Below are 57,671 nucleotides of genomic sequence, written 5' to 3'. Positions count from 1 at the left end.
CGTCTCCGCAGACTACACCAATGACACACGCTCAGGTATCATCGATGCTCCATCCACCATGGTAGTCGACGGCACCATGCTTAAACTTTACGTCTGGTACGACAATGAAGTCGGTTACGCCAACCGCCTCATGGATCTCGTCACTAAGGTGGCCCAATCCATTTCCTAACAAAACCATTCAGACACCGTGACTAAAGGAACCTACGCACTCGTCACTCTAGCGTACTGGGCATTCATGCTCACTGACGGAGCTTTGCGCATGATTGTGCTCTTGCACTTCCATGAGCTCGGCTATTCACCCGTCCAACTCGCCTTTCTTTTCTTACTCTACGAATGTGCAGGCATTGCTACCAACTTAGTTGGCGGCTGGGTAGGTTCCCGTTACGGACTCAGAAAAACTCTCTTCGTCGGTCTCACACTTCAGATCATCGCGCTCTCAGCGCTGACCTTAGTCGATAGCTCTTGGCAACACCTCGTTGCGGTTGGTTTCGTCATGCTCGTTCAAGCTCTCGCTGGTGTATCTAAAGATCTCACAAAAATGAGTTCCAAGAGCGCCGTCAAACTCGTCATCAACGACAGCTCGAATAATGAAGGCAAACTCTTCAAATGGGTGGCAGCACTCACTGGCTCAAAGAACGCGCTAAAAGGCGTCGGCTTCTTCCTCGGCAGTCTTCTCCTTTCCACATTAGGATTCGATAACGCCCTCTACAGCCTTGCTGCTATGCTTGTCGTTGTACTCATTATCAGCCTCATTTGGGTCAAAGGCAGCTTCGGTAAATCCAAACAAAAAACAAAGTTCTCCCAGCTTTTTTCTAAAAGTCCGGCGATCAACCGACTTTCCTTCGCTCGCGCATTCCTCTTCGCCTCACGCGATGTCTGGTTCGTCGTCGGCCTGCCTATTTTCCTCCACGATGTCCTCCACTGGGACTTCTGGAAAGTTGGTGGGTTTATGGCCTGCTGGGTCATCGGCTATGGTTTTGTCCAAGCATTTGCACCGAAGCTCACTGGCATCAAGCCGTCGCAAAAAAGTGCCGACTCACTCGCTCACTGTGTTAAATCTGCCAAGATTTGGGTATTCATACTCAGTGGCATCTGCGCCATCATGGCGATCGCAGTCACTGCGGACTTCCACCTCACCACCACACTAATCGGAGGGCTATGCGTCTTTGGCTTCATCTTCGCCATAAATTCCTCCCTCCACTCCTACCTTATCCTCGCCTATACAGATGAAGACAGCGTTTCGCTTAATGTCGGTTTCTATTACATGGCGAACGCCTGCGGTCGATTATTAGGAACCCTTCTTTCTGGTACTGTCTACCTTATCGCGGGCCTACCAGCCTGCCTATGGACAGCTTCAATACTCACTCTCATCGCAGCAATAAGCTCACTCAAACTCCCAAATTCAGCAAAAGCCCTTACTGCTTGATTGATTATCGAAACGTTCATCCTCAAAAATATTCTAAAAGCCACAGCTCCTCTGAGTTGTGGCTTTTTTATGGAATTTCATTTCGCTAATCAGCCAAACTTTCTCATCGTCATTTTTTCTGAGTCACCCATCATCCGCCCCACAAGAATATGTTTCCAGACACTACAGCCACTCTACATACGCTCGATAACGGACTCAAAGTCATCCTCGATTCCGACTCCTCCGCTCCAGTCATTTCGACCCAAGTTTGGGTAGAAACCGGTAGCATCCATGAAGGAGATTGGATGGGCGCCGGACTTTCGCACTTACTCGAACACATGGTCTTCAAAGGCACTGAATCTTTCACAGGAGAAGAACTCTCTCAGACAGTTCAAGCTGCAGGTGGCCAATGGAATGCCTACACCACTTTTGACAGAACCGTCTACTATATTGATGGCCCGAAAGAATCTGCTGAAACCTTCCTCAAAGCTGTCACTGAAATGGTCTTTAAACCCAGCTTCCCCGAAGATGAATTTGAAAAGGAAAAGGACGTTATTCGCCGTGAAATCGATATGGGACTCGATGACCCAGACAGCCGCGCATCACGCCAACTATTTGCCACAGCCTTAGCAAACGACGGTAGATCACAACCAGTCATCGGCCACTTAGAACTTTTTAACAAAGTCACTCACGCCGACATGATCGCTTACCACCAAGCGCGCTATACCACTGAAAATTCCTTCCTCGCTATCTCTGGTGATTTTGACAAAGTTGAGATACTAGAAACTCTAAAAAAACTCGTTGGGAGCATTCCTCGCAGTTTTACTCTGCAGCCACAAGTCAGCGAAGAACCACCACAATTAGGAAAACGCCTCCAGCGCTCCACTTTCGCCATCCCAGCCACGCAGCTCACCTTGGCTTGGCAAGTTCCTGGACTCACCCATCCCGACGCAGCCGCCCTCGAACTACTTTCAACGATTCTTGGAGGAGGTCGTTCATCACGTCTCTACCAGAGCATTCGCGAGCAACAAGGCCTCTGCCTCCATATCGCCTCTTGGGCATGGATCACCAAACAACACACTGGCCTATTCAGCGTATCAGCCGAAGTCCCATACGAGCAACGCGAAGAGCTTGAGCAAGCTATCTACCTAGAAATAGAAAAACTCTGCGGAGCGCCACTCGACGCCGAACTTGCTAAAGCCAAGCGCATGACCTTGGTATCCCAATTTAAAACGCTCACCACAGCTTCGGGCCGTGCCTCCGACCTTGCTAGTAATTGGCATGAAGCACGTAACCTTAACTTCACTAAGGACTTCGTCACTGACATCGAAAAGATCAACGAAGCCGACATCCGACGTGTCTGCCAGCAATACTTGTTAGATCATAGCAAACTCACCGTCACCTCACTCGATCCTGAAGGCTCCGACGAGAATGCCGCCCAACAAGAATCTAGCAATACAGAGAAAGAAATCACCAGCCACACACTGAGCAATGGTCTCGAACTGCACCTTTGTGCTGATTCTCGCCTCCCAATGGTTTCAATCCAAGCAGCTATTCGCGGCGGGCTCACTGCCGAAACTCCTGAAAATGCCGGCATTTCCACCTTGCTCTCCGCACTTCTCACCAAAGGAACACGCTCTCGCAGCGGAGCCGAAATCGCTACACAGTTAGAAACTCTTGGAGCAAGCTTGAATGCCAGCTCTGGTAATAACACCTCTGCGGTCGCAGCCAGCTGCCTCAGTCAAGATCTCGATACCGTGTTGGAAATATTTGGAGATGCCTTCGCGAATCCAGCCTTCCACCAGGAAAACATAGACTTCGAGCGCAAAGCACAACTCACAGCCTTGTTAGAGCAAAACGAAGATCCAGTCTCTCTCGCCTTCCGCACCATGCGCTCCAAGCTATTTGCAGGACAAGGCTATGGCATCAACCGCTTAGGAACTGAAAACTCACTCGAATCCATCAGCCAACTAGCTATCAACGCACATCACTCTCTCTACTACACTGCCACCAACACTAAGATATCGATCTTTGGCAATATTGAGAAAGATGAAGTCATAGAACTTGCTGAAAAACATTTGAGCCAAATCCAACCAGGCCAAGTTCATTACAGTTCTTCTCAGGCACACGGAGAACCAAGTGAAATCAAACTCACACTCGACAAGCAACAAGCAGTCCTAGCACTCGGCTACCGAGGAGCCTCGATTCACTCTGAAGACATCCACGCACTCGATCTCCTACACGCTTGGTGCGCTGACATGGCGGGCCCCCTCTTCACCCGAATCCGAGAAGAACTAGGCCTCGCCTATTACTGTAGTGCTACTCAATTTCGCGGACACGACACAGGGCTGTTCGGCTTCTACCTAGGAACTTCTCCTGATCAAATAGATCTCGCAAAAGCAGAACTTTTCAAAACAATTCAAACCATCGCTACAGAAGGAATGAGCGAATCTACCCTCGATTCCGTCAAAAACTCATGGCTCGCCAAGCAAGCTCTCAGTAACCAATCTAACAGTGCGATGGCTCGTCTCTGCGCAATCGATACAGCCCTAGGATTCAGCCCTACCCATCACCGAGAAATCACTGAAAAAATCAAAGCCGTCACCACCGGTGAAATCCTCGCTGCCGCCCAAAAGTATTTTAAAGACCAACAAGTCACTATCGTTACCGTCATTCCATAATTTCATGGTGACATCTGAACAATAAAAAGCCCTCGCACCACATGCGAGGGCTCTAATAATTAAGAATTACTCACTGATCTCCCTGCAATTACTTGCGGCGACGCATGATTAGCGCAAGTCCACCAAGACCAAGCAACGCTGTTGAGGATGGCTCAGGAACTGCAGTTGTTACAGTAGTTGTTGTTGTCGGTGTACCATCCGCAAAAGTAAGGCTTCCTCCATAAACATATGCTGTCCGGTTCGAATTGATTGCCGCATACGTAAATGTAACTTGAGAAAGGTCTGTAATATTATATTGAACTGCGCCCTGGGCCTGCGTAGTAGTCAATTCAGTATCTCCTGGCTGTGGGTTAGCTATGGTAGATTGCCCCTGAGCACTGAATGTAGTTCCGTTTGCATCGGTCGTCACAGACAAAAAGTTATTATCTGCTAAGGTATATGTTCCAGGCGTAGCAATCGTCAATTTCTCATGAGCTCCGTTACTTCCGCCACCTTCAATATCAGCAAACATCAGAGACCAATCATACGATGCTACTGGATTATATAAATTAGTGTAGCTGGCATCTTGGTATAGCGATAGTGTGAATGTAATACTATCATTTTTTGCCAAAGTAATACCAGTATTGCTACTGGTGCCGCTATAGTTCGTAGCCGGTTCTGATGATACAAGACGAGCATAAATATCGCTAGTACCATCATTTGCCACTATACCATAACTCACTGTATCGAAGCCACCTGATGTGACCACAGATGTGTTAGGATCAAAGTTACTAAAATCAAGGATAATCGTACCATATGAAGGTAGCGCAGCTCCGAGAGCTACTAAGGGGATTAATACTTTTTTCATTTTTTTATCTATTGAATTATCTCTATGCACCAACATGTGTCATTCACATCATGCTGGAACACCCACCTACTAACACACAAACGAGCGCAGCACAAGTGTATTGATATAAATAATCGACCAATAAAATTCTTCAAATGTATAAATATAATTCACAAATACAAACATATGTATAAATACATCATAAACCTCAATACTTGATGCACCCATGTGTGTGATTTATAACAACCGCCTCATAAAAATAAAAAAGCTCCCACTATAAAAGTGAAAGCTTTGAAAAGGATTAACAATGATACAATTTAGACATTACTTGCGGCGACGCAAAATGAGCGCAAGACTACCTAAACCGAGTAGCATAGTAGATGAAGGCTCAGGCACTGCTGTAACAGTTGTGGTGTCTGTATCAAATGTGCCAAAAGTCAAGTTGCCACCATCAATCAAGAGATTGCGTTGACCTGAATTGTAGTTATTTACAATAGTGTAATCAAAGTTCACGGATGCTGTATCAGTAAAAGTAAATGATGCCGCTACATCAGCTTGAGCTTGATTGAAAGACGTGAGCCCGTCCTGCCCAGGAACTCCGTTTGTATTGATTCCTGATGCCGTAACAGATCCATCAGCATTGTTCGTAATAGTAAGCTCCGTAGTTGTCGTATAAGTGACCACTGATGGTGTATAAACCGTCACAATATCATAATACTTATCTCCTTCAGTGTTATGCCCGTCAATATCATAGAAAAATAGATCGTAAGAAAAACTTACACCTGGATCATAAACTTCAGTTAGCTCTTCATTTTGATACAAGGTCAGAGTAAAGTTTGTCGTGGTATTAGGAGCTTGGTTAATCTTCACATCATCTGCAGCAGAACCACTGCCACCACTGCCACCTTGAGTGTAAGAAGTCTCCGCGACGATGAGCGCGTAGATGTCGGTAGTCCCATCATTGGCAATAGGAGCTGTAAAACTCATTGTACCATCGTTGTTTAACTCAGTTTGTTTATCAACTGATCCAAAATTTAAATCAATCGAAGCAGCATGGGCTGATCCGAGAAGGCTTACTAAACATAAGCTGTAAAGTGATGAACTGCTAAAATTTTTCATTTGTTTGGAGGAGTTCGTGATTCTTAAAGCGCATTCATGCTTTTTTCGTGAGCGCACTGCGCGCTTAACACACAGCATATACAATGCCAACCTTTATATCAAAAAAATCGCCGAGGTAATGAGCTGGATTTTTTCCTTTATCTAAATAAGAAAAAAGTAAGCTGTAGCTAAATAGCAGCATTTACTCTTCGCTCATCTGTACGACTTTTTCCCTTAATTCATAAGAGGCAATCAAACATGACACTCCAATAAGAGCTACTAAAGTGATAATAATCCAGTCAGTTGGTATTTTTTTAGTCACACCTAACATACTGCACAGATCGAGAAATCTTTCAACTAATCTGTGACTCTAACTGGTTACATTTTTGTAACCTCAATCCTCAACATCCCGAACTCTTGCTAGCAGCCAAAGCACATCGGAAAGTCGGTTCAAAAACTGGCGGGCGACACTGAGATAGTCATCTTCGATCTCCCAGCTCACTAGCTCAGATCGACGGCACACTGTTCTAGCCACGTCCAAATATGCGCCTGCAATGGCACCAGCTTTCCCGGGACGTGACCAACCACGAAAACGATGTCCTTTTTCATCTTCAAGCTCCCTAACAATTGAGTCTAACCACTCAACGTCAGCCTGACTTATCCCTTGATAAGCTCTTTCTTTATACTTCTGGTGATCTTCAGAATCAGTCGCAACTTCTCCCATCAGACCAACGAGACGATTTTGTATACCATCGATACAATCACTCAGTTCATCAGAAACCTCAGCCGATCTCACAACGCCAAGTTGGGCATTCAATTCATCCACAGCTCCGCAACACGCGACCCGTGGATGATTCTTTGGCACTCGCTTCCCGAAGAGCAAGTCAGTCTCACCGCTATCCCCTCTTCGGGTACTAATACTCATACCAAAAGTAGTTCATTACTCGACATCAGAGACACGTACTTTCTCCCAGATCTCTTTGAATGAATCAACAAATACATCGTGTTCAGGGTCTACTTGATAAGCGTCGTGCTTCTCAATAGAGTCAAAAGTAATATAGAGACCGTAATCAAAAGTATTATCACTTACTGGACGCACGAGAGTCTTAGCTGGCTTTCCCCAACCACCAGTAGCCGTGTGTTCAATCTTAGTCATCGCTTCAAGTCCCTTTTCAAAGGCCGCGAGAGTTTCAGCATTCTTGTGTTCTTCCTTAATCCAAAAATAAACGTGATGTTGCATGTGCAAGTTCTGCCTAGCTAACCACTGCATTCCAAGAAGAATTTTAAGGAAACAGCACTAACGAATCATACGTAGAATATACTGCCCACAAAAGAGTCCTGCTATGCCGCCACCAAAATGGCATGCGTGGGACACATAAAACATTTCCTCACCAAAGACATTACCTAACATTTCTCCTATTGAAGAGAAAACTGGCACCCCAAGAGCAGGTGTCAACAAAGCCAAACACAACGAGCTTATAAGAAATCCCATGCCAAGATGCTTCGAGCGTATCCGCGTCACCCAAATTCGATGATCTGGATCAAGCGTTGTGAGACAAAGTAACAATCCCATCATTCCTCCTGACACTCCCACTAGCACCCCCTGTTGGTTTTCCGGAAGAAAAACGTTCATCAACAAGTACCCTCCACCCCCTAATAATACCGCCAGCATGGTCACCGCCAGCGCCTTCTTCCAATCTAAGATCTGCTGCAGTTTGAGACCTAACAACGCAATGCACATCGTATTCACCGCCAAGTGCCACCAATTTCCATGCAAAAATCCGTAGCTTAAGAACTGCCACACTTTCCCATTTACTATGCCATCTAAGCTCAAGCCAAAGACTTCATAAATAGCATTCACATCCTGCACACATGTACTCAGGACCACATGAATTAAGATGAGTAATAGACAGAAAGTTTTCATGAAAAACTCCGAGCAAAGCCTAATGCTTCCACTCGGAGTATAGTAAATTAATTAGAGCTTAGCTCTCACCTTTAGCTCTAGGCTCGCCAGACACGGTGTCTCTGGCTGAAGAACTAGTCACGAAAGGACCGCCCTCCATCGGAGCCACGCCAGTAAATGCCACATCAGGCATTTCTGTTGGCTTACCTGCGAGAGGAAACTCCTTACGCAGCGGATAGTATGGATAGCCCTCCCACATCAAAATACGTTTGAGGTTTGGGTGATCCGTAAACTTGATACCCATCATGTCGTAAACTTCCCGCTCGTGCCAATCAGCCGTTTTCCAGAGACTCACCACACTCCGAACATCTTCTTCTTCCGCCACAGGAGCTTTCACCCGTAAATGCTGCGAATCATCCACCGATGCCAATTCATACACAATCTCAAAGCGCGGATGAACCGATTCATGATCAACACTACAAATATCAATCAAGAAGTCGAAGCCAAGATTTTCCTTGCAATACACCATCACACCATAAAGTGAAGCTAGCTCCACCATGACAGTTTCTTCACCTCGAAATTCTTTAGAACTTAACACCTTCTCACCGAAGGCTTCTTCAATTTTAGCAATAAACTCCCCCATCTCCTTAGACTCTTTCTGGTTCTTTCTTCAGCCCCTTCGCAGACTCTTCCTTCTCAATTTTCGCCTGAAGCTTCATCAATCCTTCGATCAATGCTTCAGGACGAGGAGGACAACCAGAAATGTAAACATCCACTGGAATTAAACGGTCGATCCCCTGAAGCGTCGCATAAGAACGATACATTCCACCAGATGACGCGCAGGCTCCCATAGCGATACACCACTTCGGTTCAGGCATCTGATCCCAAATCCGCTTCACCGCCAAAGCCATTTTATAAGTGACGGTTCCCGCTACGATCATTACATCGGCCTGACGCGGTGAAAAGCGCATCACTTCGGCACCAAATCTTGAAATATCAAATCGTGCAGACGCAGTCGCCATTAGCTCAATTGCACAACATGCCAAGCCCATCGGCATCGGCCATAGCGAGTTTTTGCGCATCCAGTTAATGGCTGCGTCGAGCTGTGTGAAAACCACATTACCTTCGATTTTAGAATCGTAGGCTAAATCGGTATTGTTAGGTTCTACCATAGGATTTTTAGGATTATCTAGCACTCTAGTAAGCAACTATTCCGCTACAAGCTTCAAATATTGAATCTTTTAATCTTCCTCAGATTCCATAAAGGCTATCAGCGAAGGAATTGCATGTTCAAAGAGCTCTCCCACCTGTTTGTACGCACGTGGTCCCATCCCGATTGGGTCAGGTACATCTAGTCCGGACTTTCCATTAATCTCGATGAAATCACAAACAAGATAGCACTTCGCCGCATGATCCGGGAATGCATCTGTCAGCATCGCTAAATGTGAATTCGTCATCGCGAACACATGGGTAGCATCCTCTAACATCTGCTCAGTCACCGAGCGGCTTCTGAAATTTTCCAACGCCGCACCTCGCTGTGCCAACTCATTCTGAGTATCAGGACTAATCGTATCGCCATCATATGCAGCCACGCCCGCTGACCCCAGCGCCACGAGCTTTTCATTCCCTTCCGCTGCCTTGCGGAAGAAACCTTCAGCCATCGGGCTGCGGCAGGTATTCCCAGTACATACGAATAAGACGCGCTTTTCAGAATTCATGATTAGAAACTCACAGTTCACGCCCTACTTTTCAAGCGGTATCTTACTCATCAATTTCAACAATGACTTTTCCAAAGCGCCGACTTACCTCTCCCACTTCGACCTCATCCTCTACAATCACCCGTTCCCAATCTGCGTCAATAGCAGTCACTGAGCTTTCCACCCCATTGCTCACCTCTTCTCCATCCACAAGATCATTAGAAAAAACCACTCGGTAGCTTAAATCCGAAGCTGAACGGTTGCGAAGAAACTCCACAGTAAGGCTATCCCCAACATCTGTAGGCAATGTAAAGTATGGCAAACCAGTAGTCCCGGTCCCAGGAGTAATCACTCGCGGCCCTGACACCGGCACAGTCATATTAAATGCATACTTTAGAAGATTCTCGATTCCGTCCCCCTCAGGCGTGGCCAGAATTCCAGCATTCGCTCGACTTAGAGATTGCTCCGAAGTCCAAGTCGCAAATTTAATGACTTCCGCTCCAAATAATTTTATCGAATCAATCGCCATATCACTACGATAACTAAAACCTGTGAGGCCTCTAAAACGAATCTTCACATCGTCCATTTCATCATAATCACTCAAATCGACCACCGCAGTTCTCCAGCTTTCAGCAGAAGATAACTGTTGTTGTCCTGAGAGCTCCCACACAGCATTGTCCCATTCACCATCGCTGTACACATCAACCGAGAGTGTTCCCATATCTGCTCCATACATGTGATAATCAAACTTTATGTGAAGGTTCATTTTAGTGGAAAAATCGAATGCAGCCTCTATCTCTGCAGTCGAATCATTGGCTCCTGATGAAGCCTCTGTGTAGAGATACCAAGCACTTTCACTTCCTGAGCTTGGCCCAGTGTTAGAGCTGGTAGTTCCACCGCTATCTCTGTCCCAGCTAATTTCACTGCCGGCATCAGCCCATATTCCCATACCGTTTTCAAAACTTTCTGCATAGAACTCCGAACGTAACGCTCCAGTAATAGGAATACAAAATTCTACCCCACTCAATCCACTATCAGAAACAACAAGAAGCGCCTTCTTTTGCCCCGTTCCATTCACATGGTAAGAAACCTCAAAAGTCGCAGTCTCCCCAAGTTCTAAATTCGTAGCACTTGGTGAAGTTAATGAAAAACTACTGCTATCCTCTCCTTGTAACTCGATAGTCAATGACTCTAACTCGTCACCGCCAACATTTCTCACCGTCAAAACATTTGAAACGGTTTGACCAATTATTTCTGAACCAATATCTACCATTTCAGAACCTTCAATCCGCGGATTCCCGGTGGCTTCCTCCAACTGAATTTTCGGCGCAACTCGCTCCTCTCTATTAGCTAGATAACTCGCATTCGCTAAAATATAATTCGCATTTCTAGCACCTAAATTAGGGTTCGAACCATCAAACCCAGCCCCAGCAACCACTGTATATCCCCCGTACACATATCTAGGGTCAGCAGAACTTGAGGCTGACGCATCATACCCATCTACAGCTCCTGTAGGAGCGCCTTGGTAGTTAATCTCTGGATCTGAAAAATAGGGAATTCTAGTCCAGCCCCAGTCATAACTCATCACAGTCCTTACCTTAGAAGAGCTCGTGGTAGTAAATCTCCACCCGTAATTGTGCTGACTCGTCCCTTCATCACTAGAACTATCTCCCCATGAATGATTACAGCCAATGTTATGACCCAACTCATGGACAAACGTAATTCGAGTAGAAGTCATATAAGTCCGAGCCACAATCATTGACTCACCAGGCCGATAAGCCACACCAGCTGAACCATCAGCACTACTAACTACAAATGCAGATCCATCTGCACCAAGAGCAAGCTTAAAATCGGTCACCACATCAAGCACTCCATCTACTTCATTCTGCAAATTCCCTAACTCGTCACCACTCCCCATATTGCCGTCTATGGCCCCAGGGAAACTATAAACAGGATCTTCAATCGTCCCTAAAAGCACCAGTTCAACTTCATCCCCTAACCCACTATTCGCAAACGCTAAGTTCGTGCGATCCACTGACGCTATAATCCTCGCCTCGATCGCCGCGGTTCCACCTTCAGCTTGACGCGCTGCAATACCGTAGCCAACCACATAATCAATGGTGATATTCGCACCGTCATAGCTTTCGATACCCTCAGACGCTCCACTCACCGCACTATTTGAATTATCATTTACCTCGCTCAAAGCTGAATCGCCAGGCTGTCCGCACGCTGCAGTAAAAGCCAGAGGATTCAATAAGCGGATCGCCACATTGCCATCGCCAGACGATGCATATTCAAAATGTGTATTTGTATCATAATAAGCTACCGTCCCAAAGACAGCCCCGTCATGAAACACCAATAGAACATCACCCTCAGGATCACTCGCATCCTTACCTAACAAAGTAACCGTCTCACTACCGCGTAAGAGCATTTTTTCGATTCTTACATCAGCCGAGCGACCTCGTCCAAGCGGTACAGTAATCAGCTCTGCATCAGAATCTATCAGCCGCTGCACAGCACCTCGCTCCCACTGCGCATCGACTACTGACAATGTTTCCTTACTTTTTGAAAGTGGCCCAAGACTCTTTCTATCTAGAACATGAAATAACTGCCCTGAAAACCGCTTTCCCGCGATTGTCTCTCTCTCGATTTCTTCTACTTCCCCATATCGCAGACGCTTATTCTCCCCCCTTTTCAACTGACCGTTAAGCTCCTGAATCGGCTTATATTGCCGAACAACATTATTTCCAAACTCCGCAGCCGAAAAGCGAGGCCGTTCTTTCTGCTCAGAGTGATTATTCTGAAGCTTTACTGATGGCTTCCATTCCACCCACAGGATTACACTCACCAGAAGGAAGCACAACACAAGGGGGAAAATGCGAAGTATATGTTTCATTATCACAAAACTCTGAAGCTTTTATCATACTATAAAAAGTAAAATCCTTAAGTATTAAAAACTTGGCTCTTCATCAAAAGTTGGGGACATGAGGAAAATCAGCCAACATGCCCCCTATGCTTAATAAGCTAAATATAGGTCTGAAGGGTTACCACACCCTTCAAGTCCAACATAATCATACATACACCATTCATGTAAAGCTGCAGTCTCAGCTCGAGCCGCTGCGACGCTCCATTTACAAGTTTCATGATCAAGGCTTGTGTTCTAAAACATTAGCCAAAACTGAAGAAATGGGACAGGCTACCGTAAGTAGGATTTACGCTCAGAGTGCTGTCCTCAGGTTCTTCGCATCGATGAACACACCTTGCACAAAGCTCAGCGCTCAGCGCTTTAGCACCACGCTTTGCGACCTGAAGAACCACAAAATCTTTGATGTGGTGGAGGGGCGCAGCAACTCTGAACTCGAAACAAACTTCACCCAGTTAAAAGGCAGAGACAAGATGCGTGTCGTCTGTATCGACCTATCCAGCCCTTACCGTAGACTCATTCGGACCTATTTCCCAAATGCTCGGATCGTCGTGGACCGCTTCCATGTGGTTCGCATTATTTACCAACACTTTATGCAGGTTACCCGAGCTATTGCCCCACAGTTAAAAAGCTATCGAGGTTGTCTAACTGCTATGAGCAAACGTCCTGAACGCCTCAGCTCTAAACAAAAGCGAACTCTACGTGAATTATTCAATACCTATCCGACCCTCAAACTCATCCAACGACGAGCATACGGATTCAGAAACTTCGAAAACTACAGATTACGCGTGATCGCTCAATACGGCTAACCAACACAATAAACTCAAAAAAATGCCTCTCCCCAAACTTTGGTGTAGACCCCAAAAAAAGCGAACCGCTATGGTTCGCTTTCTTAATTACCTGGAGCCGCTTGTCAGATTCGAACTGACGACCTGATGATTACAAATCAACTGCTCTACCAACTGAGCTAAAGCGGCGATGAGGTATGTGATGAAAAATGGAGCCGCTTGTCAGATTCGAACTGACGACCTGATGATTACAAATCAACTGCTCTACCAACTGAGCTAAAGCGGCCTTACCATTTTCATGCTGCCTTTCGGCTGCGGGCGGAGTATGTTTATTTTGCCATCGCGCGCAAGTTCTTTTTTATCGAAAAAGTACCTTTTCTTTATCAGCAAATAATCACCCCTTTTTGAGCGCGCTTAGCTATTTGATTATCAAGGGTTAGTCCAATGGCCTCACCCAGATGTTCCGATACTCAATCGGGTCATTATGCCACTGCAACATCAGCGGAGCCTTGTCTGGATGCTTTTTGGGGTACTTCGCAATCTTGCGGAACACAGTCGGTCCATGCAGTTCAGTATCATTCTGCACTACCACTCCATTGTGAATCACAGTCACGCGCGCAGGCTTTTCCATACCTTCCTCTCCGTACTCAGGAGCGTGAAAAATAATATCGTAACTTTGCCACTCACCTTGTGGCAACGAAGCATTCACTCGTGGAGGTGTCTGCCCATAAATCGCGGCGGCTTGTCCATCCGCATACGTCACATTGGTATGACTTTCTTGAACCTGAACCTCATAGAGTCCCATTAAAAACACCCCACTGTTCCCACCTTTCTGATCCTTCACTTCTCGCCCCTCTGGGACGCGCCATTCAAGATGCAATTGGCAACTTCCAAACTCCTCCTTAGTCCGCGTGTTCTTTTTGCCAGCTACCATAGCCCCATCGCGCACTGGCCACTTCACGCTGAACGCCTCAGTTCCAGAACCATCAAAAATCACCAACGCATCACTAGGCGCAGGAGTACATACACACTTTCCGCCACTTACTTTCACTGGATGCGGACGCGACACGTCATGCACACGATACTCACTCCACGGCTGAACTGGCGTGGCTGACTTCGGTGCCGCGACGACCAAGGGAGCCAATATTACAGGGATACATAAACTACGCATCCATCGCTACTAGCTAATTTAATCTAGCAACTCAACTAGGAAAGCTACGAAGAGACTAATACCCCACCAATAATGATAAATAGCGCACCGAACAGCAATTTCACCAGATGTACATCTTTCCACTCCGAAAACACAAATAGCGCAATTAAAACCGTCACCAAGGTATTCATATTATACAACGGAGCTAACTGGGAAATAGGAGCCCCATACTTACTAATCCCCAAAGCCACTAACACGACCCCAACACCCCACGACAGCCCCATTCCCACAGCGGGAATGATCGCAGCAGTACTGAACTTTTGCTCCGTATTTACAGCCCACAAAACGGCTCCCACAATAACCACACCTACTCCAATACTCACAAGATAAGCTCCTGTAGAAATTCCGTGCTGATTACTCCATTTTTGGCAAACCCCCGCTACCCCAAAAAAGAGAGCCGGCAAAAGCCCTCCAATAACAATCCCCATTTGTTCCTGTGTCATAGCCGTTAGCTAGATCTAGCTATCACAATAAGCAAGCCCTAGCTGGCAAAGCTTTTGCCTTAGACCACTCACACCACAAATGCCCACTTGCTAAGTCACCCAAGCCCATCCATAGTTTTATCCTAACACATTCTAATCATTATGGACTCTCCAGCTATCTCTCAATCCCCCATACTCGACCTCATTTCTAAAGCATGGTGGCTACTTTTCCTGCGAGGCCTCGCAGCAGTCATCTTTGCCCTGCTAGCCTTCACTTTGCCAGGAATGACCATTGCCGTACTCATCATCTACTGGGCTGTTTACATCCTCCTCGATGGAATTTTCTCACTCATCGCCTCCTTCAAAGGTGGTGCTTCAGCTCCGCGCTGGTGGCTCATCCTCTCCGGTGTTATCAGTATAATTGCCGGTGCCGTCTGTATTTCCGCCCCAAGTTTCGTGGCCCAGTTCTTCATCATCTTACTCGGATGGCTCTGCATTTTCAAAGGAGTCGTAGAAGTCGTAGGTGGGCTTTCGGCCAAAAGTGTGCTTTTCCTCATTGGCGGAATCCTCTCCACCCTTTTCGGCATCTGGTGCCTCAAAGATCCTGCATCTGTCGCTAAAATCATCATCCAGCTAGTTGCAGCATTCTCCTTAATTGCTGGCATCGTTTTTATCCTGCTATCACTCAAACTGCGCAGCCGCTCAAAAGGCCTACCACAAACAATCGACGTCTAACCCTCATAGAGAAAATCTTCTCTCAAAAAAGTCCTCTAGGAACTACCTAGCGGACTTTTTTCTTTAGCTTTCATAATCTACTATGATCGCTTAAACCCAGCCTTCAACTCACCAAAAGTCATTGCCCTAGTAAAGTGTGCAAAGACGAAATACACCAACACTCCAGCACCCCCAACTGCTGCCAGCACTGGCAAACGTACCAAACGGCTATCGCTATGAAGCAGAGGGTCTAAGTAATACGCTCCCACCCACACCACGGCTCCCATCAAAATCGCAGCCACTAACATCTTCCCTAAGCGTTTCCAAAACTCTCGTGAAAGCTGTAAAAATCCATCCTTGCGCAATCCGCCTAACAGCAAGCTCACATTCACCCACCCCGCCACTGAAGTTGCCAAGGCACAGCCAAGAGCAAGATTTCCCCCGCTCCCAATCACCATAAAGGCAACACCACAGAGAATGCTATTCACCACTGCCGACACTAAAGTAAACTTCATCGGCGTCTTGGTGTCTTCCCGAGCAAAATAACCAGGTTGCAGAACCTTACTCATCACATAAGCTGGGCAACCCATGGCAAATGCAAATAGCGCATATCCTGCGACTTGTGATTGATTTGCTGTAAACTCTCCACCCTTGAAAATTGCAAAAATAATCGGCTCTGCGATCACCATCATGCCAACCATAGCTGGCAGCGCTATCAACATCGCCATCGTCATCCCTGTCTCCATACTCTGCTTCGCTTGACGCACCTCTTTCTTACGCAGCTTCTGTGTAATATCAGGAAGCAAAACCACGCTAAATGCTATGCCTATCAAGCCGAGCGGCAACTGGTTGATTCGATCCGCATAGAAAATCGCACTCATCCCACCATTCTGATACGAAGCCACCCACTGGCCTACTAATAAGTTGAGCTGTTGGATTCCTGCACTCACAAGTCCAGGCCCCATCAACAAGGCTAACTTCATGGTGTCCCGGTCAAACGCTGGCATTTGTATCTTAAAACGAACACCCGTGCGCCACGCTGAAATGAGTACAATTGCTAACTGAATCACTCCACCTATCGGTAAACACCATGCCAAAGTATACACAGGATCTTCCACAAAGGGAGCCACCGCACACAAACCCACGAGAAATACTAAATTTAACGACACATAAGAGAACGCAGGTGCCGCAAACTTTTCATGACTATTGAGCACCCCGCTTACGGCAGCCACTAAACAGATGAAAAACAGGTAACTGACAGTAATTCGGGACAATTCAACCGCTAATGCTAGCTTGTCTTCCGCAAAGCCAGATGTCAGAGCACGAGTGATGGGCTCCATGAAAATGTAACTCACCACACAAATTACCGAGAGCAACAAACTCAGTAATACCATAATCCTACCTGAGAAGTTAAAAGCCTCCTCCTTCCCCTCTTCGGCAAGCTTACCGCTATACAAAGGTACAAAGGCGGAATTAAAAGCCCCTTCCCCTAACACCCGCCGAAACAAATTGGGAAAACGAAATGCCGCCACCCAAGCATCACCCAAGGCTGACGCCCCAATGAACTGAGCTGTCAGCATATCTCGTACAAACCCTGTAATCCGGCTCAACAATGTGAAGCCGCTGACCGTCATGAGGGATTTTAACATCGCAATATGGTTGAAAATAAAGCCTTACTGGCCGCGAGTCTTTGCGCTTGCTCTACGGAGCCGATCATTGATCGCGACCCCGATTGCAGTCTCGGCAACGGTCTCAGCGACAATCGCATCCACTCCACTTTCATCGAGTTGACGAAGAGCAAAGAACAAACGCACAGCCGCTTCTGGCAATTTCCCTTTTCCAGGTGAAAGTTCTTCTACCACATCCCAATCGTAAAGATTTATATAACCATCTTTTTCAGCCCCACGATAAGAGAGTAATCCGTAGCTAAGCTCTGGATCTGGAACGAAATCTTCTGGTTTTTCAAAAATATACAATGGAGTCGCAGGAGCATAATGGCTCTCGAGCTGTCCTGGTGCTTCCTCAATATTACGTGGCTTCTTCGGACGAATCACTTTCCCGATCTTCTGCAAATCTTCCTTCACCACTGGACCAGCACGAAGCAAGTGCAGTTCTGGACGTTTTTCACCCAGCTCCACCCGAACAATGGTACTCTCAAGTCCTGAGTTGCAAGCACCGCCATCGATGATCAATGGAATCCGTCCGCCCAATTCTTTTTCTACTGCGATTGCTGATGTCGGAGAAATACGACCAAACCGATTCGCACTCGGCGCGGCTATCGGTTTTCCAAGCTCTTTACAAATTGCATGCATCACTGGGTGACCACTCATTCGCACCGCCACTGTTGGCTGACCACTGGTAACTATATCTGGAATGATGTCCTTCTTCGGCAAAACCATCGTGAACGGACCAGGCCAAAATGCTTCCATCAGTTGCTGAACTACCACTTCCAACTCAGGAGTAAGTTCACAAACCTCGTAAATCTGTTCTTTACGAGCAATATGGATAATCAACGGGTCAAAGGACGGACGTTCTTTTGCTTCGAATACTTTCGCCACCGCATTCTCATCCAAAGCATTCGCTCCCAAACCATACACAGTTTCGGTAGGCAAGGCCACAACCTCGCCCCCATTGAGTTGCTGCACAGCCACACCCACAGCTTCCTCAAAGCCCTCTGGGTCTGCATAAAGAATTTCTGTTTCCATATTGCTCACAGCAATTGCCTAGCGCATGGGCTCGACTTTGAACACTCTTATTTATCTCCTATTCGTCGCTAAAAACTGCTTCCTAGAACATTTAAAATCAATGCACTGACCAAATCAGAGTTTTTCACTAAAGAAAAAAAACGCAGCATCGTCTGAAACGTGCTGCGTTTTTTGAAAGGGGTATTAAAAAGCGTCTAGGAGACGTCTTCTTGCTGGAGGGAAGGAAGGATGCGAGCAACCTTCTCTTTCATTTCCTTACCAGGTTTGAACTTAACCACTGCGCGTGGTGGGATTGGCACATCCTTGGATGGATCCTTAGGGTTGCGTCCGATCTTACCTTTTACTTCGCGTACCTGAAAGGCACCGAAGTTACGCATTACCACAGAATTGCCTTTAGCAAGCTCTTCGGTGATGGAGTCCAGAGTACCTTGAACAACGTTGAAAACGTCCTGCTGAGTGAGGCCGGTTTCATTGCTCAGCTTAATAACAAGATCGCGCTTAGTAATTGTAACCATTTTTAGATGTGTATTATATGAAAATTCGCAACTCAATTGCTGCGGGGCAGATGGAGACCACAAGATCACGCTTTTGTCCCGTAAAAAATGCAATTAACTCGAACTTTTTTTATTCGAGAACTATTTACCCAGATTTAGAACAATGAGTTGCCGAAAATATCCAAGACTCAGCCTAAATCTGTTGCGTCGTTTTAAAGTGCGTCTTAGCCACCTTCTCTAAAATAGCACGATCATACTTCTCCACTATCTCCCTCGCACTTTCAACCACATGAGCACCAGCTCCTAAAGGCATCTTCACTCCCCCTTTTTCGCTCGCCCGCTGAATCCAATCAACAAATGCCTCACGCGCCAAGATCGACGCTGCAGCCACTGCCACATCACTTTCCCCCTTCGTACGTTGCTGTAATTCGATATGCTCGACACTCTCACCTTGCTGCTTCAGCGCACCTTGTAATAATTCCTCACGAGCAAACTGATCACTCAAAGCTCTCGGACAACTTGGTACCTTCTCGGCCAAACTTCGAATCACCGCCGCATGTCCCCATGCCAATAAGCGATTGAGATTGCCAAATTTACCATACAGTTCGTTGTATTTTTCAGGACGCAAGACGATCACCTCCCACGCGACTCCTCGGGTCTTCCTAATCGTTTCAGCTAATTGAGTAATCTTCTTATCGCTAGAAATGCGCTTCGAATCCATCACCCCACCATCCATCAACTTCCGTGCAATCTCCTTGTTTACATAGGCACCAGCAATCACCAAAGGCCCAAAGAAATCACCCTTTCCACTTTCATCCACCCCAAAATGTGGCTCGAACATCTCAGGCATCGACACCTCTTCATTCCCCAGCCTCGCTTCACCTAAAATCTCCGGTTCCAAAATAAACTGCACAAAGTCCTCCGTCTCCTTTCCTTGCACCAAGACTTTTGGCCCCTTTTCATACACAGTTACATTTAGCTTCCCCTTCTTCGCCCCATAGTGCGCATACTGCTTCTCCTTAAATTCGAAACCACGCTCCTCAAGAATACCTCGAAGCTTTTCCACATCTCCCTCTTTGATCACCGCTGTGTAACTACTTAATGCCATGCTTTTTTCTGATAAACCTCCCTCAGCCTTTGCACTACCTCGCCATTGACTGTCCCCATCTCTCTGCCATTAATCTCAACAATCGGCTGCACCTCTCTCAGGGAACTCGTCAAAAATGCTTCATCGCATTGCTCTAACTCCTCAACAGTCAAAGGCACCACATGACTCACCACCCCTATCTCCTCTGCGATCTCCAACACAGTGTCACGCGTCACTCCAGGCAAGCATCCCGAACTCAAAGACGGTGTGTAAATCTCTCCATCAGATACCAAAAAAATATTCGACGTCGCGCCCTCGCACAGAAATCCACTCGTATTGAGTAAAATGGCTTCATCCGCACCCTCCGCCTGCGCTTCCTTCAATGCTAAATAATTCGCCGCATAAGAAGTCGATTTCACTCCAGTCAATGGACTATGCTCATTCACCTTATACGGAGAAAGTATGACCGAAGAATACTCGCCCCTTTGAGGTAAATCAGTAGCGCTGACCACAACTGATTGCCCACCATTCCCGCGCGAATAAATACTCACCCGCAATCGACAACGCCCTTCAGTAAAACCATTGCACTTCATCAGCTCGATTAGCACTTGTTCTAGCTCCACTCTCTCAGGAACCTCAAACTCACATCTGCTAGCATCATGAGCGAGACGCTTATAATGCTTCTCAAAATCAAATGGCCTCCCCGCATAACCACAGAGGCTATCAAATAATCCTAATCCAACACTCAGCCCCAAATCTCCACTCGCCAAAATAGCAGAATACGCAGGCTGATAGACTCCATCCACCCAGTCGATCACCGAACCTTTTCGAACCTGAGTCATCTTCCCGCTATCAGAGATTTCCTACGAACCGATTTTAAATGCTAAACTTCGCAGAATCAACTTACTCTTCAGCGTCGGGTTGCATCGGCTTTGGCCCTTTATCACCCATTGACGACAACGAGCCTGTAGGCTTGGCCGCATCGGGACGCTTAGGTACTGCCGGACGCAAGGGAACAGGAGCGGTCGCCGCACGTTTCACTGGTGCCGCAGGACGCAAGGGAACAGGTGCAGAACCAGCACGTTTTACAGGTTCAGCTGGACGCATCGCGCTTGGTGGAGAAGGTCTATTTTTAAGTGGCTGCGCAGGCTTTATAGATGGTTTCGTAGGGACCACAGATGTCGCAGCACGTAGCACTGGCGAACCTCCTAAAGCCGCTGGTTTCTCCACACTCTTTCCAACAGCTGCAGCATTTTGAACCGGTGTCGGAGCAACCTCCTCTAATTCTGAAAGCTTAATATCCTTACCGACGATAGATTTAATATCGTGCACCAGTGGCTCTTTGATGTCTTGTGAACTATTTTTCCAAGCCTCCATCAAACTCCCGGAATCATCATACCAAAGCGTTTGTTGCTCAAACCCGATATCAAATAACTCAGGTGATGCAGCGAGTGCAGCTCCGTAAAAACGCGATGCCAGCATCGGTAAGCCCACAAAATTAAACGCCCGCGCCATCGCGATGTTTTGCTCTGGCTTTCCTACATTCCTCCTTAAAACTTCATACAACAAACGTATCGAGCGATTCGGACGCGCACGCGATACAATCTTAACTGCAAATGCCACATCAATATCGACCGACGGCATTTCTGGAGCATTCCATAAAACATCAGCCGCTTCCAGAAAATGACCTTCTTCATACAATTGCACTGCAGCAGCCTTGCGTGCCTGCCAATTACTTGGCTCCTCGGTCACTTTGCTCATGAGTGCTTTTGTTGAATCTGATAGATCAGTTGCCATATTTCTGGTATTTTATACGTTTTGAAGTTTAAGAAAGCTATCTTTAGATTAGAAATTTAACCCGCTTTCGTAAAGCTCTTTTCTCTCCTGCAGGATGCTTTCAAAAGAATCGCCACTAACAAATTCAATTCTATGTTTTCTCTTTTTGGTCCAGTGCACATCACCACATTATGCATAATCGCGACTACATCATTCACAACTATACACTTATACAGAACAACATGCGACAAAACACAAAAAACAATCCGCCAACTACTCGCCATCTGTTGTCTCATCAGTTACCCCCTTCACCTCACCCTCGCACTCATCGCTGAAAATGCTCTTTCTCTAGAAAATAAAGTCCCTTTTCACCTTTGCGACCTCGCAGCGATTATTTGTGGAGCCGCACTACTCACTCAACGCTCCAGACTCTGTGAACTCGCCTACTTTTGGGGTCTCGCCGGTACTCTACAAGGCCTCCTCACTCCAAACCTCACCTCCACCTTCCCTAGCCCCGCCTTTTTTAGTTTTTTCTGGAACCACGGCTTTGTAGTTGTTGCAGCCTTATTCATTCCACTTGCCATAAAATGGCGGCCCGAAAAACATGCACTCTGGCGAGTCTTTGCCATCACTCAGATCTACGTAGTTCTCGCGATGTCTCTCAACTTCCTCCTCAAAACCACGAACTATGGTTTCCTCCATCACAAACCAGAACAAGCGAGCCTGCTCGATCTATTCCCTGCTTGGCCGTGGTACATCCTCCTACTCGAATTCATCTGCCTCCTCCTCTTCCTACTCCTCAATCTACCATTTTCCCTAAAATCCCAGAAATAACGCGTGCATCTACTCCAATTTCACGCAAAGTCACCTCACATTCACTATGAGCGATCCCAAGACAAAGAAACGCAAGCGCATCAACGTCAGACGCCCTGACGTCATGGAAAAAGTACAAGCTGAAGTCCAGCGCCACTACGAATCCTCCATCGTCGAAAAAATCCGCGCCAACGACGGCTCACTCACTGTAGCTAATACCACCATCAAACTCGCTCGCCAATTCGGCTTCTGTTACGGGGTCGAACGCGCCATCGATCTTGCATACGCTGCCCGTAAAGTCTTCGAAAACAACAAAATCTACCTCATCGGCGAAATTATTCACAACCAAGAAGTCAACCGACAGCTCGATGAAATGGACATCGTTTCTCTCCCATGGAAAGAAATGAATGAACAATACGACCAACTCACCGAAGACGATGTCGTCATCGTACCTGCCTTCGGAGCCCCAACTTCCTACATTGATAAAATCGAAGAACGCGGAGCAGCCATCGTCGACACTACCTGCGGGGATGTTATGAAAGTATGGCGCCGAGTCCGAGGATACGCCAAACAAGGCTACACATCCATCATCCACGGCAAAGCTGGCCACGAAGAAACTCGTGCCACTGCATCTCGTGCCCTCGGCGACAATAAAGATGGTCACTACATCGTCATCCTCACTCTAGAAGACACCGACTTCCTCTGCGACTACCTCCTCGGTAAGATTTCCTCAGAAGCTCTCATGAAAAGATTCGGCAACTCCGTTTCCCCAGGGTTCGACCCAGAAATTCATCTCAAAAAAGTGGGCGTCGCCAACCAGACCACCATGCTGAAAAGCGAAACCGAAGAAATTCAGAAGCGCGTCTGTAGGGCCATTAGCGAACGCGATGGAAAAACGGAGAACTTCCAATTCTTCGACACCATCTGTGGCGCTACCCAAGAACGCCAAGACGCACTCTTCGACATGCTCAAAGGCCACATGGACGTCTTACTCGTTGTAGGCGGTTATAACAGCTCAAACACTTCACACCTTGTCGAAATAGGCCAAGAAGAACTCCCAACCTTTTTCATCCAAAATTCCGATCGACTGAACTCGCTCGAGCAAATCGTTCACTTCGACCTCGAGCAAAAACAAGAAGTCACCACCCAGCACGCAAACCTACTCGACTTAGATAAAGACGTCGTCGTCGGCATCACCGCTGGAGCTTCCTGCCCGAGCAACCTAATCGAAGCTACAATCAAACGCATCTTCGAACTCCGTGGCGTATCTAACGAAACTCTAGAGAAAATCTAGTAAGACATCATTGCGCGATCCCGTAATTATGCGATGGTACAAATTCTCAAACCATCGCATTTTATTTTCTAAAACCTAACAATTAGCATGGAAACCCAAATCTCCGAGCCAGCGATCCAGACTCCAGACACCCACCAGCTGCCACCTGACGACGTAGCCGCCATCGACCAGCTCGGACAAAGCTATCGAAACCTCAAAGCCGAAATAGGCAAGGTCATCATTGGCCAAGAAACAGTCATCGAGCAACTAGCCGTCGCACTTTTCGCTCGTGGCCACGCCCTGCTAATGGGCGTCCCAGGTCTCGCTAAAACATTGTTAGTTTCCTCCGTAGCTGAAGCCTTAGACCTCACATTCAGCAGAATCCAGTTCACGCCTGACCTGATGCCTGCAGACATCACTGGCACAGATATCATCCAAGAAACCGAAAGCGGTAAACGAGAATTCCAATTCATCAAAGGCCCTGTATTCGCCAACCTCTTGCTCGCAGACGAAATTAACCGAGCGCCTGCGAAAACTCAGGCTGCCATGCTCGAAGCCATGCAAGAACGCCGCGTTACAGCCCTCGGCCATTCCTACAAATTAGACCCACCTTTTTTCGTTCTCGCCACTCAGAACCCTGTCGAACAAGAAGGCACCTACCCTCTTCCTGAAGCCCAGTTAGACCGCTTCATGTTCCTCATCGATGTCGATTACCCAAGCGCCGATGAAGAACGCCGCATCGCTCGCGAAACCACTGGAGCTGCGAAAGAAAAACTCCAAACCGTACTCACTGGCGAGCAAGTCATCGCCTATCAAGAGCTCGTACGACGCATGCCAGTCCCCGATCACATCTACGATTACGCCGTCGACATCGTACGTAAAACTCGTCCGACCTTAGATACTTCTCCTGATTGGATCAAAAAATACGTCGGTTGGGGAGCAGGTCCACGTGCCGTTCAATATCTCATTCTCGGAGCTAAAGCCCGCGCCGCTCTTCACGGCTCCTACATGGCCCGCTTAGAAGACATTGAAGCTGTCACTCAGCCAGTGCTCGGTCACCGCGTTCTCACCAACTTCGCAGCTGAAGCCCAAGGCATGACTGCTACCAAAGTCGTCGAACGCCTAGTCAAAGAAATGCACGAAGCATAACGCACTACCTCTACTGTGGAATATCCCTTCCTCGATCCAGAAGTACTAGGACGCCTCGGAGCGATTCCTCTGGAAAGCCGTCAGCCGATGTTAGGAAATGTCGCGGGACGTCACCGCTCGCCAAATAGAGGGTCTTCTGTCGAATTTGCCGAATACCGAAAATACGTCCAAGGCGATGACACTCGCCGTCTCGATTGGAAAGCCTTCGCCCGCTCCGACCGCTATTACATCAAGGAATTTGAAGCCGATACCAACCTGCTCGCTCATATGGTCATCGACACCAGCGGATCGATGAATTTCGAAAGTAAGGGAGAAGCTAAATTCGACTACGCTAAAAAACTCGCCGCCAGCATCGCTTATCTCGCAGTCGACCAAGGTGACGCCGCCGGACTTAGCTGCATTGCAGACAAGCTTAACATCGAAATCCCCCCTCGCCGCAGAGCCTCCCACCTTCAGAGTATTTTTAAAACACTCTCAGAAACACAACCCAAAGGAGAAACTGGCCTCATCGACGGTCTCCATGCCATCGCCGAAAAAGTCCCCCGCAGAGGACTCATCATTATCATGTCCGACCTCTTCTGCGACTCCGAAGCATTTTCTGATGTCCTGCAACATCTCCGCTACCGAAAACACGATGTCGTCGTATTCCATCTCATGGACCCTCAGGAAATTGATTTCGAATTTGAGCGACCACACCGCTTTGTTGATCTAGAAGACGCCTCCACAATTGTCGCCGAACCAACACTCATTGCCGACGAATACCGAGACATCGTCCAACAATTCCTCGTCGACATCAAACGGCGTTGCCACGATGCTAATGCTGATTATCACCTCGTGAGAACCACAGAAAACTACGAGAGTGTTCTATCCACCTTCTTGTTAGACAGACTCCCTAAAAAAGGATCACGCTAAGCACTACCCCAATTTGAATTTCCCATATCTAACTTCCAACGCCTTCTTTTGGTGGCTGTTAGCCATTGGAATTCCCGTGCTCATTCACTTTCTCAACCGTCGCCGGCACCGAGTCGTCAAATGGGCCGCCATGGATTTCTTATTAAAGGCAACTAGAGAGTCTAAAGGGAAAAAGAAGCTTAAACACATCCTCATTCTCGCCTGCAGAGCCCTCGCTGTTGCAGCACTTGTCTTTGCTGTCGCCCGCCCGATCACTTCAAATGGACTACTCAGTTGGGGAGCAGGCAAACTCGACACAGTCATTCTCATTCTCGACCGCTCAGCTTCGATGGAACTGGTCCCAAATGGTGACACCATGAGCAAACGCCAAGGGGTCATCCAGAGAGTAAGTGAAGCCGCAGCCGCGCTTGGAGGCTCAAAACTCATCCTCATCGATAGCGCCACCGGCCGCCCTATTCCCATCTCGGACCCAAACACCCTGAGTCAGATTTCTCAAACCTCAGCATCTGACACCTCAGCAAACATCCCCACCTTGTTAGACACAGCTCTGCAGTACATCTTCGAAAAAGACACTGGCCGCACTGAAATCTGGCTCGCCTCAGATATGCAGGCAAATAATTGGCAACCTAAAAGCGGGAAATGGGAAAATATAAAAGCCGGCCTCGACAATCTTGCTGACCAAGTCTCCCTCAGAATCCTCGCTCAAGTATCTGAAAGTGATAACAATCTCAGCGTACAAATCCTCAATTCACAACGCATCGATGACCAGCTGCTGCTAGATATCGAAATTCTCCAACATGGTGAACCTAGCACACAAGAGCTCCCACTCACACTTTCCCTCAATGGTACCGACAGCATTGAAGATGTGACACTCTCAAGTACTAGCACCAAACTGCGGAAACGCATTCCCCTCACGGGCCAATCAGGCTTCGGTTACCTCCAGCTCCCTGCTGACACAAATCTCCGCGACAACACCAGCTACTTCTCCTATGGCTCACAACGTCAAATCCGTTCCGCCGTCATCGCCCCTACTAGTGAAGCTCGTGATTATTTAGCATTAGCTTCAGCACCTCCAGGCTACGCCAACCAACTCGCTCAAACCTACCTCCCCACCGAAGACATCCCATGGTCCACTCTCTCCCTCGTAATCTGGCAGGCACCCATCCCTGATGATGAAGCTCAACAGCCTCTCCTCGATTTTATCAACAAAGGAGGCGTCATTGCCTTTTTCCCACCGGACTCCCCATCAGAACATAGCTTTCTCGGCTCAAGCTGGGGGCTCGTGAGCAATGCCAATAGCCAAAAATACTTTGTCGTCGATAAATGGGACCGTAACGATGGTCCCCTAAGAAATGGAGAAAATGGCACTCCTGTCTCAGCCGACAAACTGCGCGCTATTAAGAAGAAAGAAATTCAATCCAAGGACACAGTCCTCGCCAGTTGGTCAAACGACACACCATTCCTCACCAGACAACTCCACGGCAGAGGCTCAATGTACTTTGTCGGAACCCTCCCAGACTACACGTGGTCGAATTTAGGCGATGCCGATGTCATCCTCCCTCTCATCCAACGACTTGTCCAACGAGGTAATCAACGTTTCGGATCTGACCACACAGCCACTCTCGGAGCCCTCCCCACTGAACTGAGCATCGACAGCGCTAATATGAAGCGCCTCGATAAAGCCACATCCTCGTCGCCTCTCAACCTCGCATACCAAGCCGGAGTCTATCAATTTAACAACCGCATCGTCGCCATCAATCGCCCTCCAGCTGAGGACGTCGACATATTCATTTCAGCAGACCAACTCAGCTCCATACTCACCGACACAAGCTACAGCCTTTTTGAAGAAACCACAAAAAATGCTGCCGGCTTCACTCAGCAATTATGGAGAGTATTCCTCGTCCTCATGCTACTTTTCCTCATAGCCGAAGCTCTACTCTGCTTATCCCCTCAGCGAAATAACACAACACATCAAAAGTGAATTTCCACATCCACAAACTCTACTTCTCACCCACCATGCCTTTGTTCATCATCGGCATCTTGGCTCTGTGCATCGTGGCATTTCTGTGTGTGATTGCTGTGCGCCGATCACTGCGTCCAAAACGTACAGGAAGTATCGAACTACTGCGTTTCTTCATTGCCTGTTTTGTCGTTGCTCTACTGTGGCAACCAGAATGGAGAACTCTTATTATTCCAGAAGATGAGCCTGAAATCGCGATCCTCTGGGACGCCTCTGAATCAGGAAATACCACCGATGCTCTCGTCGATGAAACAAACGAAATCATCAGCCGCAGCGCATTTATCCAACGCGCTCTCGACCTTCCTGTATGGAAAGAACTCGAAAAAGACGGCAAAATTCGTGTCTTCAGCCAAGCATTCTCTGAACCAGCATCTGAAAGCACCTCGCAAGCGCTCGTTGGAACTGACATCAATACCCCTATCGAGAAACTCCTATCCCAACACGACAATTTACGCTCCATCATCTTACTCAGCGACGGCGACTGGAACCTCGGCTCCCCACCAGTAAGTGCAGCTCAGAAAATGTTGCTCCAGCAGATTCCACTCTTCGTCATCCCAGTTGGAAGTAAATCGCGTATTCCCGACCTCGACCTAATTGACGTCACTGCCCCCACCTACGGCATCGTCGGTGAACACATTCAAATTCCTTTCACCATTCGTTCCTCACTCAAACACGACGTTACCACTACCGTCACCATCCGCGATCCCAGTGCTAATAAAGAATTAACTAAAAAAATCCGCATCCCCGCTGAGAAAGACTTTTTCGACACTCTCCTCTGGCGACTCGATAATCAAGGAGCCAACAAATTAGAAATCAGTTTCCCAATGACCGAAGGGGAACGCGTAGAATCAAATAATCAGCAGGAATTAATCATTCAAGGAAGAGAAGAAAACCTCAAAGCCCTCGTTATCGAAACTCTCCCTCGCTGGGAATACCGCTTCATTCGAAATGCGCTCTCGCGCGACCCCGGTGTCGACCTCGATTGCCTCCTCTTCCACCCAAGCCTTGGTGCCGGTGACGGTCCAGATTACATCCAAGAATTTCCAAACAAACCTGAAGACCTGCAAAAATATGATGTCATTTTCTTCGGAGACATCGGCATCGACAAAAACCAGCTCACATTGGAGCAAACCAATTTACTCAAAGGCTTAGTCGAAAACCAAGCCAGCGGCATCGTGTTCATTCCAGGTTCACAAGGTAACCAAAACACACTCGAAGGCACCCCTCTTGGCGAACTCATTCCTGTCATCTTAGACAAAAGCAAACCAAAAGGTGTGAGTGAATCCACTCCTTCACCTCTCTCACTAACGAGCCAAGGCCGCAATTCCCTCCTCACAATGTTAGGCAATAATGCCGAAGAAAATGAAGAAATCTGGGAGAACCTCCCCGGGTTCTACTGGTCAGCTGCCATCGAAAAATCCAAAGGTGGCTCAGATGTTTTAGCTACCCACGCAAACCGGCGAAACCGATACGGTCGCATCCCTCTACTTGTCACCCAAACTGCTGGCAATGGCAAAGTCCTCTACCTTGGTCACGACTCAGCTTGGCGCTGGCGCCGTGGAGTCGAAGACCTTTATCACTACCGCTTCTGGGGACAAGTTGCCCGCTGGATGTCCTACCAACGCAACATGGCCGCAGGTGAGCGTGTCCGCCTCTACTACGCTCCTGACCGCCCAAAACCTGGTGATTTCGTCACACTAAATGCCAACGCCTTCGCCCCAAATGGAGCTCCACTGCAAGATGGCTCGGTCAATGTAGACATCGTTGCACCTGATGGGAAAACCTCCCGCGTCGAGCTCTCACCAGCTGAAGAAACCTGGGGCGCCTACTCAGGAAGAGTTCGTATCACTCAACCTGGCGAATGGTCTATTAAAGCCAACATTGCAGGAGATTCCCAAGCCCCGGCCGTTGAAACAACCATTGTCGCCCAAGGTGACTCGCTTGAAAAAATAGGACAGCCCGCACGTCCCGAAGTGTTAGAAGAAATGGCTAGAGTCGCAAAAGGTGCCGTCATTAAACCTCACGAAATTTCTAACATCGACACTCTTATCGATGCACTTCCTAAACGCCCCCCCCTCGAAGACTCCTTCCCATTGTGGGCGCAAATCAGTACCATGATCGTACTCCTTGCCCTGCTCGCCCTCTTCTGGACATTAAGAAAACTCAACGGCACATTCTAAAAAAAGAAGTAATGCCCAAGCCCGAGCACACAATAGCCAAAGCTAAATAGCACGCTCAATACGCAACTTACCGACATCACAATCCAGAAAATGGGGTTAAATAAGTCGAGTAATGCATAGATGTTCGAAGCCGCATCAATCACATCGCGCGAGTCCCACAACAAACCTCCTAACAATAGGATTCGCCTAGATGTCGCTATCGGCCCAATCCCTTTAATTACCTTCCCCTTTTTGCGCTCAGCATAGCGCTCCTTCAATACAGCTAACAGCTCCTTCGACTCTAACAAGGTCTCTGGTAACTTACTCATTCCATCGAGTGAGAACCAATAGAACACCAAACCTGAAAAGGGTAAAACCATTAGGTATAACGGTGTCAATGCCCACCAAAAAGACAGTCCAACTCCCCAATAGCAATAGGCCCAAGCTGCCAGTGTAATAACAGCGCTCCCGATCATTAGAAGAACCAAAGGCACAATGCTGATACGTGCTCCCTTACCAATCAGTCGAATCAACTGTACCAACGTTTGCGATTCTTCCTCTAACTTCATTCTGACCTCCTCATTATTGCTTAGCATTCAAGCTAATTTCCCAAAAGAAATCGACTCTCAATTCCCTTTACTCCTGCTAGACTTTTTATCTTTAGACTCATACGGCTGTAACACTGCCTCCTTCAGCCCTATATGCCGTAGACATTTTAAATGATTTTACTCACTTCTAAAAAAATCTGAATATCCCTGATACTCGACCCGTCTCACTAGTATCATGAAAAAATATTTCTACATGTTTACAGCACTGTCTGTAACATCACTCCTCACTTCTTGTGTCCCACCTAGCGGTTACTACGGCACCACTACATACAGCACTGGAGTCCAGTACTCAAACAGCTATCGACCTCCCTACAGTACCTACGTTCGAACCAGCCATTCAAACTGGATATACGATCCTTATCGACGCAGCTACTATGATATAAGAGTGAAGCGCTACTACGACACCTCACGTGGCCGCTACTACCACAGCCACCCAAAACGCCACTCCTCACCATCCTATCCATCGGGATACCGCAAAGGTCATCCAGTAAAAATGCACTCTCGCCTGCCTAAAGATAGCTACAAAAAGCCTGTCTCAACAAAACAACGACCAAGTAGTTCCCCACGTCAAAAGGACACGCATACATCTCGCCCCACCTCGTACAGGCCCCAACAAGATCGACATTCTTCCCAGCGAAACCACAGCAGTAGCGATCAGCGAAAAAGTTTCACTCAAGCAAGCAGGCCCACTAGGGCTCAGCCCTCGTCGATTCAAAAACAACTCAAAAAAACTCCAAGTAGGTCGCACACTGCGACACCTCAAAAACAACGGCAACAAGCTCCCAATCACTCCAAAAACCAACGCTCGAATAGCAATTCCAAACACCAGCCTTCGGATAAAAACTCCAAACAACAACGCTCAGACAATAATTCTTCCCGTAACAAACACAGTCAGCGCGTTTAATCCATACACTCGGAGTTCCTGAACATCAGTCAACTTCATCGGGATACATCAAGTCATCCCCGGTGAAAAGAATGCGATCCGCGCCGGCAGAGCGGATCGTTAGCTCCGCGTAACTCGGGCTGTGAATCCAGTAAGGAGTTCCATGCTCGTCCACCAATTCTCCATTTTCATTGATCCGTGGTGAGTCACCAGGAAGCACCCCAACCTTTGTCGGGTTATCTCCTAACAGACTATTCGTCACTTCCACATTCAAGCCCGTTGGATAGTCACCGCGATACACTGTAACACGTAATGATGCTAACAATCCATGGATCGCTTCCATCGCCTGTTGGTCACTAAGCTCTGGATCATCTAACAACAAAGCCGCCTCAGATAACTCCGAGCGATCCATTGGATTATTTTGTAACTTAGCAGAGCTTTGATCAAAACGTAGCGACCTACTCGCTCGAGCCCTCAGCTCCGCAGATCTCGCACGCTTCTCTTTCTCGCTCAGCGTATCAACAATATTTGTCAACTCAGCTTGCACTGTAACATCAGCATCACGATTTTGAGTAGCATCCCGATCTAACAGGAGCCACGTCAAACCTCCCAGCGCTACCACTACGCTGACGATTGTAACAGTTTTTAGCATTAACCAAAGAGCCCAGAAATCGGAATATCTGATGATCCGGCTGTCCAAAAGTTCCGGATGTTAGGCACAACTTCTTCCATTTCACTATTATTCTCTACTCCGAACCAATAGGCGAGCGAGGCGTAAAACTCATCGACAGAGGTCGTTGGTAGTTGCCTCCCGCGGCCGACATCGGTGGTCGTTTCCGTGAGAATACTTGGGTACTGACCGAAGACCTTTCCTCCATTCACTGGTCCCCCCATCACCATCTGGTTGCCACCCCATCCATGGTCACTACCCGCGCTATTAGGCACTAAGGTACGTCCAAAATCTGATGCTGTGTACGTCACCACTCGGTCGTGATAACCAATCTCCTTCATCGCCTCATTAAATGCCATTAGGGCCGCACTCACGGAAGCCATCAGGCCATTATGCGCCTCGATCCCCCCGCCGTGTGTATCGAAGCCACCTTGGCCTACAAAGAATGTCTGACGATTAGCATTCAAGCCCTCTGGCCCCTGAGCTTTGATGTATTTCGCCACTTGAAGTAATTGTTGCCCCAAACCACTATCTGGGAACGCTGTCGCAATCACTGTGTTTTGCTCGATATCTTCTAACAGAGCACTTTGTTCTAATGCATCCTCTCGGATATAATTGTGATGCGCATGAAGCACAGAAGCGTATTGCATCTCGAGCGTCGCATCCATCCCTCCCTTCACCAGACTATCCGTATCATAAAGATCCAATGAATCGACACCCTTATAGGTGTTAAATGGTGAACTTAATTTTCCAACCTGTGTCGTATTCGCACCATAAGGAGAAAGACTCACACTCGTCGTCGCATTGTTATTAGCGGCATCATTCAACACATCAATCATCCTTCCCGCCCAACCAGTTCCCGCAAAGGGAGTGGTTTTACTCAGCGAAATCGACGTCTGCCATTGCTCAATCTGGTCATTATGAGAGAAGCGACCATAGGGTAAGCTTACTGAACCTGCATTGTATTCAGCCAGACTTGTCGGCTGAATTAAAGTACCGACATTGGCAATAAAACTTAATTCTTCATTATCAAATAAAGTTTTCACTGAGCCCATATTCGGACTCAGATGGTAGTCTTGAGAACCATCAAAAATCTGATGCATCTCTGCTTGAGAAATGCCTAAAATCCCCCGTGTATCCAGATAATCACTATAGCCGTCCACTCCAGGCGTGAGCATGTTAAATGAATCGTTCCCACCAAACATAAATAGACAAACCAGGCCCTTATAGTCAGTAATCGAGCCTGTCGCTCGCGCCGCAAATAACTTGTTCGTCATCTTCAGTGACAAGATCGATGACATCGCGCCAATCCCAGTCATTTTCCCACAACCAGCAAGGAAGCGGCGGCGGCTCATCGTTTTGTGCATTTGAGTTTTCATTAAGCTAAAAATTTACATTTAATAGGAAACGCTGAAATCAGAAGCATTGAATAAAATCGACAGAACCTTGGAAAAATTCTCACGAGTTGCGCCTCCATTCAGTTCACTAAGATCCACTAATTCATCCTTGAGTTGCTTAGAAATCTGACCGTTACAAAGCCAAATATTGAGATCATCAATGAATCCTTCAATACTCTCATTCTTTTGATACAAATAAGACAAGTAACTATAATTGATACTAAACTCATCCTCCAAATAGCTAAATGAAGATAGCGGTCGATCTTGATCCACAATCGCATGAAAACTCTCAAATTGTTTAATCACGTAAGGAGAAAGGATTTCAGACTCAGGTGAGGTGAGATGCCTATTATATGTCACTTCAGCCTCAGCTAGAGCTCCAAGCGATGGTGAATAATCAGAATCATAAAAATTGAAAACCGATGGCGCCCGCAAAGGAATCTGCCCAAAATCGGGAGTTTGATCATTCGCCGCCTTCTTCGTTTTCGGCTGCACCCGTATCAATCCATCAGACTCGCCAGATAGCGCCTGAGAAAATCGGTAAAATTGTGTCCACTTAAGAATCGGTTCCTTAATTCTCCCAGAAATAGCGCGAGTCGGCTCCAATCTCACCTCGCCTGAAGACCCTTCCAATTGATAATCAATGCCATATCGAACCTCAGGATCGAGTAAGATCGCCTTAAGCACAGCCACGAAATCTCCATGCACTCCTCGACCATACACCCCTTCACCTCTCCATGCCTCAGTCACCCGCGCAATATATTGGTCAGAAGGATTAGAACTTGTGAGCCGCTTAATCAATAACCGCGAAAGATGCGGGGCCGTACTCGAGTGACTCGCCAAACTGTCCAAAGCCGCTGCGATGTCGCTATCGCCAGATCTATCTTCCGGCAACACGGTTCCATCTAACAAAACTTTTTCAGAGGTATCGTGGTATTCCTCTACCATCACCATCGGATTCTCATATCTAGTTCCATTCCCAGCCCCTGGCGAATTAAAGTTAACAGCCTCACCACTGGAATCTGTTAGCCCGAGACCGGTAAAAACTTTTGCCATCTCGGTGATGTCTCCGTTATCATAGTTCTCAATTCTGTTCCCTTCAAAATCTAACAGGTAATTGCCGCTCTGATCTTGCGCGTACACTCCACAAGAAAAAAGCTGCATTACTTCACGCGCATAATTTTCATCTGGAAAAGTTCCTAGTTCTTCATCCCCTTTGCGGTTTTGCGCCGAAGAAAGGTATACCCCCATGAAGGGATCGTAACTGATCGTACTTAGCAAATCTCGATGCGTCGAAAATGCCTCATCCATCAACTTGTCATAATATCCAGTGTAGGACCGCCATACGTTATGCCGCTCACTGTTTGCCCAAAACGTAGAAGAGGTCACAAAAATTTGGCTAAGAGAAAATGCCATCCTGTGTCGTAGCTGCTCGCGGCTCTGCGTAACCTTTCCCCACCATACTAACTCAAAATTTTGAATATTAATCGAGGGTACCTGCTCCCCACCAAGAAACGTGAGTTGATGTTGCAAACAATCGTCCGTCACCGAACTCTCCCTAGGCATAGTTATTTGTTCATCAATCCACGCCTCACATGCTGGAAGGTAGCCTTCATTTTGAATCTTATTAGCCAACTCTGCGATCTCAGCAGGAGTTCCCCCCATCGAAGCTTGAGACAGAAAATGCCCAGCTCTCGATAGCGCAATAAAATCTTCCGAAGCCAACTCCTCAGCATCTTTAATCCATAGATTGAGACTACCATGCTCCATCACTGACAGTGTCAACTGCTCGTCATTCTCTATCACTCCATCGGCCAATGCCTCTAGATAAATCGTCTTACTCACTTCGCCCGCTCCCAAGTGTACCACTCCATCCCAAATAATCTCCCCATTCTCATCCACTAAACGGTAGTCCTCAGCCGAAGCGGCATTCGAAGCCACTTCTGTAATATCAATGAGCTGAAAACTCTGTGTCCTTTGCAAATCAAGAAAACCGTTTCCTCTCTCACTCACTCGCGTAAAAGTAATCGGCAGCCCTCCGCCTCCATCCTCGTATACAACTTTCGCTCCCGCTGTGATTGTAACAGACGCCTCTAATGCCGATTGTACAAGCCCCTTCATCTGCTGATAATCATCCCCTGCTCCGCTAGTCGTTGACGCCGTATCACTATCATCAAATCCGGCCACATTACGCTCCTCCCAGCGAGTCAAGCGATCCCCATCCTCATCCACATCGGTGACCTCCACTTTATAAAAATAACGCTCAAAAACATCCGGATCGACCTCAAAACCCATCATCCCCCCATCACCCTCAAAAGAAGCATTGCTAGGCTCCCAACTACCATCAACTAGAGTCTCACTCCCATAAAGCTGATATTCCTTCCCCAAGACAGAAGGAAGCTGCAACTGAACCTTCGAATCACTCGATAAACCCGCAAATAACTCCAACCGTGAATCAGCTTTAAACGGGTTTGTCCCCGTCAATGCTTCCTGCAAATTACTAAACCCATCTCCATCAAAATCTTGGTTACCTACAAGTGCATCTTTGACCAAATCACTGGCACCATAACGATACTCCCAGATATCGCTCACCCCATTGTTGTTAATATCAATCCCTGCCTGAGTTGATTCTAAATCGTAAGTTCCTTCTAATACGAAATTATCAATCATGTGCGTCCGTCGAACCAAGCCGTGCCTATCAGCATAGGAAAATCCAAAGCTGATCGACTCTCCATTCTTCAGTGAATGGCTTAAAATAATCGATTGAGGGTCAGTTTGAAGGGACGAACTAGGTTCATCATTCACCAGAAGCACAGGATCTTCGTAGCCCCCACCAGTATCCACGTAGACCTCCATTACTGGGTTCGATCCATTTAAGGTCGCCCGCGTATAATCAAATTTAATTCCAGTTAAATCAAGAGACTCAGAAGCTCCCAACCCGGTTGCAGTGAAAGTAATCGTCGTATAAACTTCTTCAGCCGATGAACTACCCCCTGTCACCGAAGCACTCGTCCAATACCCCGTATCCAAGTGGCTTGCGTCTGGGCTAACACCCACATTCCCAGTAATACTTACCTGTAAATACTGATCAAGTAACTCTGGCGACGGTTCACCTGTTAACTCAGCGAGAGGTACGGCCACAGCAGTACCTGCTGATAACAAAAAAACAAAAGAAATTTCGGCGAAGTTCATGGATTTGATCTAGCTTGCCGGAGGGAATCTTGGATTGAGTGCTATTAGCTAGCATTTGAATCCTCTCACTACAAGCTAGATCAACCCACACAAAGCATTGTGTAAACAACCTTGGCGCAAAAAACAAAAAATAGAACCTTCCTCTAAGTTTCTCGCTAGTAGATTGACCAAAATACCATCTAGCAGTATCATAATGGTACCCATGGTAGACGAACAACAGTTACCTTACATGCTGCAATTACTGGACGATGAAGAACCAGCAATTCAGGATGCACTACGCCATGAGTTCTCTACAACCTCTGGCGATCTCAGCAACGAAATCGCAGCTTTAGCCATGGACCTAAAACCCACTGACTTAAAGCGACTTTCACAAATGCTCCTCCCCGGACGCAGAGACACTCTACTCCAAGAATGGCAAATCCCCCAAGGTGGTGCGGCAGCTCTCGATGACGACTGGGACACCTTCGAAGACATGCTACGACTTATTTCTGACTTCCTACACGACGGAGTCACCCTGCGCCCCGCACTGCCGGACACTCTAGACATGCTAGTCGAAGAAGCCATCAACGAAAAAGCGCACCTTAGCGAAAATAGCCTACGTCTCTGGATGTTTGACTCCGGACGCTTCAGCGGAAATAAAAACGACTATTATACCCCGCACAATAGCGACCTTTCGTGGTGTATGGAAACTGGCTCTGGTAATCCAATAAGCCTTGCTCTCCTCTACATCCTCGTCGGCCGACGTCTCAACATGGAAATCACTGGCTGTAACTACCCAGGACATTTCCTCGCTCGCATTCAACTCGATGGAAAACCGGTACTCATCGACTGTTTCCACAAGGGGCGCATCATCTCCGTCGATGAAATCCTCCAAGATAACAAAAGTATCTCAGATTACGCAAAACAGGCAATCCTCACAACAGCTCCTCTTGGACACATTCTCATGCGAATTCTACGCAACCTTGAACACAGTTTCAATAAGCTCAAACGTGAAGATGATGCCAAGATTTTCCGCATGATTTTCGAACGTATGCATCGTTCCATATGATCTCTGAGTCGAGTCACATTCAGATCGGCAAAATTTCCCTTCACCGCATTGTCATGCACCCCGACAAGAGCGTTGAAACCCATTCCGCCTGTATCTTCACCCATGGCCAGGGCGACTACGCTGAACGTTACCTCGACGTACTACATCCATTCACTAATCTCGGAATTCGCTGTATAGTTACCGACCTCCAAGGCCATGGCCGCAGCTCAGGAAAGCGTGGCCATATTGCCTCAAGCTCGTTCATCGATGCTGTCACAGAAAGCAATCTACAGGCCACTAGCGGACTACCGACAGGTATCGCCGGCCACTCCATGGGAGGTTTGCTCACTTTAAGGCATCTAGCTCTTGGTCTGACTGGAACCCTGCCGCTCCCAGAATTCTGTTGGGTCAACGCTCCTTTATTGCACCCCCGTGGCAACCGGCCTGATTGGTACGTTCGCATGGCAACTCTTTTAGCAAACATAGCCCCCGCCGCCACCATTCACACAGGAGTCACTCCAGAAATGTGTAGACTCGAAGACCCCGCCCGTCTTCCGAAAGACCCGCTCTCACTCGGTCACCGCCGTGTTTCTATAGGCTGGGGCAGTGAACTCTTAAAAATTGAGCGATTTACCCACACAACACTAACACAAAAAAAATACGACAAGCCCTTTCTTTACACCCAAGGAGGAAACGACTCAGTCTGTCCAGCGATTGAAGCCCAAGACTTCTTCCAACAACTCCCGTTTTCTAAAAAACAATTCAATCTCTTCCCCGAAATGCTTCACGAAACCTTTGCCGAGGCAGGAAGAGAACAACTCTTTCAAGTACTCAGTAGCTGGTTAGAGGAAAATTCACTCCAACAATAAACGGTAGGCGCAATAAACTGTGGTCGCTATAAGAATAACTAAAGCGCCCCCCCCTACAAATATGTCCTTCTTTAAAATACTTGGCCGCGTCACCGAACTGCTCGATGGAAACACAATCGCTGCATAAGCCATCCCAGCAATCAAGCCTCCAGCATGGGCAGAGTTATCAATAAAACTGAATCCCACGCCGCCCATCACTCCGACCAGCACCAAACCTGCAAGCAAACGTTTGCGTGCCGACTTTGGAACGAGAGCCTTATGTAAAGTCTCAAAGACTAACAAAAATCCAAGCAATCCAAGAATCCCTCCAGAAGCGCCGACACTCGGTACATTTGGCTGAAAGTACACTGTCGTCATCCCCCCCACAAATGCTGCAATGACATAGGCTGTGACCATATGCGGCCACCTTGCCAAAACTTCAGCCCGGCGCGCTAGATAACGCAACGCCGCAAAATTCATCAGCCAGTGCACTAAATTACCATGCACCATTGCGGCAGTAAAATACCTCCACCACGGATCAACACCAGCTGCACTCATCTGCTTTTGCAGCCCAAACTTCTCCACCGCTTCGCTCCCCCAATCAAAACTTCCAGCAGCAATCCATTGACTCGCTCCAGTCACCAGTATCAGCACTAACAGGGTGAGAGTAAACGGAGCAACATGCCCATTGATCCAACTATCAAAACGAGCATCTGCGACTTCCTTAGCCCAATACGCCTCGTCTCGACTACTCTGCTTGCGCAGCTCCTTCCAGCCTTCATACCACGGCACCAAACCAAAAATAAGCAACATGATCGCCGTGATGGCCACAGCTGGCGACTCGATGACATGACTCCAATTCCCCTGACTATTGCTATAAGCAGCATAACTTGCCCAAAGAAAAGCCGCTCCCATGACAAGCGTCAGACGCTTTCCGTCAGAAATGTCATTTCGCGCCCAAAAAGACCGGCGCTTCACCAAAGTCTTTCGTAAACCTACAAGCTCTTCGGGAGCTATAAAATGTTCAAACTCCGGACACCAAACCAAATCAACTCCATGCTTCGACTTTTCGACTAGTTTTACCAGCGACTTCAGTGAATCTGCCTGGTGCCGTTTTCCCTTAGTATCTTGAAAACCAAAAGCACCAGTCACAGGTTTTTCCGGAAATGCTCCCGGTCGCGCCCATACTGGTGCTTGTTGTTCCGTAGACACGGAGAAATATTTAAAGGGAAATTACTGCTTCGCCTCGTCAACTTCAGCAGAAAGCTCTTCAGCTTTTTCTTCGACAGCTGCTGCACCTTCACTAACTTGTTCAGTGACAGCCTCTTTCACGTCTTCTACACTTTCTTGAACGTCCTCTGCAGCAATAGAAACTTCCTCAGCCACTTCTTCAGCTGGAACTTCTTCTTCAACTGCTGCGACAACTTCAGCAAGCTCAGCCGCATTTTCTTCACTAGCGACTTGCTCTTCAGTTTGCTTCAATGAACTTTCGTCGAGACGTGCACCCGAATTCTGAGCAGAAACAAGTACAGACAAAGCAAGTGTTACTGCAAAAAATGCTGTACCTAGATAAGCTGTTCCCTTCTGAAGAACATCCGTAGTCTGAGCACCGAAGGCTTGGTCAGTCATACCACCACCAAAAGCAGCTCCGAGACCTTCCTGCTTCGGGCGCTGCATAAGCACGACTAAGCAAAGCAGCAAACTAAGTGCTACAAGAATGACAAGAAGAAGGTTAATCGCGATAGTCACACCGCTAACAGCTAAAATCATTGAGTTCATGGGACGCGGAATATGGAAGGCAAACGACAGCTTGTAAAGCCATCATTTACTCTGAAAATTTACTTACCGAGGCGGATAATCTCGTTTTGTTCGTTACAAACCACTTTCTTCGGCTCCACAGGAGTTTCAGAAAGGCCAAATGCCATGATCGTGATGCGCTCGCCCTTACCGATCACGTGTGCCGCTCCACCGTTAAGAATAATCTTACCAGTGCCTGCAGGGCCAGCTTGAGCGTAAGTTTCAAGGCGTCCACCTTTAGACGCGGAGGTCACTAGAACCTTTTCACCAGGCATCAGATCTACAGCTTCCATCAAATCGAGTGGAATTTCAATGCTGCCTTCATAGTCCACCACGCCGTCAGTGCACATCGCACGGTGGATCTTTGACTTCAAAAAACTGCGTAACATGCCCGCACCAATGACCACTTTCTCACTAAAGTCAATTCTTTCTCACGCGCTTCGCTAACCATGAGATTAAAGCGCATATCACTACAACTAAACGATCAGATCTATCGCCAGCTGAATCGCATGCTGCATCGACGATGACTTCGCTATCCCTTTCCCTGCAATATCAAAAGCCGTTCCATGGTCAGGGCTCGTTCGCGGCCGAGGCAATCCAAGTGTCGTATTCACCCCAGTATCAAAATCGAGCAGTTTCAGAGGAATCAACCCCTGATCGTGATACATACATAATACCGCATCATAGTCACCTTTCACCGCGTGACCAAAAACTGTATCCGCAGAGTGCGGACCTGAAAAAATAGCGCCTTTTGAGTCAGCATTTAATTGCTCAATCGCAGGAGCCACAAGGTCAACATCCTCTCGACCAAAGGCTCCATTTTCTCCAGCGTGTGGATTAAGACCACACACTGCGATGCGCGGCGGATTCGCCCCTCTCTGAGCACTAAACGCAGCCAGCAACATCCCCACCCGTACAATCTCTTCTTGAGTAATAAGCTCTGGCACCTGAGAAAGAGCCACATGAATCGTTACAAGCGCCACCGTAAGATTTGCACCTGTAAGACACATTGCATGGTTATCACATTCAAGACGATCTGCAAAAAACTCAGTCTGCCCTGGGAAATGAAATCCTAATTCGTGAAGACCTTCCTTCGCTACAGGACCAGTAACAATTGCGTCGATCTCTCCCCTTTTGAGCTTTTGAGCACCCTCTTCCAAGGCATCTAAAGCTGCTCGAGACGTTTCACGCGTCGGCTCGCCCAGAGTCACCCCCCTCAGTCGCTCACCAAGAATTTCAATCTGCACCCCAGCTGGAATAGCAATAGCTTTTAATGCAGCATCTACCACCTCAGGACCAACACCAGCTTGATCCCCGAGCGTAATCCCTATCTTTTTCATCCCCTTAAATTCTGACTACCAAGATCGCGATTCTATCACTCACAGGCCAAATACACTCTCCTATGTAAACCTAGGATAAATCCTCTACTGTCACAGAAGTTTGCTTCCGAGCACCTAAGAAAATTGCTTGGTCAACCACTCTCGACGGCTCTGCATCAAACCGGTAACCATGACAGTTCGGACAAGTAATAGCCCCAGATCCAACAATCGAATCACACCCCTCACACACTTTGTAAGAGCTAGGGTTCGATGCGATCTCTTGAGCCTTCTTTGAGCGTTCAGTACTGATGGAGTCCTTCATAATTCTGCGACACGCAATGCGCGCTTCAACTATCATCGACGAATCCCCAAAAAGCGCAAGCTTGTTAGCGAGATTCCAAGTCATAAAAAAACGGAGGCCTTCACTCTGAAGCACCTCCGTTTTATAAATTTTGCCTAGCCCTGCAATAGCCGTGCTACTTGCATCTACGCAAGTAGATCAATTAAGCAGCTTGAGCTTCTTTGATCGCCTTAGCGGTCTTGCTCTTAAGGTTTGCAGCTTTGTTCTTGTGGAAGATATTCTTCTTCGCGCACTTATCTACTGCGGAAGTAAACTGAGTGAACGCCTTTTGAGCAGCATCAGTATTGCCTTCTGCTGCTGCAGTGATGGAGTTCTTACGAAGAGTCTTCACGCGGCTCTTAAGAGCTGAGTTAGCTGTATTACGCTTTTCGTTCTGACGAACGCGCTTGAGTGCTTGCTTTGAGTTAGCCATGATTTTATATTGTAAAAATTGTTTGAAAGTTCGGCGTTGCAGGCCGGGGCGGAGAAACTAATCATCTCGCACATCTTGTCAAGCATTTGAGTCACAGAAGTACCATTTTTATCAGCACTCCACCAGTTAAGCATTCTGTTCGGGCTTCACCACTTCTTGCTTCTCTATGGATTTAACGAAGCTTCGTTGCTTGAAAGCTGTTGGAAGTTTCATCAGTGATTCTTCAACGACCTTCACTTCCGCGTTCACTCCTATCCGAGAATACAAATCCACAATATCCTGAGATCGCATACGAATACACCCGTAACTCGCCGCTTCTCCAATAGTTCGCTCCTCAGGCGTCCCATGGATGTATATATAGCGATGAAACGCATTTTTGTTACGACGCTCAGTCCCCTTCAACCACATGATGCGTGTCACAATCGGATCTCTCCCTGGTGCATTTGGCGGAAGAACTTCCCCAGTGGGTCGGCGACCTTTAAACACGGCCCCCTTCGGCTGATTGCCTCCTATCTTCTTCGCCACTTTCATTTTTCCCAGTGGTGTCCGCATGCTGTGCGGCGTGTCGCCTAGACCAAATTTCGATGTCGAAATCTTATACGCCTTCACTGGCTGACCATGCTGACTGAGCACCATCGTTTGATCCTCTACACTAACGAGTATCTTGCTCTGGTGAGCATCGAGCTGCTGAGACGCACAGCTGTTCAGGAACAAACAAGCAGCACCCAAAAATAATGATAAAATAAAACGAAGGCGTTCCATTTCTAGTATTGTTTATTTTCCATCATCTACGATGGCATCATCTTCATCCTTACTGCGGATTGGCATCATTCTGTATAAAGACGGAATCGAAGTATAAAAGAATCCAAGCGGAAACGGTGCGAGTAGCACAGCAGTCAGATACTTTCCGTCCACTAAGTTAGAAACCACAACTACGAGGAAAAAGATTGCAAAAATAACCTCTAAAAACGGCATCAATGACTTCATCGTCTTGTAGCGACTTGATTTCACAGCTCCCTGATCACCACTCTCACCCACACCATATTTCGGTGTGCGTACGAAACCTGACTGATGATTAAACAATGCTTCAAGCACCGCCTTGGCATTGTTCACTGACATCCCGATACCGAGCGCCAGCAAAAATGGCAGAAGAAAAATCTCCTTATACCATTGTTTAGGTCTCAATGCTTTCTGTGCCATCAAGTAAAAAAGAGCTACAGAAACAGAGCCAAAGAAGAAAATCGGCACATTCAGAAAATGCTCCAACCATGGGTATTTATCTAAAATCTCCCACTGTGGATAATACTGTTGTTTCGGATAAAGTAAGAAACAGAGTACGATCAGTAGCAAATAAGCGAAATTGGAAGTCAAATGCGCAGTGGCCTCAAGCTTACACTTCAATGGGTATCCACTCTTCCAAATGTCCACCAAACATTTCTTGCAACACTGGATAGACCCTTTCGTCCAGCGGTGTTGCTGACTTTTAAACCCATCCATATCGACAGGTAATTCTGCAGGTGTCTCAATATCTTTAAGAAATACGAAACGCCATCCCTTCAGCTGAGCTCGGTAACTGAGGTCCATATCCTCCGTAAGCGTGTCATGCTCCCAACCTCCAGCATCTTCAATGCAGCTCTTACGCCACATTCCCCCAGTGCCATTAAATGTAAAAAAGCGCCCAGAGCGATTACGAGCAGTTTGCTCAAGCTCTAAGTGACCATCGAGAAACATCGCTTGAATACGCGTCAACATATTATACTCGCGATTCAAATGACCCCAGCGCGTTTGAATCATCCCCACTTTCGGGTCCGTAAAATAATGAATAGTATCCTTTAAAACACTCGGACTTGGCGCAAAATCAGCATCGAGAATAAATAGGAAATCGCCTTTCGCAAACTTCGTCCCATTCTCTAATGCGCCAGCCTTAAAACCAGTACGATCGCTACGGTGGATGTATTCAGCATCGAAACCTTGCTCTTTCAAGCGCTCAACCTGCTCACGACAAATCTCAGTCGAATCATCGGTCGAATCATCCAGCAGCTGAATCTGCAACTTATCTTTCGGGTAATCCAAGGCAGCAATGTGCCCCATCAGCCGTTCAACCACATGCATCTCATTGAACACCGGCAGCTGCATTGTAATCACAGGCAACTCTTCAAATTCTTTTAACGGACGCGGTGTGTCATCCTTGTGCTTCAGATACAAATATAGCGTAGTTAGTCGGTGAAAGCCGTAACCCGCAAGTCCGATCAGCACGAGAAAGTAAGAGATATACCAGATCCAGTTCATCATAACAGTTTGGGGATTTTGAATATACAGCTCACGAAAGAACTAACTTCAATACCACCCACGCAATGCACTAATGTGGCTACTATGTCAACCCTACCATCCCTATTGCGCCCCTAAAAAGAGCAGAATTCACCACATCTTACCATTGCATAAGCAAGGTCTTTTATGTTTATCTGTACCTATGAAAGCCACGCAATCATGGGTCCTAACAATTACAGCTGCCACGCTCTTTTCATCTCCTAGCTTTGCTCAAGAAGAAGAAAATGCAGCTCCTCAGCTCCCCTCTGACCTCATCGAGGACCCGCACGTGCGTGAAGAACTCGGCATTAATGAATTCACAGCACCTTCCATCCGTCTCATTTTTGACGACCTTGAGCAACTTGCCCCACTGCCTGTAAGAGAAACCAAACATGAGCTCCCAGAGCGCATGCCACTCGACCGCTCAGATCTTTCTATTGAAATCGGTTTCCTCATCGCCGAAGGCTTTCTCGCGGTTCAAAACAACACACTCGATGACATCGAAGGAATAGCTAAAGAACTCTCCCGCTACGGCAAAGCACTCGGCGCAGGTGAACGCGTAAACCGACACGCCGCTAGCCTGCTCGATCACGCTAAAAACGACAGACCTGACGAACTTAAAACCGAACTCGCTGCCACTCAAAAAGATGTCGAAATCGAACTCGTCCAACTCCGCGATGCCGACCTCGCCCACCTCATCTCCTTCGGCGGCTGGATTCGTGCACTCGAATGCGCCTCACTCGCAGTAGAGAAAAACTTCACTGAAGAGCGCGCCAGCCAACTCTTCCGCGAAGATATCGCTGACTACTACGAACAAATCATCGGCTCGCTCGACCCTCGCGTTTCCGGACGTAAACACATGGTGGAAATTCGCGAAATCTGCTCTGGTCTAAAAAATGACATGACCCTCGCTTCCGACGAAGAACCTACCGAAGAGAAGGTCAAAGAAATCCAAGAGCAGAGCAAAAAGCTCGCAGAACTTGCACTCTCACGCGGCCAATAGCTCGTCTAGGCACTGCCAGACAATCTCTCGGTCGCCGCACGAGCAACTTTCTAGCCATTTCAACAGGCTTTAGAGTTGCAACTCGTCGTCCCTGTGCTGAGCTAAGCACATGCTTCCCTACGAGCTTCCAGCTGATAGTTCCATCTTGCTCGAACGAGCCATTTTCCAACTTTCTGGGCCAGATGCACAACGCTACCTTAATGGTCAGTGCACTCAGGATGTCGCTCTAGCCACCGAAAAAGAAGCAGTCTACGGCTTAATCACCAACTTCAAAGGCAAGCTCGATGGCGATTGCTTCATCCGCCGACATCAAGACAGCCTCTTAATCGATTGCCCACTTGAACTAAGAGAGGACCTCTTCACCCGCCTAGACCGCTACATCATCGCCGACGATGCTGAACTCACCGACGTGACTGAGCAACACGATATTCTCCACACTCTTGGAGATCTCACCACCAATAGCGGATGGAGCTGTAATCGAATAGGCCAAACAGGCTTCGACCAATTACTCCCAAAAGGTACTTCACCACAAACTACTCTCAAACTCGAAGAATTCGAAAAAGCACGGATCTCACAAGCCATTCCGAAATGGGGAGCAGAACTCGACAATGAAACTCTGCCACCCGAAGCAGGTTTAGAAGCTCGCGCCATTTCTTACACCAAGGGATGCTACACTGGCCAAGAAGTCATCTCACGCATGCGCTCCGCTGGCAAAACCAACCGCCACCTAGTTCAGCTAGAACTCAGTGAAGCTGTCGACGCTGGCAGCCCTCTACTTTGTGAAGCAGCGACTCCTGAAAAACCAGCTGGCTCAATTACTAGCATTTGCGAAATCGATGGAACCTTGGTCGCTCTCGCCTACCGTAAAAGAAAATACCAAGACACCTCCTGCTTCACCTCCGGAACAGCAACAGCTACTGTCATTTCCTAACTTCTACCATCTAACTTACTACTGAATACTCAAGCTATGAGCATCGCAGACAAACAACAACAACTTCTCGACGAACTCAACCTCTTCCAAGACTGGACCGAACGCTACGAGTACGTCATCGGGCTCGGAAAACAATTGCCAGCCATGGATCCAGCCCTTCATACCGAAGACCGCCTCATCAAAGGCTGCCAATCTCAAGTCTGGCTTGACGCCAGAATCGAAGACAGCCACATCCGTTTCTTCGCTGACTCAGACTCCCTCATCACCAAGGGCATGATCGCCCTCTTTATCCGAATCCTCGATGGAGAAAAACCTGATGCCATTCTCACAGCCGACATGAGCTTCATCGACAAAACCGGACTTAAGGAACACCTCGCTCCCACTCGCGCAAACGCCCTCAACCTCATGTCCGCTCAGATGAAAAAATATGCGCTAGAGCTCTCATCAAATACATAAAAGCATAAAAGATGTTCACGGACTCTCACTGCCATCTAGCTTCCCACAAATTTTCTGCAGAAGAATTAGACTCCATTGTCGCGAACGCAAAAAACAACGGTATTCACCGGATGATCACTCTCGCCACTTCGCTTGAAGATTGTCCTACCAATATTCAAATTGCTGAAAAATACCCTGAGGTCTTTTGCGCGATCGGTATTCACCCTTGCGATGTCCATGAAACACCAGACAATTACCTCGAAACTCTCCACACCTTCGCCACTCACCCAAAATGCGTAGCCATCGGTGAAACTGGTCTAGATTACTTCCACCCCGCCCCCGATGGCTGGACTGAAAACGACTACCACCAGCGGCAAAGACAATTTCTTCGCCAGCACTTCGAACTCGCCAAAGAATTAAACAAAAACATCGTCATCCACACCCGTGACAAAAGCGGTAAACAATCACTCGACGATGCACTTGAAATCTATAGCGAGTTTGCAAACGACGTCCGAGCCGTCTTTCATTGTTTTCTTGGCCCCTGGGAAAATGCCGAACCTATTCTTAAACTCGGCGGATATATTTCATTCACCGCCATCTCCACCTTCAAAAGCGCCAAAGACAGCCTCGGCGCAGCCATGGCCGCTCCAAGTGGCAGATTCATGTTAGAAACTGACTCACCCTACTTAGCTCCAGCACCTCACCGCGGAAAACGAAACGAACCCGCATTCACTCATCTCATCGCAAAAAGCCTAGCTGCCGCCCGCAATGAAACTCTCGAAGAACTCGCTCTAAATACGGAAACTAGCGTCTCAGACTTTTTCAAACTCCCCTCTAATAATTGAAAGTTTTTTTGCTAGAGCATCGTTTACAACTAAGAACTTAATGCTAAACTACTCAGTAATGAAAACTCTAACAGCCCTCTCACTTTCGGCCTCACTCGTTGCTCTCGTTTCTTGTAGCAACCAGACTAGCAACCCCTACGGAGCTCCTGCGGCTAATCAAGTCCCTTCGACAAACCCATACGCAGTTCCACAATCAAATGGTGAAACTGGTAACACCGCTCCTTACCAACAATTACCAGGTGTAGGCAACACACTCCCACCTACCCAACCAGCTGCTCCTAACTCATACTCACCTCCATCTCCTTCAGCTAGCCCTGCACCTTCCACTGCGTACAGCGCCCCAGCTGTCAATGCTCCCACTGCTGGATCCACACTTCCATACACTGTGAAGCCTGGTGACAGCCTCTGGAAACTATCCCGTGACTACGACACTACCGTCGAAGCAATCCAAGCAGCTAACGGCATCTCTGGAAACAACATCCGCGTCGGTGAAACCATCCAGATCCCGAATAACTAAATAACTTCCTAAATAATTCATTTTATACAAAGGTGCCGAGATCCATTCTCGTCACCTTTTTTGTTTTCTGCTACCGAATAATCTAATGAAGAAAACCTTCAGTATAATCATTGCCAGCTCTCTTACTATTCAGCTTAAAGCTCAGAGCCCCGACCAATCACTACTCCAGGAGCTTTTCACAACACGTGACTCTCAAGAATTTTCTCTAGCGCTCAAGAAAGCTCAAAAAGTAAACCTCCCTCCTCAGGCGTTGTTAGAAGCGAAATTCCTCTACTACGTCGACCGCCAAGACTATCAAGAACTCGCAGAACTTACTCCCGCTCTCAAACAAATAAAATTTTCAGCAAGCCACTCCGAAATCTTTACACTCGAAGACGACTGGCTCGCCATCACCAAATACTGTGAAGCTCTTCAGGCTCTTCACCAAAAAGATTTCCCGAATTTTAAAAAGTCTATAACGGAAGCATTCTGGCTCAGCCCACGACAAGCCAGCGCGTTCTCCCAACATATCGAAGAGTTTAAACTCGACCAAGCAATGGCTAAACTCACTCTCGATACCAGCCAAACTCTTCCAAACCTCTTTGACGAAAAAACATCTACACTCTTTGAGAAAGACAAGACGGCCACCCTTCTCTACTTTTGGTCACCCTGGAGTAGAGAATTCGTTGAAACCATTGATGACTATAAACGCACCAATGCTGAAGCTCTCAAACACAATTTTCATATCGTAAGCATCCTAGCCGAAGAGGCAGAGCTCGTAGAATCTGATGCCAAAGCATTGATCAAAGATTCTAACATTTCAACGCTCAGCAACTGGGTGAAAGAAACCCAAGCGCATACACTTTCCCAATCATTGAGAATTCAAAACATCCCCACCCTCGTTCTCATCAACAACCAAGGGAAAGTCCTATTCAACGGACACCCAAGTAACCCAAAGTTCTGGAGGATAGTCTCTCAATTATCCCCCAAATTCACCCAACCCAATAAGACAATAAATTAGACAAAAAAAATCTAACAGAATTAAAAACACCCCAGCAATCACAACCTAACAACTACATATTTGATTTAGGCTTCTAAAGTTTCACCTTGACTAACAGACTGTTTTTTAGGCTTTAATGTACACCAATACTTTCGTGCATTTTAGATTGCGCGCTGAGAAACATCAATAAAACAGCCCCTAACTTCCTATGGCAGCCAAAAAGAAAACCAAAAAAGCGAAATCCACTACCACAAAAAAGGCGACACCAGCCAAAGTGAAGTCGGCCCCTAAAAAGAAAACCGCTTCTAAAAAAGTAGCGAAAAAGAAGGTCGCTAAAAAAACAGCGAAGAAAGTGAGCAAAAAGGCCGCGAAGAAAAAAGTAGCTAAAAAGTCTGCCAAGAAAACTGTTAAAAAAGCGACTAGCAAAAAAACAGCGAAAAAGTCCTCTAAAAAAGTAACTAAGAAGACTGCAAAGAAAGTAAAAAAAGCAACCAAGAAGAAGATCGCTAAAAAGGCAAGCAAAGTCAAAAAGGCTGCTAAAAAAGCCTCGAAGAAGTCAGTAAAGAAAGCCGCTAAGAAAACGGCCAAAAAGTCAGCAAGAAAGGCTACTAAAAAAGCTGCCGCTAAAAAGACGAAGTAAGAAGTTCGACAATACGAAAGCTCAATTGAAAAGCGTTAGGTGCACAACCTAACGCTTTTTTCTTAATAAACCCCTACCGTCTGCAAATACCATAGCCACAGGTCTTGTCCCCAAAACACCCACAACACTGCTCCAGCAATAATTGAGGGCCCAAACGGCATGAGCCGGCCAAAACCTAAACGGTTGAACACCGCCCAAATGATACTCACCACACTCGCCGCAAAGATCGTAAACAGCAACGAAGCTGGACCAAAACACGCTCCGAGCATCCCCAACAGGTCCACATCTCCCATCCCCATCGCCTCTCGAGGAACTATTGCCTTGCGCGCTTTACCATCAAGCGATTTAAGCGATCCAATAGGAAATTCATCCCCATCGATATGAACAATATTATCTTTAATTTCGATCACTTCAGCATCACGCCTCTCACCATCAACATGGACGTACACCACGCCTTCTATCAAGAGACGATCCGATTTACGATAAAAGATATCTGACCATCCAATCGGCTCACCACCGATTACGAAACAAAGCTCTTCTTCATCCGTTTCAGGCTCGCGCAGCATCCATTCCGTCGGTTCGTCAAACTCAAAAGAGCGCTTCCCAAACGCGAGCTTGCCCAAAAGAACTACCAACCACAACCCAACCCAGCCAAAGGCAAAACCATAAAAAGACTTCAATAAGCCTTTCCACCAAACAACTTCACCTAAAAACTCTGGACACAAAGCAGCCATCCCCAGACCTAACAGTGTTCCTGTAATCGTAAGCTGCCGAGGAATTAACATCAATTCGATGTCCACCGCACTGATCGTGATCAAGATAGCACTCAGCAACATGAAGAAAACCGCCTGTGCTGGATCAGGAAAGACGAACCAGCAACCTAACCAAACTAAAGCGGTGAGTAACTCGACTATGAAATAGCGTGCAGCAATCGGCGCATCACACTCCGCACATTTCCCCCGCTGCACCAGCCAAGTCACCAAAGGGATATTGCGCCACATCGGTATTTGTTTCTTACAATAAGGACAAAAACTACGCTTCGGCTCATTGACCGACAAACCTCTGGGCAAACGATAAATAGCCACGTTTAAAAATGAGCCAATACAAGCTCCTAGTAGAAATACTGCGACCCCAAATACTGGCTGTGACCAATCGATTACCATATTGCAGACATTCAATCTCGACAAAGCCCGCAAGCAATACCCAAATGTGCAAAACTCACACTTTCTCACGCACCGCTCAATGAACCAGTTATTTCAGTCAGCCAAAGACATTACAACCACCCTCACAAAAGCTGGTCACACTTGCTATTTTGCAGGTGGCTGCGTGCGCGACCAGCTTCTCGGTATCGAAGCTAAAGACTACGACATTGCTACCTCGGCGACTCCCAGTCAAGTTCTTCAACTCTTCCCAAACTCAGATTCTATCGGAGCCCATTTCGGCGTCATCCTCGTAAAACATCATGGCTTCGCCTTCGAGGTCGCTACCTTCCGTACAGATGGTTCTTATACTGATGGCCGCAGACCCGAATCAGTCACATTCTCCTCCCCAGAAGAAGACGCATCCCGACGCGATTTCACAGTCAATGGACTCTTCCAAATTCCTAATTCAGGTGAAATTATCGATTACGTAAACGGTCAATCTGACATCGAGGAAAGAGTCATTCGAGCTATAGGTGACCCCAATAAACGCTTCGACGAAGACGCCCTGCGCCTCATGCGAGCCATTCGTTTTGCCACAAAGTTAAATTTCGAGATCGAACCGCAAACCTGGCAGGCCATCCAATCTAACGCGCACCTTCTCAAGAATATTGCAACCGAGCGCATCCAAGCAGAGTTCAGCTTAATCCTGCTCTCTCCCCATCGCGCAGCAGGACTCGACCTTCTTGTCAAATCAGGCCTTATTCAGCACTTTCTGCCCGAGGTTCTCAACCTCATCGGCTGCGAACAACCACCACAATTCCATCCTGAAGGCGATGTCTATGTTCATACATGTATGATGTTAGATATGCTCGAAGGTGAAGTAACTCTCGAACTCGTTCTAGCTGTTCTCCTTCACGATATTGGAAAACCAGCCACCTATTCCTACGACCCTGAAGAAGACCGAATCCGCTTCAGTGGCCACGATTCACTCGGAGCTGAAATGGCCGAAACTATTTTAAAAAGACTCAAGTACTCTAACAAAACCATCGAAGAAGTCTGCGCTATGGTTGCCAACCATATGAACTTCATGAATGTTCGCTTCATGAAAAAGTCGAAGGTGAAACGCTTCATGGCTCGGCCAACCTATGAACTCGAGATGGAACTTCATCGAGTCGACTGCGCTAGCAGCAATGGCATCACCGAAAACTATGATTTTTTAAGAGCTAAAGAAGAAGAATTTGCAGCCGAGCCACTTATTCCAGAACCACTGGTCAGAGGGCAGGATCTCATTCAACTTGGCTACTCACCAGGACCGCAATTCAAAGAAATCTTACAAGCCGTCCAAACCGAGCAACTCGAAGGAAAGCTCACTGACAGTGCACAAGCCGTCGAGTGGGTAAAAGCAAACTACTAAGCTTCTTTATTAGGCTCTTCAGCCCTAAATGCCGAAAGAAATAGCAATGTAGCTGCAATACAAATGCAGCTATCAGCCACATTAAATGAAGGCCATCGGTAATTTACCACTGGAATATAGAAGTCGAGGAAATCGACCACATAGCCTTCGCTAAGCCGTGTCCAGAAACTCTCATTCTCGTAACCCTTCAAGAAAAAACCTTGAGTTAGACGATCGATCAAATTGCCGATCACTCCAGCCACTAATAAGGGAGCCGACCATTTTGCGATTCCCACAAACACTCCTTTTTTCCAGAGAATGCTCACAACCGTGAGAGCGATAAAGGGAACAATTAAAAAGACCACCGGCGCCCAGGCTGAGCCATTTCCAAAACCAAATGCCACACCTTGGTTATGCACCCTGCTGATATTAAAAAATCCATCGATCACCGGAATGAGATCCACCTCACTGCTATCCAACCAGTACTTCCCATTAAAAGGCACAGAAACACGGGTGTATGGATACTCAGCAACGATCGAGTACGGCTGCTTCATATTCAATACAACCCACCACTTCGTGATCTGGTCAATCACGATCAGCGGCAAACTGATTTTTAACAAAAGTGGCAATAAGCGCGGCATGTTAAGAACCTGCACGGGATCACAAAAAGGTAAAGAATCTACTTACTCACTCCTGAGTATTTCACTGTATACACTTCGCGACATGCATCACAGCAGCAACGAAGACTTTCTTCCTCACACTTCTCACAGCAAAAATGCTGAGCATTGCACATCTTGTTGGCGCAGTTCACATAGCGTTCACTTGGCTCACCACAGTTCACACAATGAGCAACGACCTCTGGATTGACATGGTTCACCGGAACTCCAATCCGCTCATCAAAGACATAGCACTGTCCATCGAAATCTTCCCCCTTTGCCTCAGGATCCTTGCCGTATTTGACAATCCCTCCATGCAACTGGCTCACATCCTCAAAACCCTCCTTCACCAAAAACCCACTAAACTTTTCACAGCGAATTCCACCTGTACAGTATGTCAAAATCTTCTTCCCTTCGAACTCTTCACGGTTATCGCGAATCCACTGGGGAAGATCACGAAACGCGGGTACTGGAGGACGCAGAGCATTTTTAAAACGCCCAAGCTCCCACTCGTAATCATTACGTGCATCAATGATCACTGCATTAGGATCCTTAATCGCTTCCTTCCACTCTGCAGGCTCCAAGTAATTACCTGTGCACTCATTCGGCGAAAAGTCCTCCTCACCTAAGCCCAAGGTCACAATCTCTTCTCGAGCCTTCACTGACAGTTTAGGAAATACATGCCCTTGCTCAGGGTCTATCTTAAACTCGACCGCCGCCGTCACCGGATCCGCCAACATAGCTTCACGGTACTGATTACAATTCTCAACAGTCCCTGAAACAGTCCCGTTAATCCCTTCTTTACCAACAATAATACGACCTCTGAGCTCCAGCGACTCACAGAGAGATCTGTGGGCATCTCGGTATGCTTCTGGATTCTCAATATCTGTATACAAATAATAGAGAAGAACTTGATATGGTGCGTCTTGCATGCCGTTTCGTTATCTCAGCTCTTAGTCAGAATCAACTCAAATTAGCTAATGGAAAACATCAAATAAATAGGCCCAGCCTACTACACTTTCCATGTCGGTTCAATGTCCGCTTCGTAACATCGCATTACCGCAGTGATCATCGCCAGCCCACTTTGCTCCTCATCATGCAACACGAAATGCACTCCAGCTTCCTTCAAACGCTCAGCTTGATCCACAAATTTCGCACGCGCATAAATCCTAATTTCTGGATTCACCTCCTGCGCCCCATGCATCGCTTTCAACACCGCTTGTTCATCAGGGAAGGTAAATGCTATTCCGCGAGCGCGCTCAGTGTGCGCTAATTCCAAGGATTCCTTATCCGCTGCATCTGCAAACAGACAGAGCACCCCCATCTTATGCAGCCGCTTCACTGTTTCTGGATTAGTTTCTAATACCACCACCTTAACATTCGCCTCCAATAAATTACGATGCAAATTCTGCCCCACCGGACCGTAACCGCAAATCACCACGTGATCACGTAAACTCTCCACTTGCCCACCAATTCCTAAAGTCTCATGCGTCTGTCCACAAAACTCCCTACTCGACCTGCGAATATTATCCGCCCACTTCAAACTGTGCTTCATTAAGGTCGGCACCAATCCCATCGAAAACGCAGTGCTCGCCAGTAATATTTGCTCCCATCGCGTCGATAGCGCATCAAACTCTCCAGCTTTGTTCAATAAGACAATAGAAAACTCACCAGTACTACAAAGCGCTGCAGAAGTCACCATCCAACTCCCTTTTCGCAGACCCGACCATCGCGCTGCAAGCGCCACAATTCCCCCTTTCACCAACAAAATAATCACCGTCGCTGCCAATATCGAAGGCCAGTACACAGCCATTTCATCAATATCGATTAACAGACCAACAGAAACAAAAAATACCGTTAAAAAGAGATCCTTAAATGGCAAAATGTCTGAAAGCACTCGGTGCGAGTATATCGACTCACTTACTACAATCCCCGCAGCAAATGCACCCAACGCCGGGCTCAAGCCTAACAAACCACTCACTAAGGCGACTCCAGCGCACAAACCAATCACTGTGATTGTAAAAAGCTCTCTGCTCCGCGTACGCGCCACTGCATCCAGCATCTGCGGAAATCCATGCCGACTCAGCACAACAATACACGCAGTAAATAATGCTCCCTTAATCAACGCTGCGATCACCGCGCCACTCCCGCCTTCATTGCTCAACAAAGGTGGAATCAGTACCATAAACAAAATCGCTGCTAAATCCTGAAAAATCGCCATCCCCAGTGCCGTCCTCGCCTGCGGACTCTCAGGTAAACCCATCTCCTGAAAACTTTTCATACTCACCGCAGTCGATGAGAGTGAAAAGGCAAAACCTAGCAGGACCCCTTGCGAAAGGTTAAAACCTAATAGCATCCCTCCACCAATCCCAGCCAACAAGCACAACAACACTTGCGAGCCTCCACCCACAAACACCGGCCTCCTAAGCGCCTTAATTTCCTTTAACGAAAACTCAATCCCTAGAGTAAACAACAGTAACACCACCCCGATCTCAGCCAACGCATCAATCACCTCCACTTGCTCAACTCCCACCCATTCTAACAGGCCGCTGTTACTTATCAGCACTCCACATAAAAAGTACCCCACTAACAGCGATTGACGGAACTTCGCGAGAACTAAAGAAACGATAACCACACCGACCAAAACAGTCGTCAAAAGTATGAAAAACGGAGGTATATCCCCTCCCGCAGCTAGCACTAAAGGCATAGCTATAGGCTAATCTACCAGCACCCAGTCTAGCCATCTAAAAAATCAGACATTTTTTCTGATAGAATACCGAAATTGTAGTACAATGAATGAAATCTATTAAACATCATGAAAAAAAGAATACTACTAGCAGCCAGCTTACTCTTCTCAGCAGCCAGTTCCTCTCTTGTCTCCGCCCACTGCCAAATTCCTTGTGGCATCTACGCAGATGACAACGTCTTCGTCACCATGCACAAAGACCAAGAAACCATCGCTAAAGCCATGAAGCAAATTGCTGAACTCTCAAAAGATCCTACAAAAAATGCCAACCAACTCGTCCGCTGGGTAAATAACAAAGAGCAACATGCTCAATCCATCCAAGACACCGTAGCCGAGTACTTCCTCGCTCAGCGTATCAAAATCGATGAAGCTGACCGCGATGCTTACCAAAAGAAGCTCACCTTACTCCACCAAATCACCGTCTACGCGATGAAATGTAAGCAAACTGATGATCCGGAAAACGCCCAGAAACTCCACGATCTCATCGGCGAATTCAATAAAGCATACGCTGGAAAATCAGCCGAAGCTGCCAAGCACTAATTGCCCAGACAGAAAGCTTTCACTCAACCCCATTTCGCAACTGCGGAATGGGGTTATTAGTTTCGCTAATAAAAACTATTTCTAATTCGTCACTACTCGGCTATTGCACGACATCCCCTCCCCTATTAAATCACCCATCGTCAAGCGCAGCTAACCTGTGCACTTTCTTTTAATTAAAAAAAATAACACATCTAAATTATGTCAGTACTCGTAGGCAAAAAAGCTCCATCCTTCAAAGCTAAGGCAGTCCAAGGTGAAATCATCATCGACGAATTCTCACTCGAGCAATTCCTTGGCGAAAAGTATGTTGTTCTCTTCTTCTACCCAAAAGATTTCACATTCGTTTGCCCAACTGAACTTCACCGCTTCCAAGAAGAAATCGCCCAGTTCGAAGCTCGCGGCGTGCAAGTTGTTGGCTGTTCCACTGACTCTGAATTCTCTCACTGGGCATGGCTCAACACTCCAAAAGCTCAAGGCGGCATCCAAGGTGTATCCTACCCGCTCGTAGCTGACATCAACAAAACCATCTCTGAAGACTACGACGTTCTCGCTGGTGAAATGGTCCTCGACGACGAAGACAACATCGAAATCGAAGGAGAGCTCGTTGCTTACCGCGGTCTCTTCCTCATCGACAAAAACGGTGTAGTTCGCCACCAAGTTGTTAACGACATGCCGCTCGGCCGCTCCATCAACGAGTGTCTTCGTGTCATCGACGCCCTCCAACACTTCGAAGAAAATGGTGAAGTTTGCCCAATGGACTGGCAGAAAGGTGAAGATGCAATGATCGCTGACCACGCTGGTGTGTCCAAATACCTCTCTAAGTAATTTTCTTTCCTAACAGAGAGTCTAAAAGCCCATGCGCTCATCCGCATGGGCTTTTTTTATTACTAATTTTTTATCCTCAATCAGATTTCACAGAAGAGTAAACCCTTCACGACAATCTCTTCCAGACACTAATCTTCGAAACG

At 47.2% G+C, this 57,671-nt stretch carries 58 protein-coding genes and 2 tRNA genes (2 of these 60 only partly in view); 24 read left to right on the top strand and 36 right to left on the bottom strand.

The window, feature by feature from the left end:
- From ACFPK9_RS14085 to ACFPK9_RS14075, 3 genes are all read left to right on the top strand, one after another.
- On the top strand, positions 1-169 hold the 3' portion of the coding sequence (locus tag ACFPK9_RS14085) for an ArsJ-associated glyceraldehyde-3-phosphate dehydrogenase (RefSeq protein WP_377095678.1). 833 nt of this gene lie to the left of the window's left edge; 169 of the gene's 1,002 nt are visible here — the last part of the coding sequence; the start codon falls outside the window, past its left edge; its stop codon occupies positions 167-169.
- An 18-nt stretch (positions 170-187) separates the two neighbouring features.
- The gene (gene arsJ, locus ACFPK9_RS14080) at positions 188-1,426 is read left to right on the top strand and encodes an organoarsenical effux MFS transporter ArsJ (protein ID WP_377095676.1); all 1,239 of its coding nucleotides are present in this window, start codon (positions 188-190) and stop codon (positions 1,424-1,426) included.
- A gap of 149 nt (positions 1,427-1,575) precedes the next feature.
- A complete protein-coding gene (locus ACFPK9_RS14075) occupies positions 1,576-4,086 on the top strand; it encodes a M16 family metallopeptidase (RefSeq protein ID WP_377095674.1) in 2,511 nt (836 codons plus the stop codon).
- Positions 4,087-4,174: 88 nt separating this feature from the next.
- Here the strand turns inward: ACFPK9_RS14075 and ACFPK9_RS14070 are convergent, their stop codons facing one another.
- The 9 genes from ACFPK9_RS14070 to ACFPK9_RS14030 form a co-directional block, all read right to left on the bottom strand.
- On the bottom strand, positions 4,175-4,933 hold the full coding sequence (locus tag ACFPK9_RS14070; RefSeq protein ID WP_377095672.1) for a PEP-CTERM sorting domain-containing protein: 759 nt from the start codon (positions 4,931-4,933) through the stop codon (positions 4,175-4,177).
- 303 nt (positions 4,934-5,236) lie between these two features.
- The gene (locus tag ACFPK9_RS14065) at positions 5,237-6,031 is read right to left on the bottom strand and encodes a PEP-CTERM sorting domain-containing protein (protein WP_377095670.1); all 795 of its coding nucleotides are present in this window, start codon (positions 6,029-6,031) and stop codon (positions 5,237-5,239) included.
- A gap of 373 nt (positions 6,032-6,404) precedes the next feature.
- Positions 6,405-6,935, bottom strand: a complete 531-nt coding sequence (locus tag ACFPK9_RS14060) for a cob(I)yrinic acid a,c-diamide adenosyltransferase (RefSeq protein WP_377095668.1) — start codon at positions 6,933-6,935, stop codon at positions 6,405-6,407.
- A 15-nt stretch (positions 6,936-6,950) separates the two neighbouring features.
- Entirely contained in the window at positions 6,951-7,250 is a 300-nt protein-coding gene (locus tag ACFPK9_RS14055) for a Dabb family protein (protein WP_377095667.1), read from the bottom strand.
- 57 nt (positions 7,251-7,307) lie between these two features.
- Positions 7,308-7,934 (bottom strand): rhomboid family intramembrane serine protease, encoded by a 627-nt coding sequence (locus ACFPK9_RS14050; protein WP_377095665.1) that lies wholly within the window; start codon positions 7,932-7,934, stop codon positions 7,308-7,310.
- A 58-nt stretch (positions 7,935-7,992) separates the two neighbouring features.
- Positions 7,993-8,556, bottom strand: coding sequence for an NADH-quinone oxidoreductase subunit C (locus ACFPK9_RS14045; RefSeq protein WP_377095663.1), 564 nt, complete (start codon positions 8,554-8,556; stop codon positions 7,993-7,995).
- Between the two features lie 4 nt (positions 8,557-8,560).
- Complete coding sequence (gene nuoB / locus ACFPK9_RS14040) at positions 8,561-9,085, bottom strand: NADH-quinone oxidoreductase subunit NuoB (RefSeq protein ID WP_377095661.1); 525 nt, start codon at positions 9,083-9,085, stop codon at positions 8,561-8,563.
- A 69-nt stretch (positions 9,086-9,154) separates the two neighbouring features.
- Complete coding sequence (locus ACFPK9_RS14035; RefSeq protein WP_377095659.1) at positions 9,155-9,631, bottom strand: arsenate reductase/protein-tyrosine-phosphatase family protein; 477 nt, start codon at positions 9,629-9,631, stop codon at positions 9,155-9,157.
- A gap of 43 nt (positions 9,632-9,674) precedes the next feature.
- On the bottom strand, positions 9,675-12,506 hold the full coding sequence (locus ACFPK9_RS14030; protein ID WP_377095657.1) for a reprolysin-like metallopeptidase: 2,832 nt from the start codon (positions 12,504-12,506) through the stop codon (positions 9,675-9,677).
- A gap of 116 nt (positions 12,507-12,622) precedes the next feature.
- On the opposite strand from ACFPK9_RS14030, the gene ACFPK9_RS14025 reads away from it, so the two are divergent.
- A complete protein-coding gene (locus tag ACFPK9_RS14025) occupies positions 12,623-13,342 on the top strand; it encodes a transposase (protein WP_377095655.1) in 720 nt (239 codons plus the stop codon).
- Between the two features lie 92 nt (positions 13,343-13,434).
- On the opposite strand, the gene ACFPK9_RS14020 is transcribed toward ACFPK9_RS14025, so the two are convergent.
- From ACFPK9_RS14020 to ACFPK9_RS14005, 4 genes are all read right to left on the bottom strand, one after another.
- Positions 13,435-13,510, bottom strand: a tRNA-Thr gene (locus ACFPK9_RS14020).
- 21 nt (positions 13,511-13,531) lie between these two features.
- A tRNA-Thr gene (locus ACFPK9_RS14015) sits at positions 13,532-13,607 on the bottom strand.
- Between the two features lie 150 nt (positions 13,608-13,757).
- Positions 13,758-14,492: a 3-keto-disaccharide hydrolase gene (locus tag ACFPK9_RS14010; RefSeq protein WP_377095653.1), complete on the bottom strand. Its 735-nt coding sequence runs from the start codon at positions 14,490-14,492 to the stop codon at positions 13,758-13,760.
- Positions 14,493-14,536: 44 nt separating this feature from the next.
- Complete coding sequence (locus ACFPK9_RS14005) at positions 14,537-14,974, bottom strand: hypothetical protein (protein ID WP_377095651.1); 438 nt, start codon at positions 14,972-14,974, stop codon at positions 14,537-14,539.
- 141 nt (positions 14,975-15,115) lie between these two features.
- Here ACFPK9_RS14005 and ACFPK9_RS14000 point away from each other — a divergent pair, with 141 nt between their 5' ends.
- A complete protein-coding gene (locus tag ACFPK9_RS14000; protein WP_377095649.1) occupies positions 15,116-15,688 on the top strand; it encodes an HdeD family acid-resistance protein in 573 nt (190 codons plus the stop codon).
- Between the two features lie 80 nt (positions 15,689-15,768).
- On the opposite strand, the gene murJ is transcribed toward ACFPK9_RS14000, so the two are convergent.
- The 6 genes from murJ to ACFPK9_RS13970 form a co-directional block, all read right to left on the bottom strand.
- Entirely contained in the window at positions 15,769-17,316 is a 1,548-nt protein-coding gene (gene murJ / locus ACFPK9_RS13995; RefSeq protein WP_377095647.1) for a murein biosynthesis integral membrane protein MurJ, read from the bottom strand.
- 24 nt (positions 17,317-17,340) lie between these two features.
- Positions 17,341-18,372 carry an L-threonylcarbamoyladenylate synthase gene (locus tag ACFPK9_RS13990; RefSeq protein WP_377095645.1) on the bottom strand — a complete coding sequence of 344 codons (1,032 nt, stop codon included), beginning with the start codon at positions 18,370-18,372 and terminating at the stop codon, positions 17,341-17,343.
- A 194-nt stretch (positions 18,373-18,566) separates the two neighbouring features.
- A complete protein-coding gene (locus ACFPK9_RS13985; RefSeq protein WP_377095642.1) occupies positions 18,567-18,887 on the bottom strand; it encodes an HU family DNA-binding protein in 321 nt (106 codons plus the stop codon).
- A gap of 172 nt (positions 18,888-19,059) precedes the next feature.
- The gene (gene rnhC / locus ACFPK9_RS13980; RefSeq protein ID WP_377095640.1) at positions 19,060-19,974 is read right to left on the bottom strand and encodes a ribonuclease HIII; all 915 of its coding nucleotides are present in this window, start codon (positions 19,972-19,974) and stop codon (positions 19,060-19,062) included.
- The gene (locus tag ACFPK9_RS13975; protein WP_377095638.1) at positions 19,965-20,795 is read right to left on the bottom strand and encodes an aminotransferase class IV; all 831 of its coding nucleotides are present in this window, start codon (positions 20,793-20,795) and stop codon (positions 19,965-19,967) included. Before ACFPK9_RS13975 ends, rnhC begins: the two co-directional genes overlap by 10 nt.
- A gap of 61 nt (positions 20,796-20,856) precedes the next feature.
- The gene (locus ACFPK9_RS13970) at positions 20,857-21,750 is read right to left on the bottom strand and encodes a hypothetical protein (protein WP_377095636.1); all 894 of its coding nucleotides are present in this window, start codon (positions 21,748-21,750) and stop codon (positions 20,857-20,859) included.
- 132 nt (positions 21,751-21,882) lie between these two features.
- Between ACFPK9_RS13970 and ACFPK9_RS13965 the strand changes: the two genes are divergently transcribed.
- The 6 genes from ACFPK9_RS13965 to ACFPK9_RS13940 all read left to right on the top strand — a co-directional run bounded on the left by ACFPK9_RS13965 (position 21,883) and on the right by ACFPK9_RS13940 (position 30,076).
- Positions 21,883-22,563, top strand: coding sequence for a TMEM164-related integral membrane acyltransferase (locus ACFPK9_RS13965; protein ID WP_377095634.1), 681 nt, complete (start codon positions 21,883-21,885; stop codon positions 22,561-22,563).
- 46 nt (positions 22,564-22,609) lie between these two features.
- Entirely contained in the window at positions 22,610-23,836 is a 1,227-nt protein-coding gene (locus ACFPK9_RS13960; protein WP_377095632.1) for a 4-hydroxy-3-methylbut-2-enyl diphosphate reductase, read from the top strand.
- An 87-nt stretch (positions 23,837-23,923) separates the two neighbouring features.
- The gene (locus ACFPK9_RS13955; RefSeq protein ID WP_377095630.1) at positions 23,924-24,964 is read left to right on the top strand and encodes an AAA family ATPase; all 1,041 of its coding nucleotides are present in this window, start codon (positions 23,924-23,926) and stop codon (positions 24,962-24,964) included.
- Positions 24,965-24,979: 15 nt separating this feature from the next.
- A complete protein-coding gene (locus ACFPK9_RS13950) occupies positions 24,980-25,876 on the top strand; it encodes a DUF58 domain-containing protein (RefSeq protein WP_377095628.1) in 897 nt (298 codons plus the stop codon).
- Positions 25,877-25,889: 13 nt separating this feature from the next.
- Positions 25,890-27,857, top strand: a complete 1,968-nt coding sequence (locus ACFPK9_RS13945; RefSeq protein WP_377095626.1) for a BatA domain-containing protein — start codon at positions 25,890-25,892, stop codon at positions 27,855-27,857.
- Complete coding sequence (locus ACFPK9_RS13940) at positions 27,854-30,076, top strand: hypothetical protein (RefSeq protein WP_377095624.1); 2,223 nt, start codon at positions 27,854-27,856, stop codon at positions 30,074-30,076. Before ACFPK9_RS13945 ends, ACFPK9_RS13940 begins: the two co-directional genes overlap by 4 nt.
- Here the strand turns inward: ACFPK9_RS13940 and ACFPK9_RS13935 are convergent.
- Positions 30,073-30,435: a hypothetical protein gene (locus tag ACFPK9_RS13935; protein WP_377095622.1), complete on the bottom strand. Its 363-nt coding sequence runs from the start codon at positions 30,433-30,435 to the stop codon at positions 30,073-30,075. The genes ACFPK9_RS13940 and ACFPK9_RS13935 overlap by 4 nt on opposite strands.
- A 403-nt stretch (positions 30,436-30,838) precedes the next feature.
- Here ACFPK9_RS13935 and ACFPK9_RS13930 point away from each other — a divergent pair, with 403 nt between their 5' ends.
- Positions 30,839-31,567 carry a hypothetical protein gene (locus tag ACFPK9_RS13930; protein WP_377095620.1) on the top strand — a complete coding sequence of 243 codons (729 nt, stop codon included), beginning with the start codon at positions 30,839-30,841 and terminating at the stop codon, positions 31,565-31,567.
- Positions 31,568-31,592: 25 nt separating this feature from the next.
- Here ACFPK9_RS13930 and ACFPK9_RS13925 read toward each other — a convergent pair whose 3' ends face one another.
- The 3 genes from ACFPK9_RS13925 to ACFPK9_RS13915 are packed head-to-tail and all read right to left on the bottom strand — an operon-like array spanning position 31,593 to position 36,805.
- Positions 31,593-32,198, bottom strand: a complete 606-nt coding sequence (locus tag ACFPK9_RS13925; protein ID WP_377095618.1) for a hypothetical protein — start codon at positions 32,196-32,198, stop codon at positions 31,593-31,595.
- Entirely contained in the window at positions 32,198-33,595 is a 1,398-nt protein-coding gene (locus tag ACFPK9_RS13920; protein ID WP_377095616.1) for a DUF1501 domain-containing protein, read from the bottom strand. The genes ACFPK9_RS13925 and ACFPK9_RS13920 overlap by 1 nt, the downstream gene beginning before the upstream one ends.
- Positions 33,596-33,613: 18 nt before the next feature.
- Positions 33,614-36,805, bottom strand: a complete 3,192-nt coding sequence (locus tag ACFPK9_RS13915) for a DUF1800 family protein (protein ID WP_377095614.1) — start codon at positions 36,803-36,805, stop codon at positions 33,614-33,616.
- Positions 36,806-37,007: 202 nt separating this feature from the next.
- On the opposite strand from ACFPK9_RS13915, the gene ACFPK9_RS13910 reads away from it, so the two are divergent.
- Together ACFPK9_RS13910 and ACFPK9_RS13905 are read left to right on the top strand one after the other, a co-directional pair.
- A complete protein-coding gene (locus tag ACFPK9_RS13910; protein ID WP_377095612.1) occupies positions 37,008-37,853 on the top strand; it encodes a transglutaminase-like domain-containing protein in 846 nt (281 codons plus the stop codon).
- The gene (locus tag ACFPK9_RS13905; protein ID WP_377095610.1) at positions 37,850-38,701 is read left to right on the top strand and encodes an alpha/beta fold hydrolase; all 852 of its coding nucleotides are present in this window, start codon (positions 37,850-37,852) and stop codon (positions 38,699-38,701) included. The genes ACFPK9_RS13910 and ACFPK9_RS13905 overlap by 4 nt, the downstream gene beginning before the upstream one ends.
- On the opposite strand, the gene ACFPK9_RS13900 is transcribed toward ACFPK9_RS13905, so the two are convergent.
- The 8 genes from ACFPK9_RS13900 to ACFPK9_RS13865 all read right to left on the bottom strand — a co-directional run bounded on the left by ACFPK9_RS13900 (position 38,687) and on the right by ACFPK9_RS13865 (position 44,861).
- Positions 38,687-39,892 carry a rhomboid family intramembrane serine protease gene (locus ACFPK9_RS13900; RefSeq protein ID WP_377095608.1) on the bottom strand — a complete coding sequence of 402 codons (1,206 nt, stop codon included), beginning with the start codon at positions 39,890-39,892 and terminating at the stop codon, positions 38,687-38,689. The genes ACFPK9_RS13905 and ACFPK9_RS13900 overlap by 15 nt on opposite strands.
- Positions 39,893-39,913: 21 nt before the next feature.
- Positions 39,914-40,459: a preprotein translocase subunit SecG gene (gene secG, locus ACFPK9_RS13895; RefSeq protein WP_377095606.1), complete on the bottom strand. Its 546-nt coding sequence runs from the start codon at positions 40,457-40,459 to the stop codon at positions 39,914-39,916.
- A gap of 59 nt (positions 40,460-40,518) precedes the next feature.
- On the bottom strand, positions 40,519-40,866 hold the full coding sequence (locus tag ACFPK9_RS13890) for an aspartate 1-decarboxylase (RefSeq protein WP_377095604.1): 348 nt from the start codon (positions 40,864-40,866) through the stop codon (positions 40,519-40,521).
- A gap of 87 nt (positions 40,867-40,953) precedes the next feature.
- Complete coding sequence (gene pdxA / locus ACFPK9_RS13885) at positions 40,954-41,817, bottom strand: 4-hydroxythreonine-4-phosphate dehydrogenase PdxA (protein WP_377095602.1); 864 nt, start codon at positions 41,815-41,817, stop codon at positions 40,954-40,956.
- 70 nt (positions 41,818-41,887) lie between these two features.
- Positions 41,888-42,202, bottom strand: a complete 315-nt coding sequence (locus ACFPK9_RS13880; protein ID WP_377095600.1) for a hypothetical protein — start codon at positions 42,200-42,202, stop codon at positions 41,888-41,890.
- 97 nt (positions 42,203-42,299) lie between these two features.
- On the bottom strand, positions 42,300-42,569 hold the full coding sequence (gene rpsT / locus ACFPK9_RS13875) for a 30S ribosomal protein S20 (RefSeq protein ID WP_377095598.1): 270 nt from the start codon (positions 42,567-42,569) through the stop codon (positions 42,300-42,302).
- Between the two features lie 126 nt (positions 42,570-42,695).
- Positions 42,696-43,331 carry a L,D-transpeptidase family protein gene (locus tag ACFPK9_RS13870; RefSeq protein WP_377095596.1) on the bottom strand — a complete coding sequence of 212 codons (636 nt, stop codon included), beginning with the start codon at positions 43,329-43,331 and terminating at the stop codon, positions 42,696-42,698.
- Positions 43,332-43,343: 12 nt separating this feature from the next.
- Positions 43,344-44,861 carry a cellulose synthase family protein gene (locus ACFPK9_RS13865; RefSeq protein WP_377095594.1) on the bottom strand — a complete coding sequence of 506 codons (1,518 nt, stop codon included), beginning with the start codon at positions 44,859-44,861 and terminating at the stop codon, positions 43,344-43,346.
- Positions 44,862-45,039: 178 nt separating this feature from the next.
- Here ACFPK9_RS13865 and ACFPK9_RS13860 point away from each other — a divergent pair, with 178 nt between their 5' ends.
- The 7 genes from ACFPK9_RS13860 (at position 45,040) to ACFPK9_RS13830 (ending at position 50,226) form a co-directional block, all read left to right on the top strand.
- A complete protein-coding gene (locus tag ACFPK9_RS13860; RefSeq protein WP_377095593.1) occupies positions 45,040-45,879 on the top strand; it encodes a hypothetical protein in 840 nt (279 codons plus the stop codon).
- A 109-nt stretch (positions 45,880-45,988) separates the two neighbouring features.
- Positions 45,989-46,810 carry a CAF17-like 4Fe-4S cluster assembly/insertion protein YgfZ gene (gene ygfZ, locus ACFPK9_RS13855; RefSeq protein WP_377095591.1) on the top strand — a complete coding sequence of 274 codons (822 nt, stop codon included), beginning with the start codon at positions 45,989-45,991 and terminating at the stop codon, positions 46,808-46,810.
- A 36-nt stretch (positions 46,811-46,846) separates the two neighbouring features.
- On the top strand, positions 46,847-47,266 hold the full coding sequence (locus ACFPK9_RS13850) for a SufE family protein (protein ID WP_377095589.1): 420 nt from the start codon (positions 46,847-46,849) through the stop codon (positions 47,264-47,266).
- Between the two features lie 11 nt (positions 47,267-47,277).
- Positions 47,278-48,090 (top strand): TatD family hydrolase, encoded by an 813-nt coding sequence (locus ACFPK9_RS13845; protein ID WP_377095587.1) that lies wholly within the window; start codon positions 47,278-47,280, stop codon positions 48,088-48,090.
- Positions 48,091-48,148: 58 nt separating this feature from the next.
- On the top strand, positions 48,149-48,607 hold the full coding sequence (locus ACFPK9_RS13840; RefSeq protein WP_377095585.1) for a LysM peptidoglycan-binding domain-containing protein: 459 nt from the start codon (positions 48,149-48,151) through the stop codon (positions 48,605-48,607).
- An 85-nt stretch (positions 48,608-48,692) separates the two neighbouring features.
- Positions 48,693-49,607, top strand: a complete 915-nt coding sequence (locus tag ACFPK9_RS13835) for a thioredoxin family protein (protein ID WP_377095583.1) — start codon at positions 48,693-48,695, stop codon at positions 49,605-49,607.
- A gap of 187 nt (positions 49,608-49,794) precedes the next feature.
- On the top strand, positions 49,795-50,226 hold the full coding sequence (locus tag ACFPK9_RS13830) for a hypothetical protein (RefSeq protein WP_377095581.1): 432 nt from the start codon (positions 49,795-49,797) through the stop codon (positions 50,224-50,226).
- A gap of 62 nt (positions 50,227-50,288) precedes the next feature.
- Here the strand turns inward: ACFPK9_RS13830 and ACFPK9_RS13825 are convergent, their stop codons facing one another.
- Positions 50,289-51,389 carry a prepilin peptidase gene (locus ACFPK9_RS13825; RefSeq protein ID WP_377095579.1) on the bottom strand — a complete coding sequence of 367 codons (1,101 nt, stop codon included), beginning with the start codon at positions 51,387-51,389 and terminating at the stop codon, positions 50,289-50,291.
- 79 nt (positions 51,390-51,468) lie between these two features.
- Between ACFPK9_RS13825 and ACFPK9_RS13820 the strand changes: the two genes are divergently transcribed.
- Positions 51,469-52,782 carry a CCA tRNA nucleotidyltransferase gene (locus ACFPK9_RS13820; protein ID WP_377095577.1) on the top strand — a complete coding sequence of 438 codons (1,314 nt, stop codon included), beginning with the start codon at positions 51,469-51,471 and terminating at the stop codon, positions 52,780-52,782.
- Here the strand turns inward: ACFPK9_RS13820 and ACFPK9_RS13815 are convergent.
- From ACFPK9_RS13815 to ACFPK9_RS13805, 3 genes are all read right to left on the bottom strand, one after another.
- Positions 52,779-53,402, bottom strand: coding sequence for a signal peptidase II (locus ACFPK9_RS13815; RefSeq protein ID WP_377095575.1), 624 nt, complete (start codon positions 53,400-53,402; stop codon positions 52,779-52,781). The genes ACFPK9_RS13820 and ACFPK9_RS13815 overlap by 4 nt on opposite strands.
- A gap of 38 nt (positions 53,403-53,440) precedes the next feature.
- Entirely contained in the window at positions 53,441-54,349 is a 909-nt protein-coding gene (gene trhO, locus ACFPK9_RS13810) for an oxygen-dependent tRNA uridine(34) hydroxylase TrhO (RefSeq protein WP_377095573.1), read from the bottom strand.
- 80 nt (positions 54,350-54,429) lie between these two features.
- Positions 54,430-56,124: a cation:proton antiporter gene (locus ACFPK9_RS13805; RefSeq protein WP_377095571.1), complete on the bottom strand. Its 1,695-nt coding sequence runs from the start codon at positions 56,122-56,124 to the stop codon at positions 54,430-54,432.
- Positions 56,125-56,232: 108 nt separating this feature from the next.
- Here ACFPK9_RS13805 and ACFPK9_RS13800 point away from each other — a divergent pair, with 108 nt between their 5' ends.
- Positions 56,233-56,703, top strand: coding sequence for a superoxide dismutase [Ni] (locus tag ACFPK9_RS13800; RefSeq protein ID WP_377095569.1), 471 nt, complete (start codon positions 56,233-56,235; stop codon positions 56,701-56,703).
- Positions 56,704-56,901: 198 nt separating this feature from the next.
- Entirely contained in the window at positions 56,902-57,528 is a 627-nt protein-coding gene (locus ACFPK9_RS13795; protein ID WP_377095567.1) for a peroxiredoxin, read from the top strand.
- Positions 57,529-57,634: 106 nt separating this feature from the next.
- Here ACFPK9_RS13795 and ACFPK9_RS13790 read toward each other — a convergent pair whose 3' ends face one another.
- On the bottom strand, positions 57,635-57,671 hold the 3' end of the coding sequence (locus ACFPK9_RS13790) for a putative 4-mercaptohistidine N1-methyltransferase (RefSeq protein ID WP_377095565.1). 686 nt of this gene lie beyond the right edge of the window; the window shows 37 of its 723 coding nt (coding positions 687-723); its start codon lies beyond the right edge, outside the window; it ends in the stop codon at positions 57,635-57,637.

The organism is Rubritalea spongiae (genome assembly GCF_042652385.1).
In the GTDB taxonomy this organism is placed as follows: Bacteria; Verrucomicrobiota; Verrucomicrobiia; order Verrucomicrobiales; family Akkermansiaceae; genus Rubritalea; species Rubritalea spongiae.
Note: the sequence above shows the minus strand (reverse complement) of the source record. Positions and strands in the feature narration are given on the sequence as shown.

Coding starts and splice junctions, on each gene's coding strand:
- ACFPK9_RS13820 (WP_377095577.1), top strand. CDS start 51,469: ATGAACCAGTTATTTCAGTCAGCCAAAGACATTACAACCACCCTCACA.
- rpsT (WP_377095598.1), bottom strand. CDS start 42,569: ATGGCTAACTCAAAGCAAGCACTCAAGCGCGTTCGTCAGAACGAAAAG.
- ACFPK9_RS14000 (WP_377095649.1), top strand. CDS start 15,116: ATGGACTCTCCAGCTATCTCTCAATCCCCCATACTCGACCTCATTTCT.
- ACFPK9_RS13905 (WP_377095610.1), top strand. CDS start 37,850: ATGATCTCTGAGTCGAGTCACATTCAGATCGGCAAAATTTCCCTTCAC.
- ACFPK9_RS13825 (WP_377095579.1), bottom strand. CDS start 51,389: ATGGTAATCGATTGGTCACAGCCAGTATTTGGGGTCGCAGTATTTCTA.
- ACFPK9_RS13870 (WP_377095596.1), bottom strand. CDS start 43,331: ATGGAACGCCTTCGTTTTATTTTATCATTATTTTTGGGTGCTGCTTGT.
- ACFPK9_RS13910 (WP_377095612.1), top strand. CDS start 37,008: ATGGTAGACGAACAACAGTTACCTTACATGCTGCAATTACTGGACGAT.
- ACFPK9_RS14055 (WP_377095667.1), bottom strand. CDS start 7,250: ATGCAACATCACGTTTATTTTTGGATTAAGGAAGAACACAAGAATGCT.
- ACFPK9_RS14025 (WP_377095655.1), top strand. CDS start 12,623: ATGCTTAATAAGCTAAATATAGGTCTGAAGGGTTACCACACCCTTCAA.
- ACFPK9_RS13965 (WP_377095634.1), top strand. CDS start 21,883: ATGTTTTCTCTTTTTGGTCCAGTGCACATCACCACATTATGCATAATC.
- ACFPK9_RS13935 (WP_377095622.1), bottom strand. CDS start 30,435: ATGGTTTTACCCTTTTCAGGTTTGGTGTTCTATTGGTTCTCACTCGAT.
- ACFPK9_RS14045 (WP_377095663.1), bottom strand. CDS start 8,556: ATGGGGGAGTTTATTGCTAAAATTGAAGAAGCCTTCGGTGAGAAGGTG.
- ACFPK9_RS13835 (WP_377095583.1), top strand. CDS start 48,693: ATGAAGAAAACCTTCAGTATAATCATTGCCAGCTCTCTTACTATTCAG.
- murJ (WP_377095647.1), bottom strand. CDS start 17,316: ATGTTAAAATCCCTCATGACGGTCAGCGGCTTCACATTGTTGAGCCGG.
- ACFPK9_RS14065 (WP_377095670.1), bottom strand. CDS start 6,031: ATGAAAAATTTTAGCAGTTCATCACTTTACAGCTTATGTTTAGTAAGC.
- ACFPK9_RS14030 (WP_377095657.1), bottom strand. CDS start 12,506: ATGAAACATATACTTCGCATTTTCCCCCTTGTGTTGTGCTTCCTTCTG.
- ACFPK9_RS13990 (WP_377095645.1), bottom strand. CDS start 18,372: ATGGAAACAGAAATTCTTTATGCAGACCCAGAGGGCTTTGAGGAAGCT.
- ACFPK9_RS13860 (WP_377095593.1), top strand. CDS start 45,040: ATGAAAGCCACGCAATCATGGGTCCTAACAATTACAGCTGCCACGCTC.
- ygfZ (WP_377095591.1), top strand. CDS start 45,989: ATGCTTCCCTACGAGCTTCCAGCTGATAGTTCCATCTTGCTCGAACGA.
- ACFPK9_RS14035 (WP_377095659.1), bottom strand. CDS start 9,631: ATGAATTCTGAAAAGCGCGTCTTATTCGTATGTACTGGGAATACCTGC.
- ACFPK9_RS13865 (WP_377095594.1), bottom strand. CDS start 44,861: ATGATGAACTGGATCTGGTATATCTCTTACTTTCTCGTGCTGATCGGA.
- ACFPK9_RS13975 (WP_377095638.1), bottom strand. CDS start 20,795: ATGACTCAGGTTCGAAAAGGTTCGGTGATCGACTGGGTGGATGGAGTC.
- ACFPK9_RS13920 (WP_377095616.1), bottom strand. CDS start 33,595: ATGAAAACTCAAATGCACAAAACGATGAGCCGCCGCCGCTTCCTTGCT.
- ACFPK9_RS13915 (WP_377095614.1), bottom strand. CDS start 36,805: ATGAACTTCGCCGAAATTTCTTTTGTTTTTTTGTTATCAGCAGGTACT.
- ACFPK9_RS14075 (WP_377095674.1), top strand. CDS start 1,576: ATGTTTCCAGACACTACAGCCACTCTACATACGCTCGATAACGGACTC.
- ACFPK9_RS13930 (WP_377095620.1), top strand. CDS start 30,839: ATGAAAAAATATTTCTACATGTTTACAGCACTGTCTGTAACATCACTC.
- ACFPK9_RS13850 (WP_377095589.1), top strand. CDS start 46,847: ATGAGCATCGCAGACAAACAACAACAACTTCTCGACGAACTCAACCTC.
- ACFPK9_RS14010 (WP_377095653.1), bottom strand. CDS start 14,492: ATGCGTAGTTTATGTATCCCTGTAATATTGGCTCCCTTGGTCGTCGCG.
- ACFPK9_RS14070 (WP_377095672.1), bottom strand. CDS start 4,933: ATGAAAAAAGTATTAATCCCCTTAGTAGCTCTCGGAGCTGCGCTACCT.
- rnhC (WP_377095640.1), bottom strand. CDS start 19,974: ATGGCATTAAGTAGTTACACAGCGGTGATCAAAGAGGGAGATGTGGAA.
- ACFPK9_RS13815 (WP_377095575.1), bottom strand. CDS start 53,402: ATGCCGCGCTTATTGCCACTTTTGTTAAAAATCAGTTTGCCGCTGATC.
- ACFPK9_RS13795 (WP_377095567.1), top strand. CDS start 56,902: ATGTCAGTACTCGTAGGCAAAAAAGCTCCATCCTTCAAAGCTAAGGCA.
- ACFPK9_RS13970 (WP_377095636.1), bottom strand. CDS start 21,750: ATGGCAACTGATCTATCAGATTCAACAAAAGCACTCATGAGCAAAGTG.
- ACFPK9_RS14005 (WP_377095651.1), bottom strand. CDS start 14,974: ATGACACAGGAACAAATGGGGATTGTTATTGGAGGGCTTTTGCCGGCT.
- ACFPK9_RS13960 (WP_377095632.1), top strand. CDS start 22,610: ATGAGCGATCCCAAGACAAAGAAACGCAAGCGCATCAACGTCAGACGC.
- ACFPK9_RS13890 (WP_377095604.1), bottom strand. CDS start 40,866: ATGTTACGCAGTTTTTTGAAGTCAAAGATCCACCGTGCGATGTGCACT.
- ACFPK9_RS14060 (WP_377095668.1), bottom strand. CDS start 6,935: ATGAGTATTAGTACCCGAAGAGGGGATAGCGGTGAGACTGACTTGCTC.
- ACFPK9_RS13840 (WP_377095585.1), top strand. CDS start 48,149: ATGAAAACTCTAACAGCCCTCTCACTTTCGGCCTCACTCGTTGCTCTC.
- ACFPK9_RS13880 (WP_377095600.1), bottom strand. CDS start 42,202: ATGACTTGGAATCTCGCTAACAAGCTTGCGCTTTTTGGGGATTCGTCG.
- ACFPK9_RS13830 (WP_377095581.1), top strand. CDS start 49,795: ATGGCAGCCAAAAAGAAAACCAAAAAAGCGAAATCCACTACCACAAAA.
- nuoB (WP_377095661.1), bottom strand. CDS start 9,085: ATGGTAGAACCTAACAATACCGATTTAGCCTACGATTCTAAAATCGAA.
- secG (WP_377095606.1), bottom strand. CDS start 40,459: ATGAACTCAATGATTTTAGCTGTTAGCGGTGTGACTATCGCGATTAAC.
- ACFPK9_RS13800 (WP_377095569.1), top strand. CDS start 56,233: ATGAAAAAAAGAATACTACTAGCAGCCAGCTTACTCTTCTCAGCAGCC.
- ACFPK9_RS13955 (WP_377095630.1), top strand. CDS start 23,924: ATGGAAACCCAAATCTCCGAGCCAGCGATCCAGACTCCAGACACCCAC.
- ACFPK9_RS13845 (WP_377095587.1), top strand. CDS start 47,278: ATGTTCACGGACTCTCACTGCCATCTAGCTTCCCACAAATTTTCTGCA.
- trhO (WP_377095573.1), bottom strand. CDS start 54,349: ATGCAAGACGCACCATATCAAGTTCTTCTCTATTATTTGTATACAGAT.
- ACFPK9_RS13805 (WP_377095571.1), bottom strand. CDS start 56,124: ATGCCTTTAGTGCTAGCTGCGGGAGGGGATATACCTCCGTTTTTCATA.
- ACFPK9_RS13985 (WP_377095642.1), bottom strand. CDS start 18,887: ATGGTTACAATTACTAAGCGCGATCTTGTTATTAAGCTGAGCAATGAA.
- ACFPK9_RS13925 (WP_377095618.1), bottom strand. CDS start 32,198: ATGCTAAAAACTGTTACAATCGTCAGCGTAGTGGTAGCGCTGGGAGGT.
- pdxA (WP_377095602.1), bottom strand. CDS start 41,817: ATGAAAAAGATAGGGATTACGCTCGGGGATCAAGCTGGTGTTGGTCCT.
- ACFPK9_RS14050 (WP_377095665.1), bottom strand. CDS start 7,934: ATGAAAACTTTCTGTCTATTACTCATCTTAATTCATGTGGTCCTGAGT.